Source organism: Methanofastidiosum sp. (assembly GCA_020854815.1).
Classification (GTDB): domain Archaea; phylum Methanobacteriota_B; class Thermococci; order Methanofastidiosales; family Methanofastidiosaceae; genus Methanofastidiosum.
In genome coordinates this window covers 1-41,293 of the sequence record JAHKLW010000002.1, presented here as the reverse complement: position 1 = coordinate 41,293, position 41,293 = coordinate 1, and the positions used below count along the sequence as shown (strand labels likewise).

The 41,293-nt window shown below is 33.7% G+C and carries 36 protein-coding genes; 15 read left to right on the top strand and 21 right to left on the bottom strand.

Translation table 11 applies throughout. The features are described 5' to 3' along the window. Positions 1 to 220 precede the first annotated feature (220 nt). On the top strand, positions 221 to 823 hold the full coding sequence (mcrC, locus tag KO464_00240) for a methyl-coenzyme M reductase I operon protein C (GenBank protein ID MCC7571803.1): 603 nt from the start codon (positions 221 to 223) through the stop codon (positions 821 to 823). Next, positions 804 to 1,604 (top strand): HAD family hydrolase, encoded by an 801-nt coding sequence (locus tag KO464_00235; GenBank protein MCC7571802.1) that lies wholly within the window; start codon positions 804 to 806, stop codon positions 1,602 to 1,604. Before mcrC ends, KO464_00235 begins: the two co-directional genes overlap by 20 nt. On the opposite strand, the gene fen is transcribed toward KO464_00235, so the two are convergent. From fen to KO464_00185, 10 genes are all read right to left on the bottom strand, one after another. Continuing rightward, a complete protein-coding gene (gene fen / locus KO464_00230; GenBank protein ID MCC7571801.1) occupies positions 1,601 to 2,599 on the bottom strand; it encodes a flap endonuclease-1 in 999 nt (332 codons plus the stop codon). The genes KO464_00235 and fen overlap by 4 nt on opposite strands. Before the next feature lie 4 nt (positions 2,600 to 2,603). Further along, entirely contained in the window at positions 2,604 to 2,780 is a 177-nt protein-coding gene (locus KO464_00225) for a DNA-directed RNA polymerase subunit K (GenBank protein ID MCC7571800.1), read from the bottom strand. A gap of 75 nt (positions 2,781 to 2,855) precedes the next feature. Then, entirely contained in the window at positions 2,856 to 3,266 is a 411-nt protein-coding gene (locus tag KO464_00220) for a helix-turn-helix domain-containing protein (protein MCC7571799.1), read from the bottom strand. 474 nt (positions 3,267 to 3,740) lie between these two features. After that, complete coding sequence (locus KO464_00215) at positions 3,741 to 4,169, bottom strand: UPF0179 family protein (GenBank protein MCC7571798.1); 429 nt, start codon at positions 4,167 to 4,169, stop codon at positions 3,741 to 3,743. After that, positions 4,166 to 5,206 (bottom strand): NAD(P)-dependent glycerol-1-phosphate dehydrogenase, encoded by a 1,041-nt coding sequence (locus tag KO464_00210; protein MCC7571797.1) that lies wholly within the window; start codon positions 5,204 to 5,206, stop codon positions 4,166 to 4,168. Before KO464_00210 ends, KO464_00215 begins: the two co-directional genes overlap by 4 nt. 38 nt (positions 5,207 to 5,244) lie before the next feature. Continuing rightward, on the bottom strand, positions 5,245 to 6,069 hold the full coding sequence (locus KO464_00205; GenBank protein ID MCC7571796.1) for a DUF63 family protein: 825 nt from the start codon (positions 6,067 to 6,069) through the stop codon (positions 5,245 to 5,247). Between the two features lie 31 nt (positions 6,070 to 6,100). Next, the gene (locus KO464_00200; protein MCC7571795.1) at positions 6,101 to 8,191 is read right to left on the bottom strand and encodes a hypothetical protein; all 2,091 of its coding nucleotides are present in this window, start codon (positions 8,189 to 8,191) and stop codon (positions 6,101 to 6,103) included. Further along, on the bottom strand, positions 8,191 to 8,739 hold the full coding sequence (locus KO464_00195; protein ID MCC7571794.1) for a carbonate dehydratase: 549 nt from the start codon (positions 8,737 to 8,739) through the stop codon (positions 8,191 to 8,193). Before KO464_00195 ends, KO464_00200 begins: the two co-directional genes overlap by 1 nt. A 4-nt stretch (positions 8,740 to 8,743) precedes the next feature. Next, positions 8,744 to 9,814 (bottom strand): hydrogenase formation protein HypD, encoded by a 1,071-nt coding sequence (hypD, locus tag KO464_00190; GenBank protein MCC7571793.1) that lies wholly within the window; start codon positions 9,812 to 9,814, stop codon positions 8,744 to 8,746. Next, positions 9,814 to 10,038, bottom strand: coding sequence for a HypC/HybG/HupF family hydrogenase formation chaperone (locus tag KO464_00185; protein ID MCC7571792.1), 225 nt, complete (start codon positions 10,036 to 10,038; stop codon positions 9,814 to 9,816). Before KO464_00185 ends, hypD begins: the two co-directional genes overlap by 1 nt. Before the next feature lie 368 nt (positions 10,039 to 10,406). Here KO464_00185 and KO464_00180 point away from each other — a divergent pair, with 368 nt between their 5' ends. The 9 genes from KO464_00180 (at position 10,407) to KO464_00140 (ending at position 16,881) form a co-directional block, all read left to right on the top strand. After that, positions 10,407 to 11,162 carry a class I SAM-dependent methyltransferase gene (locus KO464_00180; GenBank protein MCC7571791.1) on the top strand — a complete coding sequence of 252 codons (756 nt, stop codon included), beginning with the start codon at positions 10,407 to 10,409 and terminating at the stop codon, positions 11,160 to 11,162. Between the two features lie 143 nt (positions 11,163 to 11,305). Further along, entirely contained in the window at positions 11,306 to 11,950 is a 645-nt protein-coding gene (locus KO464_00175) for a metallophosphoesterase family protein (protein ID MCC7571790.1), read from the top strand. A 34-nt stretch (positions 11,951 to 11,984) separates the two neighbouring features. Beyond that, positions 11,985 to 12,407 carry a hypothetical protein gene (locus KO464_00170; protein ID MCC7571789.1) on the top strand — a complete coding sequence of 141 codons (423 nt, stop codon included), beginning with the start codon at positions 11,985 to 11,987 and terminating at the stop codon, positions 12,405 to 12,407. Between the two features lie 53 nt (positions 12,408 to 12,460). Further along, complete coding sequence (locus tag KO464_00165) at positions 12,461 to 13,351, top strand: hypothetical protein (protein MCC7571788.1); 891 nt, start codon at positions 12,461 to 12,463, stop codon at positions 13,349 to 13,351. Positions 13,352 to 13,401: 50 nt separating this feature from the next. Further along, positions 13,402 to 13,869, top strand: a complete 468-nt coding sequence (locus tag KO464_00160; protein ID MCC7571787.1) for an MGMT family protein — start codon at positions 13,402 to 13,404, stop codon at positions 13,867 to 13,869. Positions 13,870 to 13,963: 94 nt separating this feature from the next. Then, the gene (locus tag KO464_00155; protein ID MCC7571786.1) at positions 13,964 to 14,506 is read left to right on the top strand and encodes a pyruvate ferredoxin oxidoreductase subunit gamma; all 543 of its coding nucleotides are present in this window, start codon (positions 13,964 to 13,966) and stop codon (positions 14,504 to 14,506) included. A 7-nt stretch (positions 14,507 to 14,513) separates the two neighbouring features. Continuing rightward, positions 14,514 to 14,801, top strand: coding sequence for a 4Fe-4S binding protein (locus KO464_00150; GenBank protein ID MCC7571785.1), 288 nt, complete (start codon positions 14,514 to 14,516; stop codon positions 14,799 to 14,801). Then, complete coding sequence (gene porA / locus KO464_00145; protein MCC7571784.1) at positions 14,801 to 15,979, top strand: pyruvate ferredoxin oxidoreductase; 1,179 nt, start codon at positions 14,801 to 14,803, stop codon at positions 15,977 to 15,979. The genes KO464_00150 and porA overlap by 1 nt, the downstream gene beginning before the upstream one ends. 2 nt (positions 15,980 to 15,981) lie before the next feature. Next, the gene (locus tag KO464_00140) at positions 15,982 to 16,881 is read left to right on the top strand and encodes a pyruvate synthase subunit beta (protein MCC7571783.1); all 900 of its coding nucleotides are present in this window, start codon (positions 15,982 to 15,984) and stop codon (positions 16,879 to 16,881) included. Positions 16,882 to 16,897: 16 nt separating this feature from the next. Here the strand turns inward: KO464_00140 and KO464_00135 are convergent, their stop codons facing one another. Together KO464_00135 and ade are read right to left on the bottom strand one after the other, a co-directional pair. Next, complete coding sequence (locus tag KO464_00135; protein ID MCC7571782.1) at positions 16,898 to 17,908, bottom strand: TIGR00341 family protein; 1,011 nt, start codon at positions 17,906 to 17,908, stop codon at positions 16,898 to 16,900. Positions 17,909 to 18,062: 154 nt separating this feature from the next. Beyond that, positions 18,063 to 19,688 carry an adenine deaminase gene (gene ade / locus KO464_00130; protein MCC7571781.1) on the bottom strand — a complete coding sequence of 542 codons (1,626 nt, stop codon included), beginning with the start codon at positions 19,686 to 19,688 and terminating at the stop codon, positions 18,063 to 18,065. A gap of 167 nt (positions 19,689 to 19,855) precedes the next feature. Here ade and KO464_00125 point away from each other — a divergent pair, with 167 nt between their 5' ends. Genes KO464_00125 through tgtA form a run of 4 tightly spaced genes read left to right on the top strand, consistent with a single transcriptional unit; the run spans position 19,856 to position 22,516 of the window. Then, positions 19,856 to 20,014, top strand: coding sequence for a hypothetical protein (locus KO464_00125; protein MCC7571780.1), 159 nt, complete (start codon positions 19,856 to 19,858; stop codon positions 20,012 to 20,014). Continuing rightward, on the top strand, positions 20,007 to 20,492 hold the full coding sequence (locus KO464_00120) for a hypothetical protein (protein ID MCC7571779.1): 486 nt from the start codon (positions 20,007 to 20,009) through the stop codon (positions 20,490 to 20,492). Before KO464_00125 ends, KO464_00120 begins: the two co-directional genes overlap by 8 nt. 23 nt (positions 20,493 to 20,515) lie before the next feature. Beyond that, positions 20,516 to 20,770: a MoaD/ThiS family protein gene (locus tag KO464_00115; protein MCC7571778.1), complete on the top strand. Its 255-nt coding sequence runs from the start codon at positions 20,516 to 20,518 to the stop codon at positions 20,768 to 20,770. Then, entirely contained in the window at positions 20,771 to 22,516 is a 1,746-nt protein-coding gene (tgtA, locus tag KO464_00110) for a tRNA guanosine(15) transglycosylase TgtA (protein ID MCC7571777.1), read from the top strand. It begins immediately after the preceding gene. Here the strand turns inward: tgtA and KO464_00105 are convergent. The 9 genes from KO464_00105 to KO464_00065 form a co-directional block, all read right to left on the bottom strand. Beyond that, positions 22,497 to 23,327 carry a type II secretion system F family protein gene (locus KO464_00105; protein ID MCC7571776.1) on the bottom strand — a complete coding sequence of 277 codons (831 nt, stop codon included), beginning with the start codon at positions 23,325 to 23,327 and terminating at the stop codon, positions 22,497 to 22,499. The genes tgtA and KO464_00105 overlap by 20 nt on opposite strands. 14 nt (positions 23,328 to 23,341) lie before the next feature. Continuing rightward, the gene (locus tag KO464_00100; GenBank protein MCC7571775.1) at positions 23,342 to 24,316 is read right to left on the bottom strand and encodes a type II secretion system F family protein; all 975 of its coding nucleotides are present in this window, start codon (positions 24,314 to 24,316) and stop codon (positions 23,342 to 23,344) included. Between the two features lie 4 nt (positions 24,317 to 24,320). Next, positions 24,321 to 26,213 carry a type II/IV secretion system ATPase subunit gene (locus KO464_00095; protein MCC7571774.1) on the bottom strand — a complete coding sequence of 631 codons (1,893 nt, stop codon included), beginning with the start codon at positions 26,211 to 26,213 and terminating at the stop codon, positions 24,321 to 24,323. Between the two features lie 70 nt (positions 26,214 to 26,283). Further along, positions 26,284 to 28,665 carry a hypothetical protein gene (locus tag KO464_00090; protein ID MCC7571773.1) on the bottom strand — a complete coding sequence of 794 codons (2,382 nt, stop codon included), beginning with the start codon at positions 28,663 to 28,665 and terminating at the stop codon, positions 26,284 to 26,286. Beyond that, positions 28,662 to 29,816, bottom strand: coding sequence for a hypothetical protein (locus KO464_00085; protein ID MCC7571772.1), 1,155 nt, complete (start codon positions 29,814 to 29,816; stop codon positions 28,662 to 28,664). Before KO464_00085 ends, KO464_00090 begins: the two co-directional genes overlap by 4 nt. Then, entirely contained in the window at positions 29,807 to 30,730 is a 924-nt protein-coding gene (locus tag KO464_00080) for a hypothetical protein (protein ID MCC7571771.1), read from the bottom strand. Before KO464_00080 ends, KO464_00085 begins: the two co-directional genes overlap by 10 nt. An 11-nt stretch (positions 30,731 to 30,741) precedes the next feature. Further along, on the bottom strand, positions 30,742 to 35,061 hold the full coding sequence (locus tag KO464_00075) for a PQQ-binding-like beta-propeller repeat protein (protein ID MCC7571770.1): 4,320 nt from the start codon (positions 35,059 to 35,061) through the stop codon (positions 30,742 to 30,744). Positions 35,062 to 35,070: 9 nt separating this feature from the next. Further along, positions 35,071 to 39,801, bottom strand: coding sequence for a hypothetical protein (locus KO464_00070; protein MCC7571769.1), 4,731 nt, complete (start codon positions 39,799 to 39,801; stop codon positions 35,071 to 35,073). Between the two features lie 80 nt (positions 39,802 to 39,881). Beyond that, positions 39,882 to 41,081 (bottom strand): hypothetical protein, encoded by a 1,200-nt coding sequence (locus tag KO464_00065; protein MCC7571768.1) that lies wholly within the window; start codon positions 41,079 to 41,081, stop codon positions 39,882 to 39,884. Positions 41,082 to 41,293 lie beyond the last annotated feature (212 nt).

Below are 41,293 nucleotides of genomic sequence, written 5' to 3'. Positions count from 1 at the left end.
TGATCGTTATCTAAAAAATCAATGCAGAGGTAGAATTCACCTCTTTTTACCAACTGTTCATTGTATTTGGCCCAGTTTCTTTTCATGAACAGTTAGGGTTTGCAAAAGGTTTAAGCTTTGCGGTCGAATTATGCAACAAAGTACTAATAATCAAAATAACTAAGAATGATAATAGCAAAGTTTTAAAATATATAATTGAAAGCAACATATAGTTGATTCTATGATTGGAAGAAATACCCATATGGTCCAGTGTAGAATGGGGGGAGGTATGGGACTTGGAGGAGGACTTGCTCAAAGAGGAACTTTTGCAGATGCAGGAAGAGATATCATAGCAATAGCTATGAGCCCTGGGAGGAGACATATTACAAAACCAATATGTGAGATAACCTATGCAATGAGAGAATCAGGTATAAAGACAAGTGTTATGGTATTAAATGCCGGAAATGGCGTTCCTCCAGAAGCTCCTTCATCTGGGGTAAGCGTCCTATTCGGAATTGAAGAAAAAGAAGTTGAAATACTAAATGAATTCAAACTTGCAATAATACATCTTGGAAATATTAGGACGCATGTAGTTTATAAAGCCAAATTTATTCTTGATCTTGCCCCAATTGATGCTATAATTGCATGCCAAGCACCAGTTACTTTTGAAGATTTTGAAAAAATAGGCGTAAGAACTATTAATAACAATAATGGAACTACTAAGGGAAGAGTAGTTGATATAGTTAGTGGAATAATAAGAGGCCAAAGTTGCCCTCAAGAAAAACTTGATGAAATTATTTCTAAAGTTAAAAGAAACGTTCGCCATGATAGCAATAGTATTTGATAAATCCGGAACACTTGTTGATACTAAACGCGTATCAAAAGATTTGGAAAAAAATGAATTTATTTATCATAAATCTTGTATAGAGCTAATTGAAGATAATCCAAATCTGTTTCTTGTAACTATTGCAACAGATCCAAGGGATACCTTTTTACGAGAAGATCCCAAAAAAAGTCTTGGGCAATCAGTTAAAGATCTAAACATAGGATTTGAAGTAGTTTTTAAAGGTGCAAATGCTATTATAGATAAAGAGGAAATTCTAAATTGGGCAGAAAGCATTACTATTGAAGAAGTAAATGAAACAATAAAAAAATTAAAAAAACAGTTTGATGTCTGCACACTAGCTGGATGCGGAGTTGTTGGAGACTCTCAAAGAGAAACAATAACGTATATAGTTGCTTCTTCTGGCAGGATAAAAGAAGGAGTCTTCGAATTATTTGATTTCCTCCAATTAGAGGGTATGGATGTTTATCTTGCAACTGGAGATAATCCCTGCTCTGTCTATCCTCTCGCAAAAAGACTTGGAATAATAGATAATTTCGTTTTTCCCCAAATAGACCCAGAAGGCAAGAGAAATCTCATATCAAATCTAAAAAAGACCTATGAGCAAGTTATAATGGTAGGTGATGACATTAACGATAAAGGTGCTTTTGAAGAAGCAGATTTGAGTTTCTTGATACTAGAGGGAGAAGCAAAAAGAAAAAACGAATTAAAAACAATAGTCGATTATACTATAAGCGAACCATTAGAAATAATAAACATATTAAAAAGATTTAATATTTAAAAATACATATCTAGAGTTTTCTGCTTTAAAGTATTCTCAAGCGAGTATCCTATTCTTTCGATTCCTTTTTCTACCCTAAGTTCTGAAAATTCGTATTTATCACATAGTATTTTTAATATTTTATCCTTTTCTGGCTTTTGAAAAGAGATATTATAATTATCAGAAACTTCAGGATTCATAAAAAGATTAATTATATGGTCAAATTCACCGTATTCGCCAAATTTCCCTGATTTTACGATATCGATAGCTTTTTTTGGGCCTATTCCTTTTATTCCTCCTAAATTATAATCTGTCCCAATGAGAATGGCAGCTTCAATTAACTGTTGCCTTGAAAGATTTAGAGAAATTAGCACATCTTTATTATTAATAATTTCAGGAACGACATCGACAAATAAATCCTTACCTGGAATCTTCCTTTTTCCAGATATCGTTAGGTTTCTTACTAAAGAGGGCGCACCAAAAAGAATTGAATCATAATCTTGTGACCCAGATAAATCCGCATCACCTTGTAAAACAACAAATGCAGCCTGAGCTTCGCCTTCTGATGGTGCTTCAATATAAGGGATCCCCATTGCCTCTAATAAGTCTTTAGAGCTTTTTACCATATCTCCCTTCAAAGAGGATGTCATTTGAGAATATTTTTTTGCCTCTTTAAAATCTCCTCTTTCTTTAGCATCAATAAATTTCTCCCTTGCTTCTTCTTTAACCTCTTTTCTTTTTTCAATTGTTTGAAATTTCAGTTCTGGCGGCTTACCATCAAAAACATATATTGGCCTGATTCCTTGTTCAATGAAATTTACAGTCCTATAAAATAGACCAGACAAATGAGATGTTACTTCGCCTCTTGAATTTTTTAAAGGTGTTCCATCTCTCTGTCTAATTATGGCTAAAAATTGGTAAAGTGCATTATAAGCGTCGATGGCCACACTTTTACCTTTTAGATCAGAAATATCAATCTTCTGTTTAGGAACTATTTCTCCCAGGTTTACTCCCATAAGGCTATTCCCTTACAACAGTTATTGGAATTACTTCCTTCTTCATTTCTTCTAGTGCAATTCTAATAGGGTCAAGCATAGAAGTTTCAATTAATATGGGCGCCCCTAATGATATCTGAAGGGCTCTCGCCCCAATAATCCTTACTTTTTCATATTTTGTATAATTCAACGACTCCACCATACATGAATGAATATAAAGGGATTATAAATTTTATTGTTATAAATAAAATTGGAGCAGATTTCTTGCAAGAAAAGTTTATTTACCTACCGTATTCTCCCCTTTTTTTATCTTATCGATGGTATCGTTAAATAGTTTAATGAATTTCTCTCTATCCTCGGCATTATAGGTTTGCATTATACTAATGTGTATGGTAAGAATTTTCTCCAACACTTTAATGTGTTCATCGGCAGTTTTTATTGACTCGATTAAATCTCTTGTTTTTCGGAGAAGAACATGCTGTGCGTATGAGAGCTTTGTTGCGACAAAATAAACCTTTGCCATACCAATTCTTCTATAATCAACTAATCCTATGGCCCTCATTATTTCTAAGTATTTTACAGCGGTGGCTCTAGACATATTAAGATTATCGGCAATCTCTGAAGGAGTAGCGCCTATTTTTACACCTTTAAGATACTCTATAATGGCCTCTTCGGCATTTTCTTCCATTGATGCTCACCATCATTATCTCTAACGTTAATATATATAAATGTTACTACTATCAGTATTCAAAAAAAAATGGATTTATTTAAAGTAATAATAAAAATATCCCTGTACATTGAATTTTAATTCTTATATTAATGATAAATGGGAGGTCAATTCCAGATTGATTTATTATATAATATTATACTATGTTAATATATAATAAGTATCGATGTATTTATCTTATTCTTACAAATTAAGGAAGTTAAAGTTCAACCATATTGCTTATGAATATTAATATTCATTAATATAACAAATTATTAGATTATTATAATTCAATAAATAGAAAGATTTATATACTATTGTTTTACAATAATAATTAAGGGTGGTAAAATTGAAAAAGAAGGCTAAATCTATTATACCCATAGCAATAATGGTCCCAATAATATTCCTAGATATCCTATTTAGAGGAGAAAAATCAAGCTCATCTAGATTTGTGTACTAATCTTTTCTTTTTAGAGTTACACGAAGGAGATTATTGCTTAGAGGGCATTCAATTTTCTCTTTAATTGAGATAATATGAAATTTATCTCCAATATTAATCCCATCGGGAACACAAAAATCGTGATATTGGCATCTTTCATTGCAGGAAAAAGAAAATATTCCAGTTGCGCCCTCAATTGCAAATTTCTTTGGGATTGCCGCTTCAATTTCTGATTCGTGTACTTCAACTATTTTAACACCCGAATCATGAATTTTACATGGATGTTCGATATTTCTTACAGATGAAACAGTGTATATCCTCCCAGGTTTCAAATTGCCAACACAGGTCTTAAAGAATCTACACTCCTTGCATTCAGCGTCCCCCTTCCCGGCTAAAAAAGAAAATCCTGGTTTTGCAAGATTTTTAGGAAGAAGGGTCAGAATCAATCTATTACCCCCGTGACTTTAGCAAGTTTAGTGGCAGCCCTCTCAGTTAGACCACTCTCTCCGAGTATTGTATATCTATCCCTAATCTTATGTGCCATTGTTAGTGCTTTAATTAATTCATTATCTGTGACTCCAAGTTCTTCAGCAGTTGTTGGTGCTTTAATTTTTTCAAGAGCTTCTTTTATTGTTTTATACTTCTCTTCTCTGTGTAGATACATAGTCATTATAGAACCAACTCCACACTGCTCTCCGTGCATTGCAGGTTTTTCAGCAATCATGTCCAGTGAATGGGCAAATGCGTGTTCAGCACCTGAAGCAGGCCTTGAAGATCCGGCAATACTCATAGCTACTCCAGAAGATATAAGTCCCTTCAAAACTTTTCGAGCTGATTCTTCTAATCCCTCTTTAATTACATCAGCATTGTCAATTGTCACCTTAGCACTCATAGATGACAAAGATGCTGCATGTTCACTGTAATATTCTCCTTTTAGTTTATGGGCGAGTTGCCAATCCAATACAGCCGTGTAATTTGATATCAAATCCGCACATCCTGAAGCCATGAATCTATATGGTGCCTTAGAAACAATTTTTGTATCCGCTAAAATGGCAATGGGAGGATGCGCCTCAACTGATATTTTTTTTTCACCATCTCGAATAGACGCCCTAGAAGAAGCTATCCCATCATGAGATGCTACGGTTGGGTAACTGATAAAAGGGATAGAGATGTTGAAAGATGCTAGTTTTCCAACATCTATAACTGACCCTCCACCTATTGAAACAACTATATCGTATTTTCCATTTTTTAAAATATCCCCAGTTGAATATACTTCTGCCATAGAAGCAACTTTTACTTCATAGTGGTCGCAATTTAGATCGTCAGAAACTTTTTTTCCAATAATTCCTCTTGTAATTGGATCATCAAGAACAACAGGATTTTTGTATCCTAATTTCTCTACTGTTGTTTTAACAGAGCCCCAAATATCTGAGCCCATTACAACCATTCTTGAAAGATTAATGATATGAAGGGGATTTTCCATAAAAATAAGTGTTTGATACTATTAATAAATCTTTTGAATCAGAAAAGAGAGGGTAATAATGTATTTCTAAAACCTGGGCCAAATCCAAGTATAAAAATCAAGACTTTTATCGATGGGTAAAAATTATGCATCATCATAGTTGTGACCTTAAATTTATATTTAAATATAGTAACTTCCTTCTCCTTGAAATTTTTATTCTCTTCTTTGTAGAGTGTATCAAGAAGATAAATTACTACAAGTATCAATATTAATTTTAAAGGAATCATGATTAAAGCTGTACCGGTAAGATTTATCAGAAAAAGAGGCAGTAAGTGTTCTTCTCCAAATCCATAATAATCTATTGCAATGAAAGTTGCGCACCCATCCAATAAATGCCCAAATAGTATTGCTGTGTTTTCAAACTCTCTAATAGGTTTGTAGAATAAAGGAGAGATTAGATATACTGCCAAGGTTATTCCAGCAGCCATAGAAAGGGGTACTATAGTTCGCAAGGGATGTTCAAAAAATGGAATTAGATTTGCTATAAAATATATCATTCCAATAATTCCAACTGCAAATGTAAGTTTCCAGTAAGAAACAATATTTCTTTTTTCAAGTTGAAATCCAATTATTATCATGGAAAATGCAAGAATGAACGTGACAATATATACTCCGGGAGTAATATTCCAAAGTTTTGATCTCTCGTAAAAACCAACATCTGCCAATACTCTAAGAGCAATTGCCATTATCATATATGGAGAGATTGCGATTAAGAAGTTCTTATCAATTTTAATTTTATTGAAAAGAAATTTTAATGCAAGAGATAATAAAACTAATAGAATTCCTATGTAGATTACATAGTCTTGCGGCTGGTATACTCCCATAAGAAAACAAGAGTTATCTAATTAAAAAGGTTTATGGTTTCTGCCTTAGTACATCAACCATCTTCTGGTATATTTCCTTTTCTTTCCCATTAGTTGTTTTGGAGAGTCTTTCAACAATTAATTCTGGAGTACTTTTTCCAGGTTTGTAGAAGACGGGTTGTCTCTCAACTATCAATTCTAATGATTCATCTAATCCCTTTGCTTCTATCCCATCGACCCTCATATCTTCTGGCAACTTACCTTCAATTGACTTGATGGAGGATATTATATCTTCCCCAAGATGGGTAACTATAACGCACACTGTATTTGAAGTTCTCAAATAATTTAGAAAAGTCCCTATTATCTTAGCTGCTGACCCGGGCTCAGTAATTGCTTCAAGTTCATCCACCAATAACAATCTCTTTTTTTCTTCAATTGCTAATGGTACTAGTCTTTTAAGGCTAGTTTCAAATGCCCCTCTTGATTCGCCCCTATGTTTTGATAAGAATCCTACTTCATCAAAAATAGAAGTATATGAATTATCTGCAGGGACTAAGAATCCCATTTGAAAAAGAATCTGAATTATAAGTGCCAATTTTAATAGAGTAGTTTTACCTCCTGAGTTAGCACCAGTTAATATAATGACATTTTCATTTCCGCTCATAGTGTCATCTGTAGTTCCAATCTTATAATTAATTGGAATTGGATTTTGAATCAAAACATTTTTGCCATTTCTAAAGCTTAAGCCTTTTTCAGATATTTGGGGCATCAAGAGGTTATTTTCAACTGCAAATCTTCCCATTGCTACAAAAAAATCAATGTCATAACACTCTTCAACTCTCTGAATTAAAAACTCCCATAATTCAGATATATCCATCATTTCTTTCTTAATTTCAAATTCTCTCTTGGATATTTCCTTACGTATATTTTCTTTAATTTCAAATAACTCATTTCTGTTTGCCTCTATCGGAAATGATACCTCTTCTGGGAAAAGCTCTGAAACTTCTAATCCAGTTTTATTATTGAGCTCATCAATTGATTCCTTTAGTATTTTTCTATAGGCATCCTCAAGTTGTTTTGGGATATAACTTTGAAAAGCTTTCAGAGGGTCCGAATGTTTTATATCAGAAAGCATTGACAATATATCTTTGCCTGCTATACCTATATCCTGATTTTCAATAATTTTAGAGAATCTCTCATTGATTTCTTTCTCTTTTGTTTTTACCATCTCTTCAAGATTCAATGCTTCCTTTAGTTTGTTTAATCGCTCATCTGGGAAATTACCTTTAGAAAAAGATTCAACTCTATCAGAAATCTTTTGGAGTTTTTGAACGTGATCATTCAACTTTGCTCCATCATCTGTAGATATTCCTCTACTATTTTTGATTTGATAAAGTATTTTGTACATTTCAAGGGCAAGTTTTATTTTCTGAGCATTTTCAATGAAGCGTTCAATATAAAGTTCAGGGACAATATCTCTGATAGAAAAATCATCAATATTTATTGAGAAATCAGATATTTCTGAAAGTGTGTCATAAAGTTTTGAATCTTTTCCATATAGATAAAATATCAGGGGATAATCTTCTCTAACGCCCCTTGTTTCATGGGGCGAAGAAATATAGATGGAATCGTAGTAATCTGATTTAGTTTTAGTTGAAATTCCCTCATCATCAGTTATTAGAACTCTGTCTCTAAATTTTTTTAGTGAAGGGATCTTTAAATCGGAAATACCCTCAAGGTATTCTAAAATATTATCAATTTCTTCTTTAGTTAAACTTTGAACAAAGTTTTTTGCTTTGTTACAATAGTTTAATCTTTTTAATATTAATTCCTTATCTCTTAAAGGCATGTAAAGGTAAAATCTATTCCTTGATCTCTCAGTTTTTGGGTAAGATACAAGTATAGATATTATTTCTTCATATATTTCCCAAGCATCACCAAAGAGGATATCTTCATATTTTTTACCGGTCTTTGCTTCAAATGTTTCTTTTTGTATTTGCAATATCTTCTTTTTACCAAATCCTGGAATTTTCAATAGTTTTTCAAGCTCTAGTTTTTCTACAATGCTATTTAATTCATCTTCGCTATAATATTCTAAAGCCTTCTCAAGGCCTTTTTCTCCCAAGATTTGGCAAACATCCATTAAAGCCTGTACCCCCTTGCAAATTCACCATTAACGCTCAGCACCCCTTCATTAAATTTGAATAAGTCTTTATTTGAGTTTGGTAGTTTGTCGGCTTTTTCTTGTTCAGTTATTACAGCTCCGTGAGGAACTAATTTATTATCCCCAATTTTTACCCCTACAACTATTGCACCGTGCCCTATGAAGCATTCTTTTCCAATTACTGAGCTATGAATTACTGCCCTAAATCCAACAAAAGAATTATCCCCAATTTTAGTAGGTCCATGGATAACTGCACCGTGTGCTATTGAAGTTTTTTTACCAATTTCAACAGAAGTATGTTCCAAAGCATGAATAATGACCCCATCCTGTAAATTGCTTTCATCTCCTATAACTATAGGAGTACCTTCATCTGCCCTTAATGACACAAAAGGTGCAACATACACCCCCTTTCCTATTCTGACATCCCCTATTAAGGAGGACATCTCATCACAAAAACTCTCTTTATCTATATTTGGATATTTACATTCCTTATTGAAGGAACAAGATGGATTCTCTTTTATTGCCATATTTTCACCTAAAAGATTTTTCATATTTAAAAGATATGTAACATGCACCCTCTCTTGAAACCATGCATGGGCCTTTTGGAGTTTGAGGAGTACATATATTTCCAAATAATTTGCATTCATTGGGAATTTTTTCTGCTCTTAAGACTTCCGGACAACTGCACCCTTTTTCTTCTGGAATATCTTCTATTTCTATATTAAATTCTTTGTAAGCATCTTTGTTAGAAAATTCATTTTTTATTGATAGGCCAGAACCAGGTATTACTGGAAAACCTCTCCATCGAATGTCACAAGGTTCAAATACTTTTTCCATTAATTTTTGTGCTTTAGTGTTGCCTTCTGTTCTAACTCCACGAATATACTCATTTTCAACGTCTGCCCTTTTTTCTTTAATTTGTTTTAATAAAAGATAGATTCCCATAAGGATATCATTTGGTTCAAACCCACAAATTACCTGAGGAACTTTAAATTTTTTAGATATCGGTTCATAAGGTTTAGTTCCAATTATTGTGGAAACATGCCCAGGATCAATGAATCCTGAAAGATTTATTTTACCGCTGCTTAACAATAAATCCATTGCAGGAGGAATAACTCTATGTGCAGATAAAACATAAAAATTATTGGGAGAATTAAGAACTGCAACTGCAGTTGTGGGACAAGTTGTTTCAAATCCTATAGCAAAATGAACTATTTTTTTATTAGGATTTGCTATGGCAAGGTTTATTGAATCATTAATGCTATATACTAATTTTATATCAAGCCCTGCAGCTTTTGCATCAGAAAGTGATCTCTTAGAAGGCACCCTTATCATATCGCCATAAGTAGTTATAATGGCGCCTTTTTCAGCTATTTTAACTGCAGCCTCTATTTCACCTTGTGTCGTGACACAAACTGGACATCCGGGGCCAGAAACAACTTGAACATTTTCGGGTAACAAAGCTCTTATGCCATAATGTGTGATTACATGCTCATGTGTTCCACATACATGACAGAGCTTTACATTCCCTACATCTTTAGATATTTCAGATATTTTTCTTATTATTGTATCTGAAGCGCTTCGATCCTTATATAAATCCACTAATAGTCCCCCTCACTTTTAAGGAGTTCTTTCCATATATCAAGAGATTCAAGAGCGTCTTTTTCATTCATCTTTTCAATGGCAAATCCTGTATGAACAATGACATAATCACCAATTTTAACATCTACAAGGTCCAATCTAACCTCTCTTTTAACCCCATTAAAATCAACTATTCCAACGGTGTTTTTAATTTCTATAACTTTACCAGGAACTGCTAGACACATGATTTTACCACATTATTTTGATTAAAAAGTCTTTCTTTAATCTAAGTGAATATTTTTACTAATTTTATAAGTGGTTGTAATATATAAGCTAGAAATCAACTAACTGATTTATCTAAGAAAAGGATTGCAATATAAAAAAGAAAAATAATTAATTTTTTTATTATTTTATTATTGATTAAACTTCCACAGAGGTAACAACGCAATTGTGACCATAGAATTAGTCTCATTTTGGTCATGTGAAAAATAAAAATAATAGTTCTTAGCTTTTTTATCTCAATATATTTAACCATTAAGTCCTTTGTTGCATAATTATATTACAAAACAGAAAGTGGCAATAATGATATAAATAACTGTACTGGCCTTTATCTATGACAAAATGGTATGAGGAATTGTTTGAGAATTATGCAGAAACTTATGAAACTGAAGTATATACTAAAGGTACAATAGGCGAGATAGATTTTATTGAAAAGGAAATAAAACACGATAAATCAAAAAAAATTTTAGATATTGGATGTGGAACAGGAAGACACTCAATTGAACTTGCCAAAAGAGGATATAATGTAACTGGTATTGATCTATCAGAGCGCATGCTAGAAATGGCAAAACAAAAAGCCAAAGACGCTAAAGTTAATGCTGAGTTCATTAAGGCAGATGCTAGATATTTAAAATTTGAAAAAGAATTTGATCTTGCTCTTATACTATGTGAAGGTGGATTCTGCTTAATGGAAACAGATGAAATGAATTATATGATACTACAAAGTGCAAGTAGATCTCTAAAACAAAAAGGAAAATTGATCCTTAATACGTTAAATGGACTTTTCCCTTTATTCCATTCTGTTAAAGATTTTATTAATTCCAACTCAGTTGACGGAAGAAGCAAAGATAATACATTCGACTTAATGACATTTAGAGATAAATCAATAATAGAGGTTACTGATGATGGTGGAAATAGTAAAAAAATTAAGTGTGATGAAAGGTACTATGTTCCTTCAGAAATGACGTGGTTATTAAAATCTCTAGGATTTGAAAAAGTAGACATATACGGGTGTAAACTAGGCGCATTTAGTAGAGATGACAAATTAACAACTGAAGATTACCAAATGTTAGTAATAGCAGAATACTAAGCATCATAAAGACTGCATAAGATTTAAAAATAGATTAGCCCAATTTAATATGGAGAAGGTATTATTTCAGCCATATCGCCAGTATGCTTTCTTATTACCTTCTCCTTCAATATCTTTAAATAGAAATTATTATTTTTTGTTTTATGGATATTTGTGTTATAACGGATATACATGGAAAGAAAAGTTCTTTGAAAAATTTTTTTAATTCTATTGATATTCAGAAATTTGACTTATTACTCTGTTGTGGCGATATAACTTCCTTTGGAGGAGAAATGGAAGCAAAAGAAATATTAGACCTAATACCCGATATTACATTTTATTCAGTTTTTGGAAATTGCGACAGAACCGATGTAAATGATTACTTGATATCAAAGAATTTTTCTCTGCATGAAAAAGAGTTTAAAATAAAAGACTATACAATAGGGGGCTTTGGGGGTTCAAATAAGTCTCCTTTTGGAACTCCTTCTGAATATGAAGAAGATCAAATAATGACAGGTCTTTCAAAACTTTCATTTAAGAATATGATTCTGGTAACGCATGCACCCCCTTATAATACTAAACTAGACAAAATTGGAAATAATAAATCAATAGGGAGTACCTCAGTTAGAACTATTATAGAAAAAAGACAGCCTGTAGTTGCAATTTCTGGACACGTTCATGAATCTAGAGCGGTTGATATCATAGGCAAAACTCAATTGTTAAATCCCGGACCATTGAAAGATGGGTACTATGGGATAGTAGAAATAGATGAAAAAGAAGTAAAAGTCGAATTAAAAGAAATTGATTAAATATATTTAAATATAGATAAAATAAATTAATTGCATGATTTACGAGATTTTGATCGGCGCAGTGGTTTTAATAGCCATCCTTTTTGTACTCTATTTCTTTTACCCCCCAAAGAAAGAGGGAATCCCAAAAGAGCCTGCTAAAAGACCAATTCCAAGGGAGGAAGTTTCTTCAGTTCCATATTACTCGGAAGGTGAAGTAATAGTAGAGGATGAACTATTTGGAATGAAAATGATCTGGGATTCTTATGAAGAAAGAGTTGAGAATTTTATAAAATATCTTGAAAACTCAAAAGGAGTTCAAGATCCTAAAATTATAAGTACCTTTCAAGATATAGAAGGGGATTATGTTAAGATGAAAAAAAGGCTCCGTCCGTTCTTGAGGAATCATATGGTAAAAAGGATGGATGAAAGAATTATCTATGCCAGAGATCTAATAAATAAAAAATTCCGCTATTAGATTAAGACTTTACTTACAATAAACTTTAATATCAATCTATTTTATAATCCTTGATGTTCGGAATTCCTTTAATAATAATTATTTCTTCGATAATGCTGGGCATCTATTTTCCTTCATATGGAAAAGAGATATCTCCAATCGTGCCTATCCTGCAAAGCATCTTAATTTTCTTATCCACAATTAAAGTCGATTTCAAGATTTATAAAAAATACATGAGCCTTCTAAAGCCTTTTTTGTTGGGTTTTTTCACGTGCTATATCTTCATCCCAGTACTCTTCTTTTTAGTAGGGCTATTTCTTCTTAAAATGAATTTAATCAATTTTCCATTATTTATTGGAATAATCATTACAGGAACTGTGCCTCTGGCCGCAGGGTCCACCCTTGTCTGGTCCAAAGAATTAGGCGGGAAAGTTGAGATCACCTTGCTTTTGATAGTAACGACTATATTAGCTTCCCCTTTAATTACTCCAACTTACATATACCTATTTCTAAGTAATGAAATAAGCGTAAATGCAACGAGGATGTTCATAGAAATGGCGCTAATAATATTTATTCCTGTTTTTATCTCCGTTCTTGTTAGAAAAAAGTTTACAATAAATTTGAATTCAAATCTTTCATTTTTTGTTATGGGGATCATAATATACATTGCAGTTTCTAAAAGTGTCGAGAGGCTTGATATAGTAAAAGATTATCTTTTTGTTTCAATTATATTATCATTAAGTTTTATCATTATTACCCTTTTATTCCTGAGAATTTTTTCCAACGTACTAAAATTGAAAAGTGAAGAAAAAGAATCAATCTTTATACCTTCTTTTTTTAAGAATGTTAGTCTAGCAATAATTGTAGTATCGTTTTTTGAACCTGAAGTTGTATTTTTCCCTGTTGTATACTATATTATTGAACAGCTCGTTTCTCCACTCTATTATGAAATAAAAAAAACATAATTAGAATCAATAAAATATTTATATTAAAAACATGATAATATTTTGATTAGATGGGTAAAAAAAGTAAATCCTGGAAAGAAAAATTAGAAGATAGCAAAGGATTGCCCAAAGTGGAACTGATAACAGATAAGATGTCTAAAAGGTGGGGGGAAGGTACTGTCGTTATACCCGCACCAATTGAAGTTAATAACATAATGAAAATTGTTCCAGAAGGAAAACTAATTACAATTGATCAAATAAGGAAAAAGCTAGCAGAAAAACATAGAGCAACTATAGGGTGTCCTTTGACAACGGGTATTTTTGCTTGGGTAAGTGCGCATGCTGCAAATGAAGCCGCTTTAGAAGGTGAAAAAGATATTACTCCTTATTGGAGGACTCTAAAAACTGGAGGCGTAGTTAATGAAAAGTATCCCGGCGGGATTAATTACCAGAAACAACTTTTGGAAAGAGAAGGTCACAAAGTAATACAAAAAGGAAAAAAATTCATGGTTCAAGATTACGAAAAAATGTTGGTATAGCAATAAATTCTATTTAAAATCAACTTTCAATCTTTTGCTTTAATAGTAAAAAGCTTTTTAAAAATATAAAATCATTATAGTATAGAGGGATTTTTTGATAGAGATAAGATTTCACGGTAGAGGTGGACAGGGCGCTGTTGTTGCATCGAATTTGCTAGCTGATGCAGCTTTTAGAGAAGGAAAATACGTTCAGGCTTTTCCATACTTCGGTGTGGAAAGAAGAGGTGCCCCTGTTACATCATTTACAAGAATAGACAAAAATCCTATTAAAATCAAAAGCCAGGTTTATACGCCAAATTATATTATAGTCCTTGACCCAACATTGATAGACGTAACTGATGTGACTTCTGGCCTAGATAAAAACGGCATAGTACTAATTAATTCAGATAAAGATCCTAAATACTACAATCTTTCCTTTAAGACTGCAACTGTTGATGCTACTTCTATTGCAATTGAAAATAAACTAGGCTCAAAAATGTCACCAATTGTAAATACTTCCATTCTTGGTGCTTTTGCTAAGATATCTGGAGAGGTAATGCTTGAATCTATAATTCTAGCAATAAACGAAAATGCGCCTTCTAAAAAAGAAGAGAATGTTAAAGCCGCGAAAGAGGCTTATGATAAAACAATGATGTAATGATCATATGAAAAAGTTAGAAAAATTAGTATCAGTAAAAGATTTGCCAGAGGCCCCTGTTTCAAATGTTCCTTCCCTAAATCAGAAAACTGGAACATGGAGAGTTTTCAGACCAGATGTAGATAAAGAAAAGTGTATTAAGTGCAGTATTTGTTGGAGATGCTGTCCCGATATCTCAATTGACGTAGATGAAGAGGGATTCCCAATTATAAATTATAATTATTGTAAAGGTTGTGGAATATGTGCTCATGAATGCCCAAAAAATGCAATTAAAATGGAAAGGGAGGGAAAGTAATGGTAAAAAAGATAATTACGGGAAACATAGCTGCTGCTTGGGGGGCAAGACTTTCAAGAGCGGAAGTAATAGCTGCTTACCCCATAACTCCACAAACAATTATCGTTGAAAAACTAGCACAATTCGTTTCAGATGGAGAACTTAAAGCGGAATATCTTCATGTTGAATCTGAACATTCTGCTATGGCCGCATGTATTGCAGCCTCCCAAATGGGGGCCAGAGCTTTTACGGCAACATCTTCCCAAGGATTGTTATTAATGCATGAACTTCTTCATTGGGCTTCTGGGGCAAGAACCCCAATAGTAATGGCAAATGTCAATAGAGCTTTAGCACCTCCTTGGAGTGTATGGGTTGAGCACACTGACATGATGTCTCAAAGAGACACAGGATGGATTCAATTCTACGCTGAAAGCAATCAAGAGGTTCTTGATACACTATTAATCTGCTACAAATTATGTGAAGATAAAGAAATACAGCTACCGGCTATGATAGGTTTAGATGCCTTTTATTTATCCCATACTTCAGAAATAGTTGATATCCCTGATCAAGAATTAGTTGATAAATTCTTGCCAAAATATGAAGCTCAATATCCCATAGACATTGAAAATCCTCTAAGCGTAGGATCTCTTTCAATGCCTCATCAGTGGTATCCTGAATTTAGATACAAAATCTATGAAGCAATGGAAAGAGTAATACCTAGATTAAATCAAATTGAAGAAGATTTTTATAAACAATTCGGTAGAAGATACACCGGCCCCTTGGAGCTTTATAATACTGAAGATGCAGAAGTTGTCCTTATTATTTCTGGTGCAGCTGCTGGAACTGTCAAAGAAACTGTAGATATACTAAGGAAAAAGGGCGTTAAAGTAGGAGCTATAAGACTAAGGATATTCAGACCATTTCCCCAAGAGGAATTAGTTAAAGCTTTATCAAATGTTTCATTTCTTGGGGTAATTGACAGGTCTTTCTCATTTGGTCATGAAGGTGCGATATTCTCAGAAATTAAAGCAGCTTTATATGGGGCAAAAAATTCTCCTCCAATGAAAAATTATATTGCTGGAATTGGGGGGAGAGACATTACAACAGACACAATTAAAAAAATATTTGACAACTGTTTCAATTGTTTAAAAAAAAATAAAATTGACACCCATATAGAATGGGTTGATATAAAGGTGTAATCATGAAAAGAGCAGGTATCCCCACTGAAGAATTTATTTATTCTGGCCATACTGCATGCCCTGGATGTGGGGCAATGCTAGTTTCCAGATATCTTCTAAAAGTATTAGGAATGAATACAATAATGAATATACCTGCCTGTTGTTTTGCAGCTATACCTGGAACATTCCCAGAAACATGTTTAGGTGTGCCATTGTTATATAATGCATTTGAAACAACTGCGGCAACAGCTTCTGGCGTTGAAGCTGCTTTGAAAATTAAAGGAAAAAAGGAAAAAATTAATGTGGTAGGTTTTGCAGGCGATGGAGGTACTGCAGATATAGGAATTCAAGCTCTTTCCGGAGCTATAGAAAGAGGTCATGAAATTATCTACGTGTGTTACGATAATGAAGCTTACATGAATACAGGAATGCAAACGTCTAGCCTTACCCCGATGGGCGCTACAACTACCACAAATCCCCTCGGTAAGAAAGGAGGATGGAGAACAAGAAATAAAAAGAACATGATGGAGATAGTAGCTGCACATGGTATTCCTTACGCTGCAACTGTTAATCCTTCGTATCCCCTAGATTTCATTAAGAAAATAGAAAAGGCAAAAAGCATCAAAGGCCCATCATACATCCATGCATATTCTGTTTGCCCGACTGGATGGAGATACCAACCTGAACTTGGATTAGAGTTAGGGCGACTTGCAACAGAAACTGGAATATTTCCCTTATACGAATTTGAGAATGGCGTCTATACTATCAATTATAAGAAAAAGACGAAGGAAGTACTTGAATATTACAAATTACAAGGGAGATTCAGACACTTATCAGAAGATTTCATTAAAGAAGTTCAAGCGGTTGTAGATAAAGAATGGCAAAAACTTCTATATAAGGAAGAATGTAGTAATAAATACTAAGAATTATGCTTTATTCTTAAACTGTAAGAACTATCAAAGCTAAAACTAGTAAAGACATAATTAAACACAATCTAAAGATAATCTTCTTAGATGCTGTTTTTTTGTAGTATTCCCGTGGACCAATTTCCAATAGTATGGCACCGAATAAACTGCCCGTCATTAATCCAAAAATATTTTGAAATACTAGAATCATAGGGCCAATGGCTTTAGCAGGATTTATTATGATTAATATCCCGCTAACTGCTGTAGGTGGTAAAAGCGCTGCAGCTATGGCCACTCCTGCCGTACTCTCTGGAATTCCTTTTGTAATGGCCAACATCGAAGCAAAACCTAATGCTAAAGACATCAATACATATATAAAATTAGGATCAAGGCGCGATAATATCTCTTGTGTTAAGGTAGGTTCCATAAAGAATGATATTAAGAAAGTAATCACAATTGAAAAAAATAGGACAGTGCTAATCATAAGCAAAAGATTAGAGACACTTTTCAATATATCTTTAGTTCGCCCTAATGCAGAATTTATTGCAAAGGCATATATTGGTCCAAGTATAGGCGATAAAAGCATAGCCCCTATTATTACGGCCACATTATTCATAAATAATCCAGTCAAAGCAATTATTCCTGCTATGGATGTCAAAGCTAATTTATTCTTATCGATTTTCAAATAAGGTCTAGTAGTATCGATGAGTTTTTCTATTGGCTCCTTTTCATTGCATGAATTTTCTTTTTCTACTTTTTGTAAAAATGGAGAAACGATGAAATCAGGAGTAAATACTTCAACTATATTCTTTTTGTATCTAAAATCTATTTTTTTATTTAAATTATCCATTACATCGTTAAGTTCATAGTTTGGCAAAATCATATTGATTATAAAAAGTTCATCACCTTCACTGATATAATATTGTTTATTGGATATAACTGGCAATATATTTTCAAGTTCTTCTTTTTTATTCTGATTACAACTTTCTTCATCTCTATTCTTGAAAATTAAAGAATTTATAATATTTTTGTTAAAAATATTCAAATTGGACGAACTTCCAGTAGAAATAAAGGGGTAGTAGACATTATTATACTAGGATTATAAAGACATAACTCATTTGTATATATGAATAATAAATAATCATAATCATAATTTATCTTCTAATAAATAATCAATAATTAAAAATTATATTTAAATATTAGTTTATGCACAAATCAATAAATCTAAATTTTTCTGAATCAAATAATCCCTTGTCTCCAATCTTTATTTTTGGGATAACTAGTAATGCCATGAAAGATAAAGTCATAAAAGGTGCATTTAAAGTACATCCCAAAGACTTGGCAAAGTTAGTAACATGCCTGTAACTATCTGCAACTTTAGAGTATTCTTCAAATGTCATTATGCCAGCAACCGGGAGTTCTAAAAAGATTTTATTTTCTCCACATACACATCCAACGCCCCCCCTATTTTCGATGATCATGTTTACGGCGTTGCATATATCTTCATCGGAAACACCAACTACAACTATGTTGTGGGAATCATGTGCTATGCTAGAAGCTAATGCCCCTTTCTTTAGGCCAAAATTTCTTATAAATCCAATTGGAATTTTGGAATCAGTATAACGATTCACAACGGCAATTTTTAATATATCCCTTTCTATGTCAGATACTAAATTGCCATTGACTATTTTTGGCTCAATAATTATCTCATTTGTAATAAGTTGGCCGTCGATTGCTTCAATAACTTTTATGGTGCCTCTTTTATATGATAAACAAAAATCTGATATCTTTTTCTTTTCTACATTAAAGTTATTTATTGTTTCAAAACTCCTGTGTTCGATGTTTGTTTTACAGTTATGAGAAACGACATTTCCATTAATATAGGTTGTAAGGATATTCAATTCTTTTAGATTATCTACAATTAAGAAGTCAGCCGGATCACCTTCTTGTAGCAGTCCAACATCAAGCCCATAATGTTTAACAGGATTTACAGAAGAAACATTTAATATTTTGAAAATGTCAATGCCGTAATTTATTGACCGTCTCACCATCTGGTCAATGTGCCCTTTAATCAAATCATCCGGATGTTTATCATCACTACAAAACATACAGGAATCATAATGTGTATCGACAAGGGGGATTAGTGCTTCAAAGTTTTCTGCGGCAGAGCCTTCCCTGATCTGTATTTTCATCCCCTTTTCTATCTTCTCAAGCCCTTCAGCTCTACGAACACACTCGTGATCTGTATTAATCCCTTTGCTAATATATTTTTCCAGTGCTTCTCCGGATAACCCCGGAGCATGGCCATCAATTTTCTTAGAATATTTTTTTGCGATATTTAGTTTTTCTATTAGTTCACTATCATTATTTATGACACCAAATGTATTCATTACCTCTCCTAAAAATTTAACGTTGTCATTTCTAAATATCTCTTCAACTTCCCTAGCTCCAAGGCAAGCACCACTTGTCTCAAAAGATGTTGCAGGAACGCAGGAGGATGCCCCAAAATAAAATTTCAGAGGAGAAAGTTTAGAATTCTCAATCATATATTCTATTCCTTTTATTCCTAAAACATTGGCTATTTCGTGAGGGTCTGAAACAGTCGCTACGGTTCCATGTGTAACTGCAATTCTAGAAAACTCGTAAGGGATTAACATTGAACTTTCTATGTGTATGTGAGAATCAACAAATCCAGGTATAATGAAATTAGGATAAATATTATCGTCTCTTTGAATTCTAGAGATTTTGCCATTTGAAATAGTTATTTTGCCCGAATATATTTGACGATGAATTGGATCTACAATATTTCCGGAAATAACATTCATATTTTTATCCATGAAACCCATAATTCAAAAATCAAAATCATATATAAAATTTTTGAATTGATTGGGGATATCTACAATAACATAAAGATAATTGATTAGGGATTATTACTTAAAAAAGTAAGGGCACATCAAAATACATATAAAAACAAAACCCTTATCAGACTTTGGTGATTGATATTTGCAGTGTTGGTGGAAGTTTTGATGTAGATATGCCCGAAGGTCCAGAAGGCTATGTTTGTACCGAATGTGGTACACAGTATAAAGGAGTTGGAAAAAATCCAAAATGCCCAAAATGTTCTTCAGACAAGGTTATTAAAATTGGATAATAATTTATTTCTTCCTTTGGCTAATGAGGAGATATTGTTCCTATCTCATAAAGATTACTTCTTAGGAATAGTTAAATCTAAAGGTAAATCCTTCTTATTGGAAACTGATAAGGAAGAGATAGTACTTGGAACGGGAAATGAAGATATTCTTGCTGTTTCCTCTTTCGCAAAAGACACAAAAATTAAGGCAATCGTTATATCAGCATTATACTCGCTGCGAGAGTTTTCTTTTCCACTTATAATCTTAAAGAATGGCCATCCTGCTTCCAAGAGGCTTAAATTAGTCTTTGGATGCGGAGATAAAATAATTCTAGATTCTTGCATAGAAGCAGGTACTCACCCAAATCAGCATCTTCTTTGCTCTACAGAAGCTTTATCGGGACTTTGCATATTATCAAGAAAAGAAGGTATTGAGATAATTGATCCTTTTAACAGAAAAATAGAAATAGAAAGGATGCCTTTTGAGTTAAGATTATAAAATCACTTGGCATATTAAATAGTATGAAGGTTCTTTATTTTGGAGATTTAAAGGATATCACTTTGAAAAGAGAGGAAATTATTGAAGTTGAATCAATTAAAATTGGCACACTAAAGAATCTTCTTTCAGAAAAATATCCCCCATTGAAGGAATCTTTTTTAAAGGATGAGATAAGGATTATTGTAAATGGAAAGGACTATTCTTTTACTGGTAGAGACGAAACTCTAGTTTTAAAAGGATTTGAGATAGCTCTTTTTTCTCCTGTAGGGGGCGGATAAATGTTTGAAATAAAGGCAAAAGATGGATTAGGCAGAATAGGGAAACTATCAATAGACAAAAAAAAAGTTGAGACACCAACACTAATGCCCGTTATTAACCCCAACAAGATAGTAATCGCCCCAAAGGACATGGCTGATTACGGGGCGGAGATGCTAATCACAAATTCATATATTATTTATAGAACTCCAAAACTCAAAGAAGAAGCTCTTAAAAAAGGAGTTCACAAAATGCTCGATTTTGACGGAGTTATAGAAACTGATTCCGGCTCTTTTCAGATGGCCGCATATGGCGATATAGAAATAGAAAACAAAGAGATATTACAATTTCAAAAAGACATTGGAGTTGATATAGGAACATTTCTTGATATACCAACTCATCCCGATGAACCATATAGAAAAGCTCTATCAGATCTAGAAATAACACTTGAAAGGGCAAGAGAATCATTTGAATTTGATCTAAATTTAAATGGAACAATCCAAGGAGGAACTCACCTAGATTTAAGAAAAAAATCTGCTGAAGAGATGAGTAAATTACCTTTTACAGTAAATCCAATAGGCGGTGTAGTCCCTTTGATGATGGAGTATCGATTTAGTGAGTTGATAGATATTATTCTAACAGCAAAAGGAAATCTTTCGCCTTCAAGACCCGTACATCTTTTTGGGGCGGGTCACCCAATGCTATTATCATTATCTGTTCTTTTGGGCTGTGATCTTTTTGATTCCGCTGCATATGTTCTCTATGCTCAAGATTCAAGATATTTAACATCTTACGGTACCAAAAAACTTAATGAAATGAAATATTTACCCTGTAATTGTCCTGTATGTAGAAAATATACTGCTCAAGAACTAATTAATGAGAATGATCAAAAAAGGGTAGAACTCCTTTCAAGTCATAACTTACATGCAACTTTTGAAGAAATAAAAATAATAAAAGAAGCTATCCATGAAGGAAATCTATTTGAGCTAGTCGAAACAAGAATTAGGAGCCACCCTCGGTTACTGCTTGCATATAGAAGAATCAAAGATTATTATGATATTCTCGAAGAATATGACCCTTTTACAAAAAGATCCTCAATATTCTATACGGGAGCCGAATCAAATTTAAGGCCAATTGTGAAAAGAACTAAAAAAAGAATAAAAGATATAAAATCAAAAAAATACGATGAACACCTATTCTTTGGAAAATATCCTAAAGAACTTGAATTTACATATCCATTTGGACAATGTGAAATGGAAGAGGAAAGAAAAGTAAGAGGGGATTCTGAAATGGAGGATGAACATATTGTAAAAGTAATTGCAGACTACCAGTTTGGCCCTAATGTGGGGGATAGATTGTTCCATGATGTTATCGTTAAAAGATCAAAAACAGGAATGATCCGCTATGTCTTTGATAAAAATGGAATTATGCTTGCAACTTTAAGGGCTAGAGATGGTCTATTTACACCAAATATTGAGGGGCTAAAAAGATTGAAGGAAATAATTCCTTATCCCAGATACAGAATAATTGTTGATGAAGAAGCTGCCCCTTTTATAAAAGATGGTGCAAATGTATTTTCAAAATTTGTCTTGGACATGGACAAAAATCTTAGGGCATATGAAGAGATCCTTATTGTAGATTCAAAGGACAATCTTTTGGGAACGGGGACCTTAATGCTTTCTCCGAGAGAAGTAAGGTCTTTTGAGAGAGGTATGGCCGTTAGAACAAGATGGGGGATAGAAAAAAATACTATCCAAGAAAACCAATGAGAATATCAGACTCTATAATGAATCTAAATGTTATATACCCAATCGCAGTAAGTATTATACTGTGTTTAATCCCCGAAAACAAAGAGTTTGTTGTCATCTTTCCAATCATAAGGCCTGCTAAAACGCCATGTATAATAAGCATGTTTTGAAATGTTGTCTTAAATGCATCTTTGCTTATTGTTTCTTTTGCTGTTGGAAGTGTAATTTCAGAGAATACCTCAACGAACTGAGTTTGAAGTAAGAAAACTACCGAAAGAAAAACTAGGTAAGAAATATAGATAATACCTGTGTACTGGCCCAATTTAGAAGCCTGCTCCTTTGCAAGCCCTCTCATCATTCTTGCACTTTCTGCTGCAGACTCCAAGATTTTAATGATATTCCCTCCCGCATGGTGGGCTATAACAATTAAAGATACTGTTCCTTGAATGTTATCACTTTTTACCTTATCTGCAAAAGATGTCAACACCTCATCAAATGGTATCCCCCATGAAATTTTTGAGGCCATGATTTTTATTTCGTCTGTAAGTCTCCCATAATCATCTTCTTGTGACATTTTTATTGCCTGTGGTAAAGTCATTCCTGCAGCTTGAGAATCTGCCAGCGCCCTTAAGAATTCGGGAAATTGATCTTCAATTTCGGTAATCCATGCTTGTTCTCTCATTTTTAAAATAAGATAAGGCCCAACAGCAATAGCTATTCCCGCAATAACTAGCTCACTTAAATCTAAAATGAAAAATCCGAGTAATCCTATGATTATCCCTGCAGCTATGCTCCCAACCATTACATAGAGATTGTAATTTTTCTTTCTCAAATTTTCACCCTATACTACCTCTTTGGTGCCACCTGATCGACTGCAATTATGAATATAGCGTAGCCTATAGGCAGCCCAAAATATACAACAATATTATTAATTAAATTTACCTGTGACATTGGAGTTCCCATTATTCCCATAATAGTTGTCATGATTATTATGAAGACCGGCCCTACGACTAAAGCAGTTACATAAGTTTCTGCTATTAAACCAATAGTTTCTATAGCCGCTTCAGTTTTCATTCTTTCGGCTTCCATTAACCTATTCCCTTCAAGATATAGATATTCTCTAAGATTTCCGCCTGTTCTAATGGTTGCTATCATCTTCCATAAAAGTTCACTAAATATCGGTGATGGAGATCTGTTAGCGGCCCTCTGAAGTGCCTGAACTAAATCAAGCCCAAAGTTTTCAACGTCATTTAAAATCTTTTCAGATTCTCTTGATACTTCACCATATCTCCTAAATTCGACAAGTGACCAAAAAATGACAGTTGGAGGTACTCCAGTTCCTGCTATAGTTGCCATTGTATTAACAGCGTTTGTGAGAGCAAGATTAATCTTCCTAGATCTTTCTCCTGCCTTAAAAGATGGATATGCCCAAAATACTAAGAAAGTTGTAACAGCAGTTAAAAGCGAAATAAGAATAATTAAAATTAAATTAAAAGTAAAATTAACAGGTTTGTCTGGGGAGATAATGCTATTGACAAAATCTCCTAAAAAGATAGGAACAATAATTATTGATATCAATAACGCCATAATGCCCGCAATGACAGTAGTAAGAATCATTGCACTTACATAAGCCCCAAGATTAAGAGGTATATCTCCTTTTCTTAAGGGGGCATGAAGTTCTTCAAAATTCTTTAATCTTTTGTCTACAAGAAAACCAAATCTTTTATGGGCCATCTTCCCATAGTTCATGAAGAAGCCTCTTTTTTGATATTTTTCAATCTCTTGGACTGCTAGGTCCTTTTCTTTATTTCTACCTAACATGTGTTCAACTTTGTATCTTTTTTAAAATTACATCAGGATCTCTCATATATTCCTTTATTATATTGCTCACATCTCTAAAGTTAACTATATTATTCTCGGCCATCCAGCCTAAGACAAGAGATCTTCTGTTAATTTCTTCCCATACTTCTTCTTGAGACATTCCCCTAGATATTGCTATCCTTTTTACTATGTTACTTTCTTTTGCATTGAAAATAAATTCATCAGAACCTGGATCCCATTTAAAAACAGTCTGATAAATCGGTTCTCCTTTTTTCAAATCCATTCCTGTTATTTCGATTACTTCTTTAACTCTTCTGATCGCTTTTCCTTCTATTTTAGCGTGAGTTAATAAGAAGCAGATGTTTAAGGATTGGAGAAGTGCTGGAGAAAGATTAATTGGCCTAGTAATAAGTCTATTAACTAAAGCATCCATTGAATCTGCATGGATCGTCCCCATCCCTGGATGTCCTGTGGCCATACCTGTAAACATTACATTTGCCTCTGCCCCTCTAATTTCACCAACTACCAAATAATCAGGTCTTTGTCTTAATGCAGCTCTAAGTAAGTCAAACATATCAACTTCTCCCTGTTTCTTTCCTTCAGTCGTAGAGGCTCCATATCCAGACCTCGTAACTGCAGGCAGCCAGTGTTCTTGCGGGAGATTTAACTCTTGAGTATCTTCGATTGTAACTATTTTTGCTTCAGGTGGCAAGAAGATAGCTAGGGCATTTAACATTGAGGTCTTCCCTGTAGCAGTTCCTCCGGAGATTATAGTAGAAGCAGTATAGGAATGTTCAAGTGCCAACCACATATATGCAAATATTCTTGGTGGGCAGGATTTGTAATTTATCAATTGCACAGGCGTCATTGGATCTGTTTTGAATCTTCTAAGGGTAAAAGTAGGTCCATGCTGGGTGACTTCCCTACCAAATGTGGCTTGAACTCTTGAGTTGTTCGGGAGTCTTCCATCAAGTAAAGGTTCGGCAACTGAAATATGTCTATTACATCTTTGTGCCATCTTAATTATTATACTGTTTGCATCGTCATCTGATTTGAATAATATATTCGAAGGAAGAGATCCATATTTTGCATGATAAACATAAATTGGAATGCCTGTTCCATCACAACTTATATCTTCTATTAAGGGATCATGAAAAAAAGGTTCTATGGAGCCAAGTCCTATATAATTCCTTCTTAAGTAATACATAATCTTTTCAAACGCATCAGGAGATAACTGAATATTTAACTCATCGATAACTTCCAGAGTTTTATTTTCTAAATAGTCTACTAACTCACTCTTTTCTTGAAGACTTTTGAAATCTACTTCAAGTTCTTCTTGAATTATTCCCTGGATAGTAAGGAGTCTAGTTATTTCAGCTTCTGAAAGTTCAGGTTCTTCAATTAAATAAGTTAGTTTAGAAATTTTTTCATCCCATTTAATCCTTGCATAAGCATACGGCTCAATTAATGGGTATCTTTCATCAAAACCAGTGTAATCTTGAGTTTTCCATTTCTGAGGGATCATGAGTATATCTTGATCCTTCATTATTACTCTCTTTTCTTCTTCTAACGAAGGAAGTCTGCCCCCTTCTATTGTTACAGGGCCCGATATAACAAAAGTTGCACTGCCAACTGTCGATGCAACTTCTTTGGCAACATGATCTGTAACTTCACTTTTTATTGTCTCAGGTATTTCTTCTAATATCTCCTTTTTTACTTCATTTGAGAATTGATGAGGAGGTGATGTTCTCTCACCTAAGGACACACCTTCTTTTTTTAAAAAATCAACTTCACTCTTTTTCTTGAGCTTCTCATAACTAGATTTCGGTTCACTATCTAGAAAAACATCAGATTCTTTGAGTTTTTTCATTAACTTGAGAGCTCCTTTTTTTCTCATAACTCATTCCTCTATTATTAGTTTCTATTAATGCATATAAATACTTATCGGTATTGAAATACAAATTATACTATTGATATACTTTAAAGTTATAATATTGACTAGTTTCTTTTTTGATTCCGTCTATTTCAAATGAATACGTGAATACAATTAGATAATCGCCGGGCCTTTTTACATTGTATTTATAAGTAGATATAAAAGTCGTGAATTCCTCTATATTGGGTCTTCCAGACCTTTCTAATATCGGGACATATTGGTAATATGGAATTCTTTTGAGTAAGACTCTTCCGGGTTCGTCTTTATGATATGGAATTATAGATATTACTTGGAATCCTACCCCTCCGCAATAGAATATATCTTTTTCTAGAATTTTGTCAGAACCATTGACATGGATATATCCTTCATTATCATCTATAATTCCGTTTTTATTTTCATCTATTCTAATTTTTATATATTTATTAAATGTGTTTATTTCTTCAAATAATGCTCTGGTGTCACTAAGCCAAACTAGCTGACCTTGTTGAGGATAATAAAGGTCATATTCAAAGAAGTTTTGACTGTTAATAGATGAGAAACATGCAAGTAATCCATCGTCAGTTACTAAAGCACCATTAGTATCTTTCGAAAAAGAAGGGCTATTGGATTCTATTGTTATTTTATCTGATGTATCGTTATAACTGTACTTCCATTTATTTACTACTTGATACTCTCCATCCTTCCACCCGTAGAAAAGTCTAGTTTTTCCAATGGGGAATTGTTTCATTTCAGAAGACATGTCGAAATATTTAAAGTAAACATGCCATTTTTCATCTTTGCTTAGGTAATTGACACTATCCAATACAAGAACATAATTATTTATCACTACAGGATCCCCTATTTCTAAAGAAATATCATTTCCCAAAAGAGATTCAAGAACTATTTGATATGGATCAACATTCCCTAGTATATCTTTAACTAAACGAAGTTCGTATGTATTGCTACTTAATTTAAATTCACCATAATATTGTTCTCCAATTAACTCAGTCTTTACATCTAAAGTGTCGGTACTTCTTCTAAGAAAACTAACTAAATTAGTAGAGATACTTCTAACGACATACTGCTCCCCTCTTAAATCAAATTCAAATCCTTCTTCAATTGGATATGCAGAAACACATATTAGATTGCCTAATGAATCTCTACGACATCTCTGGATATCAATTAGTATTTCAGAAGTTCCACTTATTTCATAAATTCCTTCTATCTTTTTAGTTAGTGTGTTTATTTTGACTTTGTATCTAGAACCTTCAGATTCAAATGTTCCTTCGTCTAATACCAAATAAACATTTATTATTTCCCACATCTTTATTGAACTTCCCAATTTTTTTGACCCATTAATATCTTTGTCTGTTATTGGGCTTTCAAGGTCATTATGAATGGAAGAGGAAATAATAACTGTATCCCCTGTTAGAATTTCAGTAGTTCTAACTCCGTTTTCTTTAATTGCCAATACATCTATTAGCCCGTATCTTAATCCAGGTGCTTCATTAGGGTCAAATGATTGCCTTCTCCTCTCCGTCTCCTGGAGAGAAATTTGTATGTTGAATATTGTGTACTTGACATAGTCATCTCTTTGCCCATTTGAAATATATTTAATGTCAGTAATTTTGATTAGGTAATTATCTAATAGGAAAACATCGCCCTCAAAAAATATAGAAATGCCATCTATAGTTATTTGATTCCCATTTTGATCTAATATGTTCACATAATTATTTCCAATATTAAAAGAATAGTTTTCTAAAAAAGGGGCTCTGTTTTCTATATTGTTCATCCCCGCATATGTAACCCTATATTCCCCAAGTGTATATGCTCTATTGTTATAGGTAATTCTTGAGCCAGAGGAATAATTACCTTCCTTGAATATAGTATTGTCATTTCTATGGATAACATAAGGATTTGAAGGTGCAGCTTCAGATAATTTATTTAACGGCGCAACTTCAAATTCTCCTATGTCTGAACTCATCATATATCTTTTAGGAGAATCTGAAATTTTTCTTGTATCAATTAATATTTTTCTATTGAAATTCCCAACTTCGAATATAGAAGGTCCAATAAATAAAACATCATCATCAAAAGTTATGTTGCTTGATTTAGTTACTTCTATACCAACATCGAGCCTTGACAGATAATAGTTTAATTCTTTTTCTTCAATTGCATAGTGTGCAGAATATATGCCTGCAAATGCATTGTGAATTGAAGAAAGTTTTCCAGTTCTATATATCTCTTCAAAGGCGTTTTTAGAAGTATCTCTGAATGAACTTTCGATATAGCTTGATATGAAGGGTATATCGGAATATCTTACGCCTTCTACAGATTGAGATACTTGCCTGTACGATAAAAGTGAATACTGAATAGCTAAAAGGGATATTATTACAAGAATTGCGGCAAAGATAAAAAACTGGGATTTATTATTCATATTTTTTGCCTCCCCATTATTAAAGACACGTAATATGTCCTCACATTACTGCTGCTATCCATTGTAGAAACGATTCTTTTGGCGGATATAATTGAATCCATTTCTCCAGGTTTTTCAATATTTGTAATATTCTTTTTATACGGAACAATATTAATGATTATATGTCCATTATTCTCCTTATAAGACAAAGTTTTTATATTTCCAGAATAATCGCCGAAAACGGCCCAATCTCCTTGTCTTAAGCCTCTAGTATAAGTAGTAAATTGATTGGGCTCGCCGATTTTTTTCTCAATATCAAGGGTATCTCCTCTAACGCTATCAATAAGAGTGAATCTAAAAGTATCATTAAAAATATTGACTGTTTTTTGATTATTTCCAAGTACATCAATATACATTGTTTCATCAAGTAATGCAAATGATATAGAGTTGCCATCTCTTGCTATATTTGATATTTGATAAGTATATTCGTACTCCACGTCTCCAGAATATGATGAAAAGGAAACTAGATCTCCTACTTTTAGAGGAGTTCTACTTGAAAGTTTTGTCGTTGAGGTTGAAAAATCCAAAGGTGCAGAAGGATTACCTCTCTCAAGTTTTAAAAAAACGCTATCGTAACCTGGAATTTCATCAATTAGATCAACTACTAACAAACCATATATAGTTACACTGCCACCGTCTGGGAAGTATATTGTGTAATCACCAGGCCACCCTGTTTGTGTTTCATGGAATTTCCAAATATTGTTATTATTTCTTAGAGTACCTACTCTATAACCGTTAGTAAGAGATCCAGGATTATCCAAATCATTACTAGCTTCTCCGTGAGTATTGACATAGACTATATTTGAAATCTCAAAAATATTAAATTTATAGGCATAACCTGTGGGAATAATAGATCTTAGTTTCATCTCAAGTGCATTGAACTCTCTATTTGTGATATAATATCCAATTTCACTTTGATTGTTAATTACGCCTTTTTCCAATATTACAAGAACGTCTTCTGCAGAGTTACGAGCATTTATTACTTCCCAAGACGGATTGGAAGAAAATGTTGTTCCTGCATCACTTAGAATGAATGAAACGCCCAATATCATTATAACTGCTGCGATTATGGCCTCAAATGTCCTCATTACAGATTTATTGTTCATGAGCATAGCCTGCTTCCCTCCCACATAATCAGAGTCAGCCTCTTTTCAGATAAGTTTCCAAATTCTTCAACTAGTACAAGCCTAGATATAACTAGAACTATATCAGAATAACTTCTATGTCTGCCCAGAACTATATCGGCTGCATCAATATTCAGAAACTGAGCACCTTGTCCTGATTTAAATATGTCTGTCACTATGTAGCTTCTAGAATCAAGTATGAAAGTATCTCCTTTAATAAATCCGGATCTTGGATTATTATCTTCATCACGCCCATAAATCTCATTTGTAACTTCATCCTGAAAATCTTTGTTCATATTTATATCAATAAAGAGATGGTCATATTCTCCGTCTTGATCTTTATCTATAACTAAAAATTCATATGCTCTAATTCCAAGATAAACAGTTTCTGTGTTAAAATGCGGAGGATATGTGTCAGAAGGAGAAGAATCAGCAGGTAAAGAATAATTTAGATCACTAATATCTTTTTGAGTCATTATTCCTATAGTGTTAACTTCTGTATGTGTGGAAGATATTAGAATCTGGAAGTCATAAACAGATTTTTTATTAGAGTAATCTAATAATCCAAGTTTTCTTAATAGTGAGATGTAACTATTAGTTGACGATTCTAAAGGACATAATGAGTATCTTGATGTATCTTCATTTGATACAAAGTCAACCATTTTATCATAAGATAGAACGTGATTTCTCGAAACAAGACCATATGTAGGGTCAGACATTATTTTTTCAATAGAAGAAATTGCGGTGAGTTGAACGTCAACATATTCAGTTTTTTCAAGGTAAGGATTAAGTGAATTTGCAGCAATATATACAACATAAAGAAAAGCGATAGTAAATATTCCAAGAGCAATTATGTTGTCAATTATATCTTGCCCTTTTCTAGACTTTTTAAATTTAAACAAGACTTTTATTTTTAACCCTCCTGTGGATTGGGCGACAGATAAGCACCATAACTAGTTATAACAACATATTTATTTTTTGATATGCTAGAGATTGTCCCATATATACTCATTCCTCTAAGCTCTTTAGTGTATTGTACCTCTGCATTCTTAGGATCATAGATTGTTAAATGAGTTCCAGTTCCTTCAATGATATATTCCCTTGTTCCAATAGTATTTGGTATATCTAGGTTCACCCATATACCTTCTTCAATTTGGATGTTCTTTGTTGGTGCAGAGGTATATGCCATGATATTATTGAACAATCTAATCATTCCTCTGTCTATGAAAGTAATCATATAATTATTATTGATTACGTCCCCATAAATTGATTCAATGTTGTAAGTAGTTTCTATTGGCCTTCCTTCATAAGTATTCATATTAAACTTTGTAAGATCTTTTTCATAAAGAACTCTCTCATCAGAAAACAAATTATTTCTATTTGTGTCTATCATCATCCATTTTTCAGACATGTAAGCTTGTAACTTATTTGAGGCCCCCAGAGTAAATGTAGATATCAATCTAAATTTGTCGTCATAAGGGTCCAAAGAGTTGCCTAATTCTATTGCTTCTGGTTCGGAGAAGGTATAAGATACGGGATTAAGGTTAGTTAATGTGTTTGCAGTTCCATGCAGATCGTATCTGTTAAAATTCCAGCGTGTGTAATGATATCCAACGTTCAATGAGATAACTCTACCGTCGTGAGTCATGAAAATTATTTCAGATTTTCCATCGTTATCGATATCATCAACGGCCACAGACCCCCTTATTGGGCTTCCTGTAGAATACTCCCATAATTTGTTAAGTTTATTCGCATCATTAGGTGGTGGAGATGTATCACCATTATCGTCGCCTTGGGTAGTGTCCCGGTATGCTAAAGCATATAAGTTGCCGTTTTCTGCCCCCAGTACACAATCAAAAAAGAAGGCATCATATTTTTTTTGGTAAGTACTATAATTATTGACTTCTACTATAACAGGTGTAGCATAAGATGACGTAAGTGAAGTTGTCTGAGTAATTCGACCCCTTACCTGATGTGTTAAGTCAAGATGCTGTATCATAAGATATTGGCCACCTGGAACAATCATTTGAGGTCCTCTTAAGTGAAATCCATTTGGTGAATGCGCAACTGGATGTCCTGAGATTAAATCATTAGAATTTGATTGAATGTTTAATTGGGTTAAGGCGCCAGTTCTACCATCAATAATATATGACCTTACTAGATCATTTTGAATTACTGACACTAATATGTCTTTATAATCTTTAAAATAGTCTGTTTGGGCAATCACTGGAGAAGAAATAATATATCCCAATGGCATAGAAGGAGTAATATTCGGAATTGAGAAATTATTAAGAACTCGATTGTTCCAAGTTCCTCCTTCAATCAAGTATACATTTCCATCTACAGATGTCCATACTATATCTAGACGACCGTCTCCACTTATATCTTCAACTGCAGGGGATGTTGAGGGAATCATAATATATGGAGTATAAGGAGAACTAGAAAGTCTGTATGCAAATAACCTAGGAGATATGTTCATTTGTGTTCCAGATATCTTAAATATTCTTTGGCGAGTTTGCCCACTATATGCATAAATATTATTTCTTATTGAAATATTGTTATTCCCAAAATGATTTTGATTAATACTATAGGGTAAACTAAAAACAGTGTCAACTACAATTATATCGTCATAACCATCATTATCGATATCGGCTATAATAGGAGCCGATAGCATTGCTCCATCTATTGGAAAGGTCCATAGAATATCTCCAGTAGCAGCATTAATAATTGAAACAACACAAGAATCAGTCCCAACTGTAATTGTTCTTGATGCACCTGTTCGTGGAAAAGTTGCTAAAAGATTCCCCCCTCCAGTTACGATTTCTAGAATTCCATCGTTATTTAAGTCACATATTGCAGGCGATGATACCCCAACTGGCGCATGAAGATAAACAGTGTTTCCGGATCTATATTCAGCTATCAGATTAACAACATTTCTCTCCCATATTGTTGCACCATCTGTTCCCCTTATTGATCTTACATTTCCATTTCTCATTCCAATGACTACGTCAATCACGCTGCTGTTATCAACGTCCCCTGTTGATGGAGAAGAGTTATTCATCAGAACAGGAAAATATTCAGAGTTTAGATTCCCTTCTACGCTATTGGAAAAAATAACTGGGCTATCGACAAGAACAGACCAGTGTTCTGTGAGAGAGTTATCTGTATTTCTGTAAGCTGGGACAGATTTCTTGCCATTCTCTTCTATGTCGAAATATATATCATATGTCCTCTTTGTTTCAGGTATCGTTCTCGATTGATTGTTTGAAGGACTTGCTCCCATCGAAAAATAAACATAAACAGGAGGATATTCCCTAAAGAAGAGGTTATTTCCTGATGGTGTTCTCTCATATAGTCTAAATAAAACATTCTGATACCATGTCAAAACTTTGTTGTTAGGATTTTCCATTGAAAGCCTAATCTTATTATCTCCTTTATTGAAGTATTTAGCAGGTAAAGTACAACTAAAGCTTCTTGGGCCATCGCTTTGGCCGCCATCAAATGGATTCCAGTAGCCTGCCAGAGGAGTGTTTCCTCCTTGAATAACATCCGTGACAAGAACATCATTAATAAAAACGCGGATATCTGTATTAATTGATGGGTTTTCGTCTTTGTATTGTGAACCTACTGGAACTTCCATTTCAATTAAGATGTCAATTGGAGAATCTAATTCAAAGAAAATTGTATGCTCGTGGAACTCCAAAGGAGAATTTCTGTATCCGGCCGCTTGCATATTAGGCCTATATGGGTAAGTTTGACTTGGTACTTCAATTTTTTGTTCACAGTTCCCATTAATTAGCTCAATTACCCTAATCGAATCAAAGTCAAGCGTCGCATTTTCAAGGTTCAAAAAACCTTGTTTCGCAAGTCTATTGATATCCACTGTGGGATCTATAATTATTTCAATTGGTTCATTGATTCTAATTGTATTTCCAGGATTTACTTCTAGACGTTTTCTAAAATGCCAATCAGGTGGATTTCCAAGTTGACCTGGATCCCACCAAGGGCATACATTAAATTTATTGTCTACAATAGAGTGAATATCCATTGGTATAGTTGTTGTGACTACTTTTCCCGACCCCCAAGTTGAAACAATTAGCGAAGGATTGTTATTAAGATATGGCCCGTATGGAATTTCTCTTAATAAAATTTCATTTGCTGGGCCATCAACGAAAGGATCAAGTATTGTTCCATTTGCAGAATAATAACTTCCAGCTATTTCGTATGTATCTATATTAAGAGTAATATTGTGTTGTTTTGAAACTCCAATCGTATCGTATTTTCCACTATCAAAAGTAATGTTGACTGGAAGAAAATCATATCTAGTTTTTTGAGTTAGATTTTGTGAAAGCATTATTAGAGAACCGCCGCTTTTGATATAGTTGTTTAGGACATCTTTAGTCGGATTTGCAGATAAGGATTCAATCATATCAGAGTTAGAAGGGATGAAAATATTAGTGTAATAATTAATGTATCTGCTATCGATTCCATCTTCTTTGGAGTTAAGTATAAAATAATTTGAAGGATAAACGGAATAAGAATTCTCCTCACTGTTATAATATTGACTCCAATAAGATTTTGGGTATTCCAAGAGAAAACATGTTTTTGCTAGTGATTCTGGAGGTTGACCTGCATCCCCAATTACGGCCGATTTGAATGTAGGAGTCAAATAAACCACATATTCTTGACCTCTGCCAGATACCATAGGTTCAATTTTAAATAAAAAGAAATCGCCTATTATATTTTTGTCTTTTAATCCGGGAATTGCTGGATTGGAATAGATATTATAATCTCCGGATATATCAATGTCAACGTAGAATCTAGTATTTAGTAATACTTCTTTCCCACTTTCTTCTTTAATTGTTCCATTTTTGTTTTTAGGATAAACTTTTATCTTATTCGAATCAATAAAGATTACTTTGAATAATTCATTTTCTCCAATATATTTCTGGCCATCATTAGTCAAAGGTATAACCATATTAGTTTGAACAAGCGTTCTTTCAATCCAAGCAATTTCATTATGTGCTACTGTGTTTTCAATATATGTGGCTATATTTTGAAAACTTTTTTCATCTATACTTTTAGAATAACTTTGGGAAAAATCTTCAGAGGTTCTCCAGAAAAATACAACAGTTGCTAGCAATATAGCAATTAACATTATAGCCATGACTACATGCATTTGAGATTTTTTAGAGTTAATAAAATTATTATTGAATATACATCTTTTTTTCATGTACACATCTCAATCTATTAATATCTCATGGCCGCATGCATATACAATAATATTCTGTTGTAATCTTCTCGCATCGCCAGAATAAACTTCATTAGGATGCATATTTAAGCCCATAGAATTCCTATTATTCTTGTATCTATCTAAATCCAAAGAGGTAACAATAGCGGTGGCTTCAATACTATTGAAGATATTTCTCCTTTCCTTTACCAAAAGGACAGGCCCCCCAATTGCTTGAGGCGCAAAAATAGTTCCTCCTGCCAACCTAAAATTACCTGATGGATTGGGGGCCTGTAATGGATCTCCTTTCTCTTGGTAAATTCTATCGAAAGTTTTTAGATTAATTATAACATTACTATTTGTCCAACCTGTTTCAGTTATATCAAAATAATCATGAGTGCACATTGAAAATTCATTTAGAAGTCTATTCACGATAGGATTTTCTAAAGATGATTTCTCTAGATTGAATTGACGGCCAGATAGGCCAAGGTCCATATCCAAGAGTAGCCAACTGTTTCCTTGGAAGGGTCTTCCGGGTGGCCATACAGACCCAGGCCGGCCTTCAAGATCAAATTTAAATACATTGGGAATTTTTCCGTGATCCCATTCAATTCTATTATCCTCCTTGTCTATGTAAAGACCTCCTGACCACTGAAGCATAGTAATATTGTTGCCAGTCTTTACTTTCTCCCAAGCAGTATACATAACGGGGATATTTCGGTGGGCATCATTGACCTGTCCATAAATCTTATAGTTCAATCCAACTGGTTCATTTGATACTCTTCCAATTGACAAATCTAAACCTTGGAATGTGGGGAGCCACGAATATTTACCATAATAATAGGTATTTGGAGTAGAAACATATTTTTGTTTTGAAGTTATCAGATATGTTTCATAAATAGATTCCCAATCTGCATCATTTACTGCGGCGATAAATATTTTGTTATTAAGGTCTCCTGCAAAATCCGGGATTTCAAATGTTAAGTTATTAAAACTATATCGATACGAAGTTCCTGCTGTGCATGTGCCCGCATTAACTCCAGTTATTGTGGCTGGGCCACCGGGCAATGAATCTGCCGTCCTACTAAGAATTAGATCCGTACCGGAGGAGTTGTATGTGACTTTTCCCAACTTCCCAACAAGAATCTGAACTTCTTTAATTTTATTATTACATTGTTCTACATTAAAGGCCATAGAAGATGTTGAGCCTTCTTGCACCCTATGATCTAGAGATACATTATTGATAATAGGCACTTGTGAAGTAGTGATATAATACCAACTGTCAGAAGTTTTATTGCCAAGTTTATCAGATGCCTCAATTGAAATATTAATTTTGTTAGTATTTTCCCAAGCCCATGTAGGTTTGTAGGTTACAGTATACCCATCTACTGTTGTACCAATAAGAAGATTATCTGTAACTTCTAAATTAATAATACTAACATTATCGTATGACTGCCCCGATATAAACATTCTAATTGAATTTCTATCTACTCCTGCATTTCCATCTGTTATGGTTACTGTAATTGGATCTGTAGATAGTGCAGTTGCATTGTTTGCAGGTGCTGGGTTTGATATAGAGGGGCCAGAATTTTTTACTCTGATTATATTTGCTGTTTCAGGATTGCTTACATTTTCTGCAAGGTCTGTCATTGTTATCTCAATATCGTAAAGCCCATCAGAAACGGTATTTGGTATATCAATTACCCCTATTATTTGGTGAGTGCCTCCTGCTTTTACAGAATTAACATTCCCAGAGTTTATGGTTGTTTGAGTTTGTCCTAAAAAAGTTGGCCCATTAAATAGTTTAATAGTATATGAAGCCGGATATTTTTCTGTGTATGAAAAAGTTACGTATGCCCTTCCACCGGATTTTACATTTTGGATATCTCCCAAGATAGAATTAATAACAGGAGATGTATTATCATGGATTATCCACTTAGTAACGAAAGTATTGTTATCATCGCCTATGGGATCTCCATCTGCATTTATTCTTACGATATTTACTTGATTTGCTGTAAGAGGAACTGAAAAAGTAAAGTTTTGATTAAAAGTGGATTGAGATCCCGAACCATTTACGTCCAATGTGACCTCACCAGATGTTGATTTAGAACCTATTATATCTATAGGTGAAACTTTGGTAAATGTTAAAAAGGAGGCTGGTTGAGTTATCGTCAGAGTTGGGCCACGGTTATTAATGTTAAAGTTCCAAGGGAAGACTAAAAAGTTACCCAACTTATCTTCAATATAAACTGAAGCCGTATGGGTGCCGTTAGCTTCGTCAGAAGGTGGAGTATATGTAATCATACTAGTCCCAGATGCATTTGTATCGACATTATCTCCATCGAGATACAATCTAGATCCACGGATTCCTGCACCAAGGTCGTTGTATTCCGCCCTAATTTCAGGAGCGCCAGTAGTTATTGTCCCGACTGGAATATATTCTGAAATAGATGGAGGAGATGTATCTCTTAATATTACGATATTTTGGGTTAAAAAGTTCTGAGCTTTATCATATGTTATTGCGGAATAATTAAATGAACCTTCGGATAGAGTTAGATAATGGTAATAAGTATGATTTTGGTTTCTCAAAGGATTGCCTTCATATTTCAAGATTTGAGTCCCATAAGTCGATCTATCGAATCCACTTAAATCATCTGAAACTGAAGAATATAATTTAGTATATGAACTTGTTGTTATTACTGGGATAGAGGATGCCAATGGAGAAGAATTTGTTGGGGATGCAGTATCTATTCTCAGTTCAAATTTATATGTTGAGAGTGAATCAGCAGGATTGAAGAGAGAACGTTCTACAAAATTTCCATACTCATCAGTTGATTGAACAGAAACCTCATAAGTTCCAGCTAATAAATCTCCAGGTAGAATCAATTCAGCAGAATAAGTACTGTCTCCTGCAATTCTATCCGGTACACGTCCATCATCAAACAAAAATGTTCCTGCAACTATAACGCCGTCTTTTTTAACATTAGCTCCAGCATGGATAATGCTACTTGCATCTTTAATATTTGAATATAGATTTACCTTTCCTCCGTTGGCATTAATCCATACATACGGATGTTGAATTGCAGATGGGTTTTGTCCGTCTGGAACGATATTAACATTTAGTATCCTTGGAGGTTCAATATCATTTACAAGAGAAGGGTATGGGAAATAATTTGGGCTATCCGGGTCTGTTCCATCGACAATTGAAAACTGACCAAAGGTAATGAGACCTCTAGAATAATCTACGCCTTTAAAAGATAGTCTATTAAGAGTTAAGAAATTTGTTAAATCGCCCCTATAAGTGTTAAGTTTTGGCAACAAGTTGGGATCATTTGTTGCTCCTGAACCTACAATTATAAGGGAAAAATCTCTGTAATTCAATATATTTGGATTTCCGTCAATAGCAGCAATATCTGCAAATATAGGATTTAGAGTACTGTACTCAGCAGGGCTTCTCCTTTCATTAGTATCAAGTAGCCATTTAATAGGGTACATTTGAACATTTATAGACGAATTGGGATAATTAATTGGATTATTATTTTTGTCTCTTAATCCAACAGGATTGTCTACACTCCCATACACGACGAAATAATTACAGTTATAATTACTTGTAGAAGTGCTATCAAACGCGTCCATAACATCATAAAGAAGGTGGCCCAATTCATTTCCAGAATTTATGTTATAGCCTCCTGCAATTGGTCCTTCTGCATACAAAATGACTGCAATTGGAACAGATTCAAAAATGTCTTGTTTTGTGAGTTTGTACATTGGGATATTTAGAAATCCGGGGCATTCACAAATCTGGGAAGACATATCACACGTACCGCCTTCTTTAACATACACATTTGCAGTCCAAAAACTATTATCGCATTTTCCGGCAATTTCGTTCATATTAACAATCCAAGGACCTGTGTTTTTCACAAAATCTATTTTGTATATATCAGTCTTAGTATAAACTAATCCTTCATTTTCTTTCATTACATATGAAGATAAATTAACACGGATATATAATTTCAAATCATTAAAATTATCGGATTTAGGAAGTCTTACAGCATATCTCCCTTGAGAGTTTGTTCTTGTAATAGCAATTGTTTCAAGTTTATCATTAATAAAAACGATTTCAGCATTTGCAAGTGGAGGATTAGTTTCTAAAGTAGGAGTATTACCATCTTGATTTTCAGTATTGTCATAGACATACCCCTGCAAAGTCCAAGTATCTCCAGTAACTGGAATTTCTGGAGAAAGGCTTAAGAGGATATCATTTGCACCTTCATTTTTTATATAAATTCTATACTGTCCAAAGTTCAACACTTCAAATCTTGATATAATGTCAATTTCCCCACCATATTGGAGTTTTATATTAATAGTTCTCCCACTAAAATAAGTATCCATCCCCATCTGTTGCGGTGCAATTTCCACACCTGGTGCTGCCATATAAAACCAGATAGTATCATCGTTCTGATCAGCAACAATATTCCCTTTATCAAAATTAATGTCAATATAACGCTGAGCCCCTTCTCCTTCAAATCTGACCTCTCTAATCTTTGTATCAAGTTCTAAAAGAGCATTCTGCATTGAATTAATTCGTGAAATATCCCTTGACCTCTCAATCTGGGGTGCAGCAAATTGATATGCTGCAAAAACGGCGGCTACAGTGATGGCTAAGATTAACATTACTGTAATTACTTCTACTTGAGCCTTTTTTGATTTTGGCCCTCTTTTTTTCAATAGTTTATAACTCATTGGACTACCTTTGAGTATATTATAAAAAATAATAAAAGATTATTTAATGTTAATCCTTTGATTTGCGAATACCTCAAAGATTACATTATTATCTTCTTTCTTGAAAACTCTGTTCCCATTACTATAGCAAGGGCCGAAGAGAATATCAGTATCAGTGAAAGAACTAGGTCAAGGAATATGCCAAGATCGGGTAAAGGAAGTCCAGGAAGTCCTTTGAATATAACGAATAATATACCTGAAATAATCCACAGAGCACCGACTATATATAGCACACCATTGTCGCTCCCCTTCGCACCTGAAGGTGTTCTTGCCTTCATTCCAAAGATTAAAGGGGGAATACCTGTAACCATCATTACAATGTAGAACACTAAACCCATAAATCCTGTTCTAAGAATATTAAATACGGAAGAAATTGGATTGTTTAGAGGAAGCATTCCCATATTATTGAACAAAAAGAGAACAGCAAATACCAACCAGAATATACCAAGGACATAAAGTGTTATTGGTGCAAATATTGATCCAGAGCCTTTTGTTTTTATGGTGTCGCTTTTCAAGTCTCTCATAAGCTCCTTTGTGTCGATTCCAAGTTCCTGGGCCTCTCTTAAAATGTCCTCCATAGAAGGCTCATCGCCGAATGGTTCACTTTCTAGGCTAAATTCATTTGACTTTTTTGAAAAGACTGTTTCTATCCTTTCTTCAGGGAGGACTTGATTTACTTTTTTTAGGAAATCGCTTTCAGAAAAATCATCAAGAGTTTCATCAAGAATCTTCTCATGTTTTTCTAGAGTTGAAGGCTCTTTTTTTTGTTCATTTATCTTTCTTTCAAATTGCTCTTCTGGCCCGTACTGTGGTTTTCTAAGCGGCTCTTGTTTTGTTGTGTAAGTTTCCCCCATCGTCTTAAAGGTTTTTTCCATATCTTGAAGTTTTTCTGTATTCATTCTTATTGACTCAGCTACCCGTTCCATAGTTGCGGCGACTTTAGAGAGTGACTCCATGAATTTGTCCTCTTCTTCCTCATCACCCTCAACTACCATGCTTGATTCCAAGAGATTTATTAGTTTCTCAAGTCTGCCAACTAGAGGGTCTTCATACGGTCCGCCTTCCTCAACTGCTGCTGCACTTAATATTTCCTTTATCTCGTCGAGTTTCGTGACAATCTCCTTTGATTCTAGCGGAGCGCCACTGTAACCCATTCGAGGCATGATCTGCATGAAGGTATCAAGCTGTTGCTTAAGCTTGACATACTCCATTTTGAGGTCATCATAATCATTGCCAACCATCCTATCATCTCATTAATGCTAATATACATTATAACTTATAAATTTTACTATTTAAAGCTTTTCTATAAAAGTGCTTTGTTGAATAATTCACCTCAAATGAAGCGAAAAGCTTAAACCCCATAAAAACCCTACTGCTTTATGCAGCGCAACTGGAGCAAATACAACGAGAGTTTAGTTAAAAGAGGAGAGTTCTACCTGTCATTAGATTTTTT

Bases quoted from the DNA above. Each gene is read 5' to 3' on its own strand.
- KO464_00180 (MCC7571791.1), top strand. From the start codon at position 10,407: ATGACAAAATGGTATGAGGAATTGTTTGAGAATTATGCAGAAACTTAT.
- porA (MCC7571784.1), top strand. From the start codon at position 14,801: ATGGTAAAAAAGATAATTACGGGAAACATAGCTGCTGCTTGGGGGGCA.
- KO464_00225 (MCC7571800.1), bottom strand. From the start codon at position 2,780: ATGGTGGAGTCGTTGAATTATACAAAATATGAAAAAGTAAGGATTATT.
- KO464_00160 (MCC7571787.1), top strand. From the start codon at position 13,402: ATGGGTAAAAAAAGTAAATCCTGGAAAGAAAAATTAGAAGATAGCAAA.
- KO464_00100 (MCC7571775.1), bottom strand. From the start codon at position 24,316: ATGTTAGGTAGAAATAAAGAAAAGGACCTAGCAGTCCAAGAGATTGAA.
- KO464_00170 (MCC7571789.1), top strand. From the start codon at position 11,985: ATGATTTACGAGATTTTGATCGGCGCAGTGGTTTTAATAGCCATCCTT.
- fen (MCC7571801.1), bottom strand. From the start codon at position 2,599: ATGGGAGTAAACCTGGGAGAAATAGTTCCTAAACAGAAGATTGATATT.
- KO464_00085 (MCC7571772.1), bottom strand. From the start codon at position 29,816: ATGCTCATGAACAATAAATCTGTAATGAGGACATTTGAGGCCATAATC.
- KO464_00210 (MCC7571797.1), bottom strand. From the start codon at position 5,206: ATGGAAAATCCCCTTCATATCATTAATCTTTCAAGAATGGTTGTAATG.
- tgtA (MCC7571777.1), top strand. From the start codon at position 20,771: ATGTTTGAAATAAAGGCAAAAGATGGATTAGGCAGAATAGGGAAACTA.
- KO464_00220 (MCC7571799.1), bottom strand. From the start codon at position 3,266: ATGGAAGAAAATGCCGAAGAGGCCATTATAGAGTATCTTAAAGGTGTA.
- KO464_00195 (MCC7571794.1), bottom strand. From the start codon at position 8,739: ATGGCAATAAAAGAGAATCCATCTTGTTCCTTCAATAAGGAATGTAAA.
- KO464_00065 (MCC7571768.1), bottom strand. From the start codon at position 41,081: ATGGTTGGCAATGATTATGATGACCTCAAAATGGAGTATGTCAAGCTT.
- KO464_00095 (MCC7571774.1), bottom strand. From the start codon at position 26,213: ATGAGAAAAAAAGGAGCTCTCAAGTTAATGAAAAAACTCAAAGAATCT.
- KO464_00115 (MCC7571778.1), top strand. From the start codon at position 20,516: ATGAAGGTTCTTTATTTTGGAGATTTAAAGGATATCACTTTGAAAAGA.
- mcrC (MCC7571803.1), top strand. From the start codon at position 221: ATGATTGGAAGAAATACCCATATGGTCCAGTGTAGAATGGGGGGAGGT.
- KO464_00185 (MCC7571792.1), bottom strand. From the start codon at position 10,038: ATGTGTCTAGCAGTTCCTGGTAAAGTTATAGAAATTAAAAACACCGTT.
- KO464_00205 (MCC7571796.1), bottom strand. From the start codon at position 6,069: ATGGGAGTATACCAGCCGCAAGACTATGTAATCTACATAGGAATTCTA.
- KO464_00070 (MCC7571769.1), bottom strand. From the start codon at position 39,801: ATGAGTTATAAACTATTGAAAAAAAGAGGGCCAAAATCAAAAAAGGCT.
- KO464_00200 (MCC7571795.1), bottom strand. From the start codon at position 8,191: ATGGATGTTTGCCAAATCTTGGGAGAAAAAGGCCTTGAGAAGGCTTTA.
- KO464_00140 (MCC7571783.1), top strand. From the start codon at position 15,982: ATGAAAAGAGCAGGTATCCCCACTGAAGAATTTATTTATTCTGGCCAT.
- KO464_00165 (MCC7571788.1), top strand. From the start codon at position 12,461: ATGTTCGGAATTCCTTTAATAATAATTATTTCTTCGATAATGCTGGGC.
- KO464_00150 (MCC7571785.1), top strand. From the start codon at position 14,514: ATGAAAAAGTTAGAAAAATTAGTATCAGTAAAAGATTTGCCAGAGGCC.
- ade (MCC7571781.1), bottom strand. From the start codon at position 19,688: ATGAATGTTATTTCCGGAAATATTGTAGATCCAATTCATCGTCAAATA.
- KO464_00075 (MCC7571770.1), bottom strand. From the start codon at position 35,061: ATGAAAAAAAGATGTATATTCAATAATAATTTTATTAACTCTAAAAAA.
- KO464_00090 (MCC7571773.1), bottom strand. From the start codon at position 28,665: ATGAATAATAAATCCCAGTTTTTTATCTTTGCCGCAATTCTTGTAATA.
- KO464_00235 (MCC7571802.1), top strand. From the start codon at position 804: ATGATAGCAATAGTATTTGATAAATCCGGAACACTTGTTGATACTAAA.
- KO464_00175 (MCC7571790.1), top strand. From the start codon at position 11,306: ATGGATATTTGTGTTATAACGGATATACATGGAAAGAAAAGTTCTTTG.